69 protein-coding genes and 2 pseudogenes (1 of these 71 cut by a window edge) are annotated in these 55,725 nt (G+C 36.8%); 32 read left to right on the forward strand and 39 right to left on the reverse strand.

Features of this window, described 5'->3' with window-relative positions; all coding sequences use genetic code 11:
• Positions 1 to 388 precede the first annotated feature (388 nt).
• Together BGI23_RS23790 and BGI23_RS23795 are read left to right on the forward strand one after the other, a co-directional pair.
• The gene (locus BGI23_RS23790) at positions 389 to 1,069 is read left to right on the forward strand and encodes an MgtC/SapB family protein (RefSeq protein WP_000386681.1); all 681 of its coding nucleotides are present in this window, start codon (positions 389 to 391) and stop codon (positions 1,067 to 1,069) included.
• 94 nt (positions 1,070 to 1,163) lie between these two features.
• Positions 1,164 to 2,159, forward strand: coding sequence for a potassium channel family protein (locus BGI23_RS23795; RefSeq protein WP_000842328.1), 996 nt, complete (start codon positions 1,164 to 1,166; stop codon positions 2,157 to 2,159).
• Here the strand turns inward: BGI23_RS23795 and BGI23_RS23800 are convergent.
• Both BGI23_RS23800 and BGI23_RS23805 read right to left on the reverse strand, forming a co-directional pair.
• Complete coding sequence (locus BGI23_RS23800) at positions 2,146 to 2,559, reverse strand: YugN-like family protein (protein ID WP_000612332.1); 414 nt, start codon at positions 2,557 to 2,559, stop codon at positions 2,146 to 2,148. The genes BGI23_RS23795 and BGI23_RS23800 overlap by 14 nt on opposite strands.
• 107 nt (positions 2,560 to 2,666) lie before the next feature.
• Positions 2,667 to 4,019 (reverse strand): glucose-6-phosphate isomerase, encoded by a 1,353-nt coding sequence (locus tag BGI23_RS23805; protein ID WP_070807068.1) that lies wholly within the window; start codon positions 4,017 to 4,019, stop codon positions 2,667 to 2,669.
• Positions 4,020 to 4,293: 274 nt separating this feature from the next.
• Here BGI23_RS23805 and BGI23_RS23815 point away from each other — a divergent pair, with 274 nt between their 5' ends.
• A complete protein-coding gene (locus tag BGI23_RS23815; RefSeq protein WP_000105788.1) occupies positions 4,294 to 4,527 on the forward strand; it encodes a DUF378 domain-containing protein in 234 nt (77 codons plus the stop codon).
• Between the two features lie 111 nt (positions 4,528 to 4,638).
• Here BGI23_RS23815 and yugI read toward each other — a convergent pair whose 3' ends face one another.
• The 3 genes from yugI to BGI23_RS23830 form a co-directional block, all read right to left on the reverse strand.
• Positions 4,639 to 4,983 (reverse strand): S1 domain-containing post-transcriptional regulator GSP13, encoded by a 345-nt coding sequence (gene yugI, locus BGI23_RS23820; protein ID WP_000003767.1) that lies wholly within the window; start codon positions 4,981 to 4,983, stop codon positions 4,639 to 4,641.
• 253 nt (positions 4,984 to 5,236) lie between these two features.
• A complete protein-coding gene (locus BGI23_RS23825; protein WP_070807069.1) occupies positions 5,237 to 6,427 on the reverse strand; it encodes an aminotransferase in 1,191 nt (396 codons plus the stop codon).
• Positions 6,424 to 6,921 (reverse strand): Lrp/AsnC family transcriptional regulator, encoded by a 498-nt coding sequence (locus BGI23_RS23830; protein ID WP_070807070.1) that lies wholly within the window; start codon positions 6,919 to 6,921, stop codon positions 6,424 to 6,426. The genes BGI23_RS23825 and BGI23_RS23830 overlap by 4 nt, the downstream gene beginning before the upstream one ends.
• 266 nt (positions 6,922 to 7,187) lie before the next feature.
• Here BGI23_RS23830 and BGI23_RS23835 point away from each other — a divergent pair, with 266 nt between their 5' ends.
• Positions 7,188 to 8,180: a 2-hydroxyacid dehydrogenase gene (locus BGI23_RS23835; RefSeq protein ID WP_070807071.1), complete on the forward strand. Its 993-nt coding sequence runs from the start codon at positions 7,188 to 7,190 to the stop codon at positions 8,178 to 8,180.
• A gap of 109 nt (positions 8,181 to 8,289) precedes the next feature.
• Positions 8,290 to 9,129 carry an alpha/beta fold hydrolase gene (locus BGI23_RS23840; RefSeq protein WP_001015187.1) on the forward strand — a complete coding sequence of 280 codons (840 nt, stop codon included), beginning with the start codon at positions 8,290 to 8,292 and terminating at the stop codon, positions 9,127 to 9,129.
• Between the two features lie 31 nt (positions 9,130 to 9,160).
• Here the strand turns inward: BGI23_RS23840 and BGI23_RS23845 are convergent, their stop codons facing one another.
• The gene (locus tag BGI23_RS23845; RefSeq protein ID WP_000537636.1) at positions 9,161 to 9,412 is read right to left on the reverse strand and encodes a YugE family protein; all 252 of its coding nucleotides are present in this window, start codon (positions 9,410 to 9,412) and stop codon (positions 9,161 to 9,163) included.
• 117 nt (positions 9,413 to 9,529) lie between these two features.
• On the opposite strand from BGI23_RS23845, the gene BGI23_RS23850 reads away from it, so the two are divergent.
• Entirely contained in the window at positions 9,530 to 10,681 is a 1,152-nt protein-coding gene (locus tag BGI23_RS23850) for a MalY/PatB family protein (RefSeq protein ID WP_070807072.1), read from the forward strand.
• A 144-nt stretch (positions 10,682 to 10,825) separates the two neighbouring features.
• Here BGI23_RS23850 and sodC read toward each other — a convergent pair whose 3' ends face one another.
• Entirely contained in the window at positions 10,826 to 11,365 is a 540-nt protein-coding gene (sodC, locus tag BGI23_RS23855; protein ID WP_070807073.1) for a superoxide dismutase [Cu-Zn], read from the reverse strand.
• 68 nt (positions 11,366 to 11,433) lie between these two features.
• The gene (locus tag BGI23_RS28490; RefSeq protein WP_000982762.1) at positions 11,434 to 11,610 is read right to left on the reverse strand and encodes a hypothetical protein; all 177 of its coding nucleotides are present in this window, start codon (positions 11,608 to 11,610) and stop codon (positions 11,434 to 11,436) included.
• Between the two features lie 165 nt (positions 11,611 to 11,775).
• Between BGI23_RS28490 and kapB the strand changes: the two genes are divergently transcribed.
• Entirely contained in the window at positions 11,776 to 12,159 is a 384-nt protein-coding gene (kapB, locus tag BGI23_RS23865; protein ID WP_001209341.1) for a kinase-associated lipoprotein KapB, read from the forward strand.
• 41 nt (positions 12,160 to 12,200) lie between these two features.
• On the opposite strand, the gene kapD is transcribed toward kapB, so the two are convergent.
• Positions 12,201 to 12,824: a 3'-5' exonuclease KapD gene (gene kapD / locus BGI23_RS23870; RefSeq protein WP_001005369.1), complete on the reverse strand. Its 624-nt coding sequence runs from the start codon at positions 12,822 to 12,824 to the stop codon at positions 12,201 to 12,203.
• Positions 12,825 to 13,113: 289 nt separating this feature from the next.
• Here kapD and BGI23_RS23875 point away from each other — a divergent pair, with 289 nt between their 5' ends.
• The gene (locus BGI23_RS23875) at positions 13,114 to 14,439 is read left to right on the forward strand and encodes an ArsB/NhaD family transporter (RefSeq protein ID WP_000545226.1); all 1,326 of its coding nucleotides are present in this window, start codon (positions 13,114 to 13,116) and stop codon (positions 14,437 to 14,439) included.
• 58 nt (positions 14,440 to 14,497) lie between these two features.
• Here BGI23_RS23875 and BGI23_RS23880 read toward each other — a convergent pair whose 3' ends face one another.
• Positions 14,498 to 14,965, reverse strand: a complete 468-nt coding sequence (locus BGI23_RS23880) for a hypothetical protein (RefSeq protein WP_000390057.1) — start codon at positions 14,963 to 14,965, stop codon at positions 14,498 to 14,500.
• Positions 14,966 to 15,082: 117 nt separating this feature from the next.
• On the opposite strand from BGI23_RS23880, the gene BGI23_RS23885 reads away from it, so the two are divergent.
• Together BGI23_RS23885 and BGI23_RS23890 are read left to right on the forward strand one after the other, a co-directional pair.
• Positions 15,083 to 15,796: a DNA alkylation repair protein gene (locus BGI23_RS23885; protein WP_070807074.1), complete on the forward strand. Its 714-nt coding sequence runs from the start codon at positions 15,083 to 15,085 to the stop codon at positions 15,794 to 15,796.
• 347 nt (positions 15,797 to 16,143) lie between these two features.
• Positions 16,144 to 17,520, forward strand: a complete 1,377-nt coding sequence (locus BGI23_RS23890) for a glycine--tRNA ligase (RefSeq protein ID WP_000287154.1) — start codon at positions 16,144 to 16,146, stop codon at positions 17,518 to 17,520.
• A gap of 40 nt (positions 17,521 to 17,560) precedes the next feature.
• On the opposite strand, the gene BGI23_RS23895 is transcribed toward BGI23_RS23890, so the two are convergent.
• Positions 17,561 to 17,944, reverse strand: coding sequence for a hotdog fold thioesterase (locus BGI23_RS23895; protein WP_001140611.1), 384 nt, complete (start codon positions 17,942 to 17,944; stop codon positions 17,561 to 17,563).
• Between the two features lie 95 nt (positions 17,945 to 18,039).
• On the opposite strand from BGI23_RS23895, the gene BGI23_RS23900 reads away from it, so the two are divergent.
• Entirely contained in the window at positions 18,040 to 18,783 is a 744-nt protein-coding gene (locus BGI23_RS23900) for a DUF3298 and DUF4163 domain-containing protein (RefSeq protein ID WP_000810315.1), read from the forward strand.
• A gap of 50 nt (positions 18,784 to 18,833) precedes the next feature.
• A complete protein-coding gene (locus tag BGI23_RS23905) occupies positions 18,834 to 19,427 on the forward strand; it encodes a biotin transporter BioY (RefSeq protein ID WP_001252165.1) in 594 nt (197 codons plus the stop codon).
• A gap of 41 nt (positions 19,428 to 19,468) precedes the next feature.
• Here the strand turns inward: BGI23_RS23905 and galU are convergent, their stop codons facing one another.
• Positions 19,469 to 20,356 (reverse strand): UTP--glucose-1-phosphate uridylyltransferase GalU, encoded by an 888-nt coding sequence (gene galU, locus BGI23_RS23910; protein ID WP_044791680.1) that lies wholly within the window; start codon positions 20,354 to 20,356, stop codon positions 19,469 to 19,471.
• 107 nt (positions 20,357 to 20,463) lie between these two features.
• Positions 20,464 to 22,188, reverse strand: coding sequence for a phospho-sugar mutase (locus tag BGI23_RS23915; protein ID WP_001104182.1), 1,725 nt, complete (start codon positions 22,186 to 22,188; stop codon positions 20,464 to 20,466).
• Between the two features lie 143 nt (positions 22,189 to 22,331).
• Between BGI23_RS23915 and cdaS the strand changes: the two genes are divergently transcribed.
• Positions 22,332 to 22,937 (forward strand): sporulation-specific diadenylate cyclase CdaS, encoded by a 606-nt coding sequence (cdaS, locus tag BGI23_RS23920; RefSeq protein WP_001158738.1) that lies wholly within the window; start codon positions 22,332 to 22,334, stop codon positions 22,935 to 22,937.
• A gap of 81 nt (positions 22,938 to 23,018) precedes the next feature.
• On the opposite strand, the gene pepA is transcribed toward cdaS, so the two are convergent.
• The 5 genes from pepA to BGI23_RS23945 form a co-directional block, all read right to left on the reverse strand.
• Positions 23,019 to 24,503: a cytosol aminopeptidase gene (pepA, locus tag BGI23_RS23925; RefSeq protein ID WP_000469183.1), complete on the reverse strand. Its 1,485-nt coding sequence runs from the start codon at positions 24,501 to 24,503 to the stop codon at positions 23,019 to 23,021.
• A 125-nt stretch (positions 24,504 to 24,628) separates the two neighbouring features.
• Complete coding sequence (locus BGI23_RS23930; protein WP_014481775.1) at positions 24,629 to 25,255, reverse strand: 3D domain-containing protein; 627 nt, start codon at positions 25,253 to 25,255, stop codon at positions 24,629 to 24,631.
• Positions 25,256 to 25,341: 86 nt separating this feature from the next.
• Positions 25,342 to 25,659, reverse strand: a complete 318-nt coding sequence (locus BGI23_RS23935) for a YuiB family protein (RefSeq protein ID WP_000027014.1) — start codon at positions 25,657 to 25,659, stop codon at positions 25,342 to 25,344.
• Positions 25,656 to 26,162 (reverse strand): NUDIX hydrolase, encoded by a 507-nt coding sequence (locus BGI23_RS23940; protein ID WP_000415311.1) that lies wholly within the window; start codon positions 26,160 to 26,162, stop codon positions 25,656 to 25,658. The genes BGI23_RS23935 and BGI23_RS23940 overlap by 4 nt, the downstream gene beginning before the upstream one ends.
• A gap of 122 nt (positions 26,163 to 26,284) precedes the next feature.
• Complete coding sequence (locus tag BGI23_RS23945) at positions 26,285 to 27,493, reverse strand: NAD(P)/FAD-dependent oxidoreductase (RefSeq protein WP_000856615.1); 1,209 nt, start codon at positions 27,491 to 27,493, stop codon at positions 26,285 to 26,287.
• Between the two features lie 462 nt (positions 27,494 to 27,955).
• Between BGI23_RS23945 and BGI23_RS23950 the strand changes: the two genes are divergently transcribed.
• The 3 genes from BGI23_RS23950 (at position 27,956) to BGI23_RS23960 (ending at position 31,125) form a co-directional block, all read left to right on the forward strand.
• Positions 27,956 to 28,945 (forward strand): NAD(P)/FAD-dependent oxidoreductase, encoded by a 990-nt coding sequence (locus BGI23_RS23950; protein WP_000829779.1) that lies wholly within the window; start codon positions 27,956 to 27,958, stop codon positions 28,943 to 28,945.
• A 124-nt stretch (positions 28,946 to 29,069) separates the two neighbouring features.
• Positions 29,070 to 29,546: a GyrI-like domain-containing protein gene (locus BGI23_RS23955; protein WP_070807075.1), complete on the forward strand. Its 477-nt coding sequence runs from the start codon at positions 29,070 to 29,072 to the stop codon at positions 29,544 to 29,546.
• Positions 29,547 to 29,877: 331 nt separating this feature from the next.
• Positions 29,878 to 31,125 (forward strand): MFS transporter, encoded by a 1,248-nt coding sequence (locus BGI23_RS23960; protein ID WP_001974166.1) that lies wholly within the window; start codon positions 29,878 to 29,880, stop codon positions 31,123 to 31,125.
• Between the two features lie 116 nt (positions 31,126 to 31,241).
• Here BGI23_RS23960 and BGI23_RS23965 read toward each other — a convergent pair.
• Positions 31,242 to 31,481 (reverse strand): annotated as a pseudogene (locus BGI23_RS23965) (helix-turn-helix domain-containing protein); the annotation flags it as partial.
• 79 nt (positions 31,482 to 31,560) lie between these two features.
• On the opposite strand from BGI23_RS23965, the gene BGI23_RS23970 reads away from it, so the two are divergent.
• A complete protein-coding gene (locus BGI23_RS23970) occupies positions 31,561 to 32,022 on the forward strand; it encodes a 2-thiouracil desulfurase family protein (RefSeq protein WP_000635471.1) in 462 nt (153 codons plus the stop codon).
• Positions 32,023 to 32,050: 28 nt separating this feature from the next.
• On the opposite strand, the gene BGI23_RS23975 is transcribed toward BGI23_RS23970, so the two are convergent.
• The 6 genes and pseudogenes from BGI23_RS23975 to BGI23_RS23995 form a co-directional block, all read right to left on the reverse strand.
• Positions 32,051 to 32,404, reverse strand: coding sequence for a YxeA family protein (locus BGI23_RS23975; RefSeq protein ID WP_000833158.1), 354 nt, complete (start codon positions 32,402 to 32,404; stop codon positions 32,051 to 32,053).
• 105 nt (positions 32,405 to 32,509) lie between these two features.
• Positions 32,510 to 32,599: pseudogene (locus BGI23_RS28225) on the reverse strand (methyltransferase); the annotation flags it as partial.
• A gap of 84 nt (positions 32,600 to 32,683) precedes the next feature.
• Complete coding sequence (locus BGI23_RS28815) at positions 32,684 to 32,872, reverse strand: hypothetical protein (protein WP_000892291.1); 189 nt, start codon at positions 32,870 to 32,872, stop codon at positions 32,684 to 32,686.
• 289 nt (positions 32,873 to 33,161) lie between these two features.
• The gene (locus BGI23_RS23985; protein ID WP_000573822.1) at positions 33,162 to 33,515 is read right to left on the reverse strand and encodes a HesB/IscA family protein; all 354 of its coding nucleotides are present in this window, start codon (positions 33,513 to 33,515) and stop codon (positions 33,162 to 33,164) included.
• Positions 33,516 to 33,556: 41 nt separating this feature from the next.
• Positions 33,557 to 34,423, reverse strand: coding sequence for a diaminopimelate epimerase (gene dapF, locus BGI23_RS23990; RefSeq protein ID WP_070807077.1), 867 nt, complete (start codon positions 34,421 to 34,423; stop codon positions 33,557 to 33,559).
• A 237-nt stretch (positions 34,424 to 34,660) separates the two neighbouring features.
• A complete protein-coding gene (locus BGI23_RS23995) occupies positions 34,661 to 34,900 on the reverse strand; it encodes a YuzB family protein (RefSeq protein WP_000595026.1) in 240 nt (79 codons plus the stop codon).
• Between the two features lie 351 nt (positions 34,901 to 35,251).
• Here BGI23_RS23995 and BGI23_RS24000 point away from each other — a divergent pair, with 351 nt between their 5' ends.
• The 4 genes from BGI23_RS24000 to BGI23_RS24015 all read left to right on the forward strand — a co-directional run bounded on the left by BGI23_RS24000 (position 35,252) and on the right by BGI23_RS24015 (position 38,221).
• Complete coding sequence (locus BGI23_RS24000; protein ID WP_000682081.1) at positions 35,252 to 36,322, forward strand: NAD(P)/FAD-dependent oxidoreductase; 1,071 nt, start codon at positions 35,252 to 35,254, stop codon at positions 36,320 to 36,322.
• Positions 36,323 to 36,552: 230 nt separating this feature from the next.
• Positions 36,553 to 36,726 carry an aspartyl-phosphate phosphatase Spo0E family protein gene (locus tag BGI23_RS28230; protein WP_001103328.1) on the forward strand — a complete coding sequence of 58 codons (174 nt, stop codon included), beginning with the start codon at positions 36,553 to 36,555 and terminating at the stop codon, positions 36,724 to 36,726.
• Between the two features lie 54 nt (positions 36,727 to 36,780).
• Positions 36,781 to 37,440 carry an ABC transporter ATP-binding protein gene (locus BGI23_RS24010; protein ID WP_070807078.1) on the forward strand — a complete coding sequence of 220 codons (660 nt, stop codon included), beginning with the start codon at positions 36,781 to 36,783 and terminating at the stop codon, positions 37,438 to 37,440.
• Complete coding sequence (locus BGI23_RS24015; protein ID WP_070807079.1) at positions 37,424 to 38,221, forward strand: ABC transporter permease; 798 nt, start codon at positions 37,424 to 37,426, stop codon at positions 38,219 to 38,221. Before BGI23_RS24010 ends, BGI23_RS24015 begins: the two co-directional genes overlap by 17 nt.
• 180 nt (positions 38,222 to 38,401) lie before the next feature.
• Here the strand turns inward: BGI23_RS24015 and phnA are convergent, their stop codons facing one another.
• The 5 genes from phnA to BGI23_RS24040 all read right to left on the reverse strand — a co-directional run bounded on the left by phnA (position 38,402) and on the right by BGI23_RS24040 (position 42,035).
• Entirely contained in the window at positions 38,402 to 38,743 is a 342-nt protein-coding gene (gene phnA / locus BGI23_RS24020; RefSeq protein WP_000212737.1) for an alkylphosphonate utilization operon protein PhnA, read from the reverse strand.
• Positions 38,744 to 38,978: 235 nt separating this feature from the next.
• A complete protein-coding gene (locus BGI23_RS24025) occupies positions 38,979 to 39,773 on the reverse strand; it encodes a DUF2628 domain-containing protein (RefSeq protein ID WP_070807080.1) in 795 nt (264 codons plus the stop codon).
• A 330-nt stretch (positions 39,774 to 40,103) separates the two neighbouring features.
• Entirely contained in the window at positions 40,104 to 40,781 is a 678-nt protein-coding gene (locus BGI23_RS24030; protein WP_070807081.1) for a CPBP family intramembrane glutamic endopeptidase, read from the reverse strand.
• 98 nt (positions 40,782 to 40,879) lie between these two features.
• Complete coding sequence (locus tag BGI23_RS24035; protein WP_070807328.1) at positions 40,880 to 41,674, reverse strand: nucleotidyltransferase domain-containing protein; 795 nt, start codon at positions 41,672 to 41,674, stop codon at positions 40,880 to 40,882.
• A 52-nt stretch (positions 41,675 to 41,726) separates the two neighbouring features.
• The gene (locus BGI23_RS24040) at positions 41,727 to 42,035 is read right to left on the reverse strand and encodes a YuzD family protein (protein ID WP_000248590.1); all 309 of its coding nucleotides are present in this window, start codon (positions 42,033 to 42,035) and stop codon (positions 41,727 to 41,729) included.
• 206 nt (positions 42,036 to 42,241) lie between these two features.
• Here BGI23_RS24040 and BGI23_RS24045 point away from each other — a divergent pair, with 206 nt between their 5' ends.
• Positions 42,242 to 42,478: a NifU family protein gene (locus BGI23_RS24045; protein ID WP_000431159.1), complete on the forward strand. Its 237-nt coding sequence runs from the start codon at positions 42,242 to 42,244 to the stop codon at positions 42,476 to 42,478.
• A 317-nt stretch (positions 42,479 to 42,795) separates the two neighbouring features.
• On the forward strand, positions 42,796 to 43,011 hold the full coding sequence (locus BGI23_RS24050; RefSeq protein WP_001125488.1) for a hypothetical protein: 216 nt from the start codon (positions 42,796 to 42,798) through the stop codon (positions 43,009 to 43,011).
• A 61-nt stretch (positions 43,012 to 43,072) separates the two neighbouring features.
• Here the strand turns inward: BGI23_RS24050 and yutH are convergent, their stop codons facing one another.
• On the reverse strand, positions 43,073 to 44,074 hold the full coding sequence (yutH, locus tag BGI23_RS24055; RefSeq protein ID WP_000581271.1) for a spore coat putative kinase YutH: 1,002 nt from the start codon (positions 44,072 to 44,074) through the stop codon (positions 43,073 to 43,075).
• 120 nt (positions 44,075 to 44,194) lie between these two features.
• On the opposite strand from yutH, the gene BGI23_RS24060 reads away from it, so the two are divergent.
• On the forward strand, positions 44,195 to 44,686 hold the full coding sequence (locus tag BGI23_RS24060; RefSeq protein WP_000665103.1) for a phosphatidylglycerophosphatase A family protein: 492 nt from the start codon (positions 44,195 to 44,197) through the stop codon (positions 44,684 to 44,686).
• Between the two features lie 23 nt (positions 44,687 to 44,709).
• Here the strand turns inward: BGI23_RS24060 and BGI23_RS24065 are convergent, their stop codons facing one another.
• Positions 44,710 to 45,189 carry a GNAT family N-acetyltransferase gene (locus tag BGI23_RS24065; RefSeq protein ID WP_061402131.1) on the reverse strand — a complete coding sequence of 160 codons (480 nt, stop codon included), beginning with the start codon at positions 45,187 to 45,189 and terminating at the stop codon, positions 44,710 to 44,712.
• A gap of 610 nt (positions 45,190 to 45,799) precedes the next feature.
• Here BGI23_RS24065 and BGI23_RS24075 point away from each other — a divergent pair.
• Positions 45,800 to 46,381, forward strand: coding sequence for an NAD(P)H-dependent oxidoreductase (locus BGI23_RS24075; protein WP_070807082.1), 582 nt, complete (start codon positions 45,800 to 45,802; stop codon positions 46,379 to 46,381).
• Positions 46,382 to 46,564: 183 nt separating this feature from the next.
• Here BGI23_RS24075 and BGI23_RS24080 read toward each other — a convergent pair whose 3' ends face one another.
• The 3 genes from BGI23_RS24080 to BGI23_RS24090 all read right to left on the reverse strand — a co-directional run bounded on the left by BGI23_RS24080 (position 46,565) and on the right by BGI23_RS24090 (position 48,583).
• Complete coding sequence (locus tag BGI23_RS24080) at positions 46,565 to 47,329, reverse strand: TIGR01457 family HAD-type hydrolase (protein WP_000276467.1); 765 nt, start codon at positions 47,327 to 47,329, stop codon at positions 46,565 to 46,567.
• A gap of 109 nt (positions 47,330 to 47,438) precedes the next feature.
• Positions 47,439 to 48,071 (reverse strand): helix-turn-helix transcriptional regulator, encoded by a 633-nt coding sequence (locus tag BGI23_RS24085; RefSeq protein ID WP_070807083.1) that lies wholly within the window; start codon positions 48,069 to 48,071, stop codon positions 47,439 to 47,441.
• 71 nt (positions 48,072 to 48,142) lie between these two features.
• On the reverse strand, positions 48,143 to 48,583 hold the full coding sequence (locus tag BGI23_RS24090; RefSeq protein ID WP_000274015.1) for a DUF86 domain-containing protein: 441 nt from the start codon (positions 48,581 to 48,583) through the stop codon (positions 48,143 to 48,145).
• Positions 48,584 to 48,730: 147 nt separating this feature from the next.
• Between BGI23_RS24090 and glpX the strand changes: the two genes are divergently transcribed.
• The 3 genes from glpX to BGI23_RS24110 all read left to right on the forward strand — a co-directional run bounded on the left by glpX (position 48,731) and on the right by BGI23_RS24110 (position 50,856).
• Complete coding sequence (glpX, locus tag BGI23_RS24095; protein WP_000439090.1) at positions 48,731 to 49,702, forward strand: class II fructose-bisphosphatase; 972 nt, start codon at positions 48,731 to 48,733, stop codon at positions 49,700 to 49,702.
• 17 nt (positions 49,703 to 49,719) lie between these two features.
• A complete protein-coding gene (locus tag BGI23_RS24100; protein ID WP_000392606.1) occupies positions 49,720 to 49,986 on the forward strand; it encodes a DUF3055 domain-containing protein in 267 nt (88 codons plus the stop codon).
• 372 nt (positions 49,987 to 50,358) lie between these two features.
• The gene (locus tag BGI23_RS24110) at positions 50,359 to 50,856 is read left to right on the forward strand and encodes a hypothetical protein (RefSeq protein ID WP_001174568.1); all 498 of its coding nucleotides are present in this window, start codon (positions 50,359 to 50,361) and stop codon (positions 50,854 to 50,856) included.
• Between the two features lie 36 nt (positions 50,857 to 50,892).
• On the opposite strand, the gene BGI23_RS24115 is transcribed toward BGI23_RS24110, so the two are convergent.
• Positions 50,893 to 51,195, reverse strand: coding sequence for a YutD family protein (locus BGI23_RS24115; RefSeq protein WP_000435941.1), 303 nt, complete (start codon positions 51,193 to 51,195; stop codon positions 50,893 to 50,895).
• A gap of 118 nt (positions 51,196 to 51,313) precedes the next feature.
• On the opposite strand from BGI23_RS24115, the gene BGI23_RS24120 reads away from it, so the two are divergent.
• A complete protein-coding gene (locus BGI23_RS24120; protein ID WP_000744038.1) occupies positions 51,314 to 51,892 on the forward strand; it encodes a YhcN/YlaJ family sporulation lipoprotein in 579 nt (192 codons plus the stop codon).
• 37 nt (positions 51,893 to 51,929) lie between these two features.
• Here BGI23_RS24120 and BGI23_RS24125 read toward each other — a convergent pair whose 3' ends face one another.
• A complete protein-coding gene (locus BGI23_RS24125; protein ID WP_001241001.1) occupies positions 51,930 to 52,661 on the reverse strand; it encodes a MerR family transcriptional regulator in 732 nt (243 codons plus the stop codon).
• A gap of 85 nt (positions 52,662 to 52,746) precedes the next feature.
• Here BGI23_RS24125 and BGI23_RS24130 point away from each other — a divergent pair, with 85 nt between their 5' ends.
• The gene (locus BGI23_RS24130) at positions 52,747 to 53,562 is read left to right on the forward strand and encodes a YhfC family intramembrane metalloprotease (RefSeq protein WP_002163480.1); all 816 of its coding nucleotides are present in this window, start codon (positions 52,747 to 52,749) and stop codon (positions 53,560 to 53,562) included.
• On the opposite strand, the gene BGI23_RS24135 is transcribed toward BGI23_RS24130, so the two are convergent.
• On the reverse strand, positions 53,542 to 54,057 hold the full coding sequence (locus BGI23_RS24135) for a hypothetical protein (protein WP_070807085.1): 516 nt from the start codon (positions 54,055 to 54,057) through the stop codon (positions 53,542 to 53,544). The genes BGI23_RS24130 and BGI23_RS24135 overlap by 21 nt on opposite strands.
• Positions 54,058 to 54,313: 256 nt before the next feature.
• Here BGI23_RS24135 and BGI23_RS24140 point away from each other — a divergent pair, with 256 nt between their 5' ends.
• Both BGI23_RS24140 and BGI23_RS24145 read left to right on the forward strand, forming a co-directional pair.
• Positions 54,314 to 54,868, forward strand: a complete 555-nt coding sequence (locus tag BGI23_RS24140; protein ID WP_070807086.1) for a histidine phosphatase family protein — start codon at positions 54,314 to 54,316, stop codon at positions 54,866 to 54,868.
• 74 nt (positions 54,869 to 54,942) lie between these two features.
• A complete protein-coding gene (locus tag BGI23_RS24145; protein WP_000272743.1) occupies positions 54,943 to 55,422 on the forward strand; it encodes a YbaK/EbsC family protein in 480 nt (159 codons plus the stop codon).
• 20 nt (positions 55,423 to 55,442) lie between these two features.
• Here BGI23_RS24145 and lipA read toward each other — a convergent pair whose 3' ends face one another.
• A protein-coding gene (lipA, locus tag BGI23_RS24150; RefSeq protein WP_070807087.1) for a lipoyl synthase crosses the window boundary here: on the reverse strand, positions 55,443 to 55,725 show its end. It continues 614 nt past the right edge of the window; 283 of the gene's 897 nt are visible here — the last part of the coding sequence; the start codon falls outside the window, past its right edge; its stop codon occupies positions 55,443 to 55,445.

The raw sequence follows: 55,725 nt of genomic DNA on the forward strand, positions 1-55,725 counted from the left end.
CATCTAAAATAAAAATTGACGTTTCACGTTGTTTGTTTCGTTCAGTTTTCAAAGAACTACTTGGTCGCTCATTTGCGACTCCCTTATGTTAACATCTTCGTTTTTCGATGTCAACTAAGTTTTTCAATTTCTTTTTTGTCGTTTTCTGCGTTTCCGCATCAGCGACGGTTATTAATATATCATGCAGAAAAATGAAATGCAACACCTTTTATAAACTTTTTTTAAATTAACTACATTTCTTTTTTAATATCATATACTTAAACGAAATATCTCTTTCATTTCTAAGAGATTCCTACATATATTCTATATAAAGTCACTCTATCCAAAAACGTTTCTTTCTATAATAAACGTTTTATTTATATACGATACCATACAAGGAGGAATATATATGGACTATACCGATTTATTAATCAAACTAGGTCTCTCGGCTATTTTAGGGTTCGCCATCGGTTTAGAGCGCGAATTAAAACGTAAACCACTTGGTTTAAAAACGTGTTTAGTTATTTCTATCATTAGTTGCCTCCTGACCATTGTTTCTATTAAAGCAGCTTACAATTTACCACATACTGATCATATGAATATGGACCCACTTCGACTTGCCGCTCAAATTGTATCAGGGATTGGTTTTTTAGGTGCCGGTGTTATTTTACGTAGAGGAAACGATAGTATTGCCGGATTAACAACTGCTGCTATGATTTGGGGCGCATCTGGTATTGGTATTGCTGTTGGAGCTGGGTTCTATATCGAAGCAATTTTCGGAATGTGTTTCCTTATGATTAGCGTTGAACTTATACCATTAACAATGAAATTTGTAGGGCCTAGATCATTTCGTCAACGTGATATCGCAGTAAAACTTGTTGTGCGAAATATGGACAATATCCCGGTTGTAATTGAAGAAATAAAAGAAATGGATATAAAAGTGAAGAATATGAAGCTTAAAACGTTAGAAAATGGTTCTCACTATTTACATCTTAAATTATGTATCGATCAAAAAAGACATACTGCTGATGTTTACTATGCTCTCCAGCATCTCGAAAGTGTTCAACAAACTGAAGTGGAAAGTATGTAACGTAAAACAAACTCTCTTTTAAATTAGAGAGTTTTTCTTTTTTCTATAATGGCAACAATGAATGTAGTCCTGCAAAGTAAGGAGGAATAGGCAATTGAAATCCCGTCCGAATTTAGTAGATACATTTCGTGATTCCATTATTTTTCGTTTAATTTGCTTTATTGTTATACTTACTGCTTTTTCCGGCTTTCTTATACATAGATTAGAACCATCACACTTTACCACATGGTTTGATGGAATTTGGTGGTCAATCGTTACAATTTTCACTGTTGGCTATGGTGACTTTGCCCCTCATACACTAATCGGGAAACTTATCGGTATGAGTATTATTTTATTAGGAACTGGATTTTGTTCTTATTATATGGTGCTGTTTGCTACTGAAATGATTAATAAACAATATATGAAAATTAAAGGAGAAGAAGCTGCGACTTCTAACGGTCATATGATTATTGTCGGCTGGAATGAACGAGCAAAACATGTTGTAAAACAAATGCACGTACTACAACCAAACCTTGATATCGTTTTAATTGATGAAACACTTTCTTTACTGCCAAAACCATTTCATCATTTAGAATTTATAAAGGGGTGCCCCCATCACGATCAAACGTTATTAAAAGCTAATATTACAACGGCACACACCATATTAATAACAGCCGATAAAGAAAAAAACGAAAGCTTAGCGGATACACAGTCCATTTTAAATATTTTAACCGCAAAAGGGCTCAACCCAAACATTCACTGCATCGCTGAACTTCTTACTTCTGAACAAATACAAAATGCAACGAGAGCTGGCGTGTCAGAAATTATAGAAGGAAATAAATTAACGAGCTATGTATTTACCGCTTCTCTTTTATTCCCTTCCATTTCAGGTGTACTATTTTCACTTTACGACGAAATCTCTGATAATAAATTACAACTGATGGAGCTTCCCATGTCCTGCACCGGACAAACTTTTGCCAATTGTAGCTATACTCTTTTAAAACAAAACATTCTCTTACTAGGTATAAAGCGCGACGAACAATATATGATTAATCCAGTTCATTCCTTTGTTCTCATTGAAAGCGACATACTCATTGTTATTCACCATTAGTAAAATGACGCTCTAATTCTTGCATGAGCACTTTCCCAATATTGATATATTTTCTTTTCACATCTCCATCTGGATCTTTCGGCTCAGCAAATTGATCCATTCCACTCGTTCCAGCTGTTAACGTATTTACATGATCATCTAGTTCGTCTTGATATACGTGCGAAAGAATATACGGCGTTCCAAGACGAACTATTACGCCTGGTACATCTAGTTCTCCATCAATGGCTGTAAATGGCACTCGTAAAAATTGATAGCCGTCTTCTTCATCGATTTTATAATCAAAGCATCCTTTATCATAATCCCAGTTGCCACCAATGCTATATCCAAGTGGCTTCATTATTTCTTCTAACTTATATAACGCATATGTACGTCCTTCTAAATTTGATTGAATCGGAATCAAGCCCATCCCTCCTAGACTTTTTCTTTAGCATACCCACTCTAGTTTGAATATACTGATGGACTTTTCGATGAAATAATAAAAAGCGGCCGGAATCCGGCCGATTTTTATTATTTTAAACGCTCTTCTAATTCTGCTTTTAATTCTTCAAATCCTGGTTTACCAAGTAAAGCAAACATGTTTTTCTTGTATGCTTCTACTCCTGGTTGGTCAAATGGATTTACGCCTAATAAGTAGCCGCTCATCGCACATGCTTTTTCGAAGAAGTATACAAGGTAACCGAATGTGTACTCATTTAATTCAGGAATATTTACGATTAAGTTTGGTACTCCGCCATCGCTATGTGCAAGTAATGTACCTTCGTATGCTTTCGTGTTTACGAAGTCTACAGTTTCACCAGCAAGGTAGTTTAATCCATCTAAATCATTTTCTTCTGATTCGATTGTTAGTTCATGTGTAGGTTTACCTACTTTTAGAACTGTTTCAAATAAGTCACGACGACCTTCTTGAACGTATTGACCTAATGAATGTAAGTCAGTTGAGAAATTTGCTGAAGATGGGAAAATACCTTTTTGATCTTTTCCTTCACTTTCACCAAATAACTGTTTCCACCACTCAGCGAAGTATTGAAGTGCTGGCTCATAGTTAACAAGCATTTCAATTGTTTTTCCTTTATTGTATAGAGCGTTACGAACTACTGCGTATTGGTAAGCTGGGTTTTCTTCTAGTTCTGATGTACCGAAGTCCTCAAGACCAGCAGCTGCACCTTTCATCATCTCTTCAATATTTAAGCCACTCACTGCGATTGGCAATAAACCAACTGGCGTTAATACAGAGAAACGTCCTCCAACATCATCTGGAATAACGAATGTTTCGTAACCTTCATTATCAGCTAATGTTTTTAATGCACCACGCGCTTTATCTGTAGTTGCATAAATACGTTTGCGAGCTTCTTCTTTTCCATACTTTTCTTCTAATAACTTACGGAAAATACGGAATGCTAGTGCTGGCTCTGTTGTTGTACCTGATTTGGAAATAACGTTAATAGAGAAGTCTTTACCTTCTAGTACATCCATTAAATCTTTCATGTAAGTGGAGCTAATGTTTTGTCCAACAAATAGCACTTGTGGAGTTTTACGTTGTTCTTTAGAAAGTGTGTTGTAGAAAGAATGGTTTAACATTTCAATTGCTGCACGTGCTCCTAGGTAAGAACCACCGATACCTACAACAAGTAAAATGTCAGAGTCATTTTTAATTTTTTCTGCGCATTTTTGAATGCGAGCAAATTCTTCTTTGTCATATTGAAGCGGAAGGTCTACCCACCCAAGGAAATCGTTCCCAGCTCCAGTTTTTTCGTGGATTGCGTGATGTGTTACTTTCACTGCATCACGTAAATAAGTGATTTCATGTTCACCGATGAAGGATAACGCTTTAGAATAGTCGAACGTTACATGTGTACTCATCTTTTTCCCTCCAATTATGGATATGTATTTCTGTATTCACTTTAGCGAAACTGAAGTTGTAAATCAAGCGATTCACCCCTTGTAAACGTAACCAATATATATTTTTTAAAAAAAGTTCATTTTTTGCATAAAAATTCGCATTTTTCGGTATAGATGTATATACATCCTATTTCGAACATTTTTTATGTATAAAAACAACATAACTACCCCATTCTATAAAAGAGTTAATTAACTCATCGCTTGCTCATGCTTCACAATTAAGGGGGGCTTTTTCATGAGTACTTTGCAACGTATCGCATTAGTCTTTACTGTAATTGGCGCTGTAAACTGGGGATTAATTGGGTTCTTCCAGTTTGACTTAGTGGCAGCCATTTTCGGTGGACAAAACTCAGCTCTTGCACGTATTATTTACGGCATCGTTGGTATTTCTGGGCTGATTAATCTTGGTTTACTCTTTAAACCATCAGAAAATCTTGGTACTCACCCGGAAACGAACGAAATTCGCTAGTCAGTATGTCCTTACTCACCTTCGACATACGAATATGATTGCATGCAATCATATTTGCAAATATATATCATAAGAAAAAGTAAAAGAGGAACGCTCATATGCGCTCCTCTTTTACTTTGTTAACTCGGACTCTTCAATCCATTCTGTTAGCTTTTCTCGCAGCGTATTAAATCCGTCCTTAGATGGATTCGGTATAAGAATCCGTCCTTGTTTTCTTTTCGCCGCTTTTAACGATAAACTCATTTTTCTGTGTTCTTCATCAATTGAAAGTACTTTTACTTCTACTGTATCGCCGACTTTTAAAAAGTCATGAATATCCTTTACATATCCATTTGTAATTTCAGATATATGCACAAGTCCTTGTGTTTCTGCATCTAACGCTACAAATGCACCGTAATCTTGAATCCCAGTCACTTTCCCTGTTACAACCACTCCTGTTGTATATTGTTCTGACATATGAAACACTCCCATACGTTTACCATTTTCTCTACAATTGTAGATAGCAAAGCAGATGATTTATTGTTAAATATCCGATTAGTTAATACGTACCCTAAGTAAAGCAACTCAGGATACGCATACCTTATATTAGTAAATTATACCACTATGACAGAGCTCATTCAAAATTCATGAAAAAATTTCCTTAAGTAAGTATAATTCTCCAATATTAGGATAGAATACTAACACATGGCTTTCTAGTATTCCCCCCCTTTTATGGACAAAACGTATTGTGTTTTGTCCTTTTTTTATTCTCTATAAACCGTTTCATTCTTTTCATTGCTTCCATAAGCTGTTCAAGCGATGTTGCATACGAACAACGAATAAACCCTTCGCCACTTTCGCCAAATACACTTCCAGGTACAACAGCCACTTTTTCTTCTAATAATAACTGTTCTGCAAATTCCGCTGAAGATAGTCCAGTTGAAGAGATTGAAGGAAAGACATAAAATGCTCCGCCCGGCACGTGACACGTTAATCCCATTTCATTGAAAGATGTCGTCATAAAATTACGGCGTTTCTTATAACTATCTCTCATCCGAATTACTTCATCATTCCCCGCACGTAACGCTTCAAGTGCTGCGAACTGAGACATCGTTGGGGCACACATCATAGAATATTGGTGAATTTTGAGCATTAATTCTGAAAAATGAACAGGAGCTGCAATCATACCAAGACGCCATCCTGTCATTGCAAATCCTTTTGAAAATCCCGAAATTAAAATCGTATGCTCGCGCATATTTTTAATACTCGCGAAACTTGTATATGCTTCGTCGTATACAAGTTCTGCATAAATTTCATCAGATAATACGATTAAATTGTACTTCTCAACAATCACTGCTATTTCTTCAAGCTCGGACTTATTTAACATTGCACCTGTTGGGTTATTTGGTGAACAAAGTAAAACTGCCTTTGTCTTCGCTGTAATAGCTGCCTCAATTTGTTCTGGTTGTACTTTAAATTCATTTTCTAAAGTAGTCGCCACAGGAACTGGAACGCCTCCAGCTAATGTCACAAGCGGGGCATAAGAAACGAAACTTGGCTCAATAATGAGTACTTCATCATCAGGATTTATAATGGCGCGCATCGCTACATCTAACGCCTGACTTGCTCCAACTGTAACAATGATTTCATCGTTTGGATCATAAGAAACTGCAAATTGTTTTTTTAGATACTTTGCTATTTCTTGACGGAGCTCCAATAATCCTGCATTTGCTGTATATGACGTATATCCTTGTTCTAAAGAACGGATACATGCTTGCCTCACATTCCAAGGTGTAACGAAATCAGGCTCTCCTACTCCAAGCGAAATAACACCTTTCATATTTGCTGCTAAATCGAAAAACTTTCGAATACCAGATGGTTGTAAAGATTCTGCTGCTCTAGATAGTTCAAATTGCTTCATGGCGTCACCACAATTCGCTTATCATCATCGTTTTTTTCATAAATAATTCCCTCATGTTTATACTTCTTCAAAATAAAATGCGTTGTCGTAGAAACGACAGATTCAATTGTTGCTAATTTCTCAGAAACAAACATCGCCACTTCTCCCATTGTCTTTCCTTCTAATGTAATAGAAAGGTCATATGTCCCTGACATTAAATACACAGATTTCACTTCTGAATAACGATAAATTTGCTCAGCAACCGCATCGAACCCAACGCCGTGCTTTGGCGTAACTTTCACATCAATCATTGCCGTTAAACCTGTATGTTCTTTCACCTTCGTCCAATCGATATGTGTGACATAATCCACGATAATCTTTTCCGCTTCTAATTTTCCAACCATTTTCTTTACTTCTTCTACTTCTATATTTAACAGCTTCGCTAATGTATCTACAGTTAATCGACTACTTTTTTCAAGACAAGCTAATAATTCTAATTCTTTTTCTGTCACCATATAAATCATCCTTCCTTTTCGTTTGTGTCTAAATTATACAAATAGCCTTTCCAGTTTGAAAAGAAGATTTTTTTAGTGAATTATGTCAAAATAAAGTGAAACTTTAATCCATGGAAAGGTTCACCCCATGGATTATTAGCCCACACCAATCGGGCTTTTACGAGCAGTTGATCTCCCACCTCACTTCTTTGTCTCAACCGTCTTTTTAGGTGGGAGTCTTACTGCTCGTTAAAGCGGGGTAAAGTGAAACTTTAATCAGCAGAAAAATGCGTGATAAAGCGAAAGGGGATGGAACCGTGAAACCAAAAGTTTATATTGCTGAACCAGTTCCAACATTTGTAGAAAACTATTTATCAGAACACTGTGATTATGAAAAATGGGAGCAAAATGAGAAGGTACCTCGTGATGTTCTACTAGAGAAAATACAAAATAAAGATGGTTTATTAAATTTCGGATCTGCTATTAATGAAGAATTATTGGAGGCGGCTCCTAACTTAAAAGTAGTAAGCAATATTTCTGTCGGTTACGATAATTTTGATTTACAAGCGATGGAAAAGCATAATGTTATCGGAACAAATACACCTTACGTACTAGATGATACAGTAGCTGACCTCGTTTTTGCTCTTATGTTATCTGCTGGTCGTCGTGTTTGTGAACTCGACTCCTACGTAAAAAATGGTAAATGGAATGCGGAAATTGGAAAAGAGCACTTTGGGCTAGATGTACACCATAGTACAATCGGCATTATCGGTATGGGCCGAATTGGTGAAGCTGTTGCAAAACGAGCGAAATTCGGATTTGATATGGATGTTCTTTATTATAACCGTCGCCGAAAAGAAGAAGCTGAACAAAAATTCGATGCTACATATTGTGATTTACAGACGCTTCTAAAGCAGTCTGACTTTATCGTTCTTCTTACTCCATTAACAGATGAAACGTACCATCTTATCGGAGAAAAGGAATTTTCATTCATGAAAGAAACAGCTATCTTCATTAATGCTTCTCGCGGGAAAACAGTAGATGAAGAAGCGTTAATCGATGCGTTAACAGAAAAGAAAATCTTTGCAGCGGGCATCGATACTTTTACACAAGAGCCGATTCAAAAAGACAATCCGCTCTTATCCTTACAAAATGTTGTGACCTTACCACATATCGGATCTGCAACATTAAAAACTAGGCAACAAATGGCTATGACCGCCGCTGAAAATTTAGTTGCAGCGTTACAAGGAAAAACACCGCCTAATATTGTTCGCGGGTAATACTGAATGTACGAAAGGCAAGATGACATCGTCATCTTGCCTTTTTTTGTTAACATATTTTTTTCTGCCTTGGAAATGATATGAACAAAAATCAATGGAGTGACAAAAAATGAATCACGAATCTACTTGTCCTTATTTCACTTTTTCCACTCGCGGCACTACTGTTCATTACGAATTGTATGAACATGAAAATAAAACAGAACGTCCTACTTTCGTACTCGTTCACGGCTTTTTATCTTCCTCATTCAGCTACCGCCGTCTAATTCCTTTATTATCGAAAGAAGGAACAGTCATTGCTCTTGATTTACCACCGTTCGGGAAGAGTGATAAGTCTCATCTATTTAAGTATTCTTATCATAATTTAGCAACGATTATAATCGATTTAATTGAACACTTATCTCTCTCAAACATTGTGTTAGTTGGACATTCTATGGGCGGCCAAATTTCACTTTACGTAAACCGTATACGTCCTGAATTAATTTCAAAGACAATTTTACTATGTAGCTCTAGCTATTTAGCACGCGCAACTTTACCTTTACTGTACTCTTCTTATTTACCGTTCTTTCATTTATACGTAAAGAATTGGATTATACGGCGCGGCATTGTTCATAACTTAATGAATGTCGTTCATGATCATTCATTAATTGACGATGAAATGAAGGCAGGTTACTCTGCTCCTTTTTATGACAACCGTATATTCCCCGCTTTAACTCGTATGATACGAGATCGTGAAGGTGACTTATCTTCAACTGAATTACAAAAAATCGAAACACCTACTCTACTCATTTGGGGTGAAAAAGATCGGGTCGTCCCTGTACATGTAGGTCATCGTCTGCACAAAGATTTACCGAATTCGAAATTTATTTCTTACGAAAATACAGGGCATTTACTACCTGAAGAAAAACCGGAACATGTTTATGAAGAAATTATCGCTTTTTCTGCGCAATAATATCAAAGAGGCTGTCGGAAATTCCGACAGCCTACAATGAACAACTTCCGCCCTCTTTTATTACAAGTAATTCCACAGCTAACTTCTCACATTTTTCAAGCGCAGGTACTTCCTCAAAAGACATAAAGTATATATGTTGAATCTTCTTTGCGATGTATTTTGAATCATCAAACACACTTGCGACGTTCACAACATCGCTCGCTTCTGTTTCATAAAACTCCGGTCCCATTTGAAACGGATCCCAATTCTTCACAACCTCTATCATCTTTTCATATGTACCCATTCGCTTCCCGCCTTTTCACTTTTTAATACTTTTCTTTATCCTATCACATCAGCTATTCTATAAGAAGAGAGAGAACTTTCATAACTTAACGGTTTTACAGAAGAAGGGAGCAAACTTATGCAACTATTTCATAAAGCAGTCAATCGCCGTGGAACTCATAGTACAAAATGGGATACATATAAAAACGAAGAACTTATCCACGCGTGGATTGCTGATATGGATTTTGAAGTACCACAACCAATTCAAACTGCTTTAAAGCAACGTATCGAGCATCCTATTTTCGGCTATACACTTCCTCCCGAAAATATTGGCGATATTATTTGTAACTGGACAAAAAAACAGTACAACTGGGATATTCAAAAAGAATGGATTGTCTTTAGCGCCGGAATCGTTCCAGCTCTTAGTACGAGCATACAGGCCTTCACAAAGGAAAACGAATCCGTTCTCGTACAACCACCTATTTATCCCCCATTTTTCGAAATGGTCACAACAAACAATAGACAATTATGCGTAAGTCCATTACAGAAACAAAATGATACATATGCGATAGACTTCGAGCATTTAGAAAAGCAATTTCAACAAGGCGTCAAACTTATGCTTCTTTGCAGTCCTCACAACCCGATAGGTCGTGTTTGGACGAAAGAAGAATTAACAAAGCTTGAATCTTTATGTACCAAATATAATGTAATCGTTGTCGCAGATGAAATTCATTCCGATATTATTTATGCAAATCATACACATACACCGTTCGCTTCTTTATCTGAAGAACTAGCAGCGCGCACGATAACTTGTATGGCTCCAAGTAAAACATTTAATATCGCTGGATTACAAGCATCGATTATTATCATTCCAAATGAAAAACTCCGTCAAGCCTTTACATCTATCCAATATAGACAAGGCTTCCACGGATTAAATACATTTGCCTATACAGCGATGGTAAGTGCCTATACAGAATGTAATGATTGGCTAAATGAAATTCGATTATATATAGAAGATAATGCTCAATTTGCTTGTAAATATATTAAAGATCACATACCTACTCTTTCCGTAACGAAGCCAGAAGGTAGCTTTTTATTATGGATTGATTGCTCTCGCCTACAGCTTTCTCAAGATGAGCGCACTAAATTGCTCGAAGAAAAAGGAAAAATTATTGTTGAGCCTGGTGAGAAATACGGATTAGGCGGCGAAGAACATATTCGAATTAACATCGGCTGTCCAAGGTCTGTTTTAGAAGAAATTTTAAATAGGCTGCGCCATACGTTTTCATAATAAGAAAGGAGACTGTTTGGGACAGCCTCCTTTGTCAACTTTTGTCGGTAAGTCGATATATTTTAAAAATCGTCGATATATTCCAATAATCGCTGATATATTTTCACTTACACTACACAAAAAAGCTACCGCGCAAGGTAGCTTTTACTTTTTCTTCATATCCGACGCTTTTTTTACAATAACACCACAAGCAATTCGATCACCTGATTTACCTGTCGGTTGTGTCATACCATCATCAGCATTTTCTGTAATAATAATAGACGCTCCATCTTTTCTATGAATCGTCGTTTTCCCTTCTTCAAGCGTTATATGTGGCGCATCAATTTCTGCTTTAATTTTCCCAGAACCGTCTGCAATTACATTCGGTAAATCACCGTTTTCTGCACCCTTCGGATTGAGTAGTCCATGCTTTTTATCATCTGGATTAAAATGATTTCCAGCTGATTCAAAACGAGGTGCTTTACACTCACCAATTTCATGTACATGTATGCCGTGCGGGCCAGGTGTGAACCCTTCCCCTTTAATCTTAATTTTTACTCCGCTTGTTTGCTGCACTACTTTCGCAGTCCCCACTTCATCACCTGAAGCATTATGTAATTTCACGTCAATTTCTTTCGGCTTTCCTTGGTCACAACCTGCCATCAGAAATAGTAAACAACAACTGAAAAAAAGCCGTTTTTTCATTTTATTCCCTCCAAAATACATTCTGCCCTTAGATTGTCCGAGCATAGAGGGAAACATACAAAAATGAGTTACTGTTTCTTTTCAGCTAACAGCTTTTCTTCAACTTTCTGTAATCGATCTGCTTCTCGTTTTGATACACGAATGAACATACGCCATGTGGCAACCGCACCGATAATAAATAGAACACAAACAATCCCTGGAATAATATATTCTGTTTTATCTTCTGGAAAATATAATGGCATCATATAGATCACTCCTTATTATAGGATTCACAAAACATCAGAATTTTCTGTTATATTATCTTAAATTATAGTGGAACCTATCCACATTCTCAAGGGGGCATTCCGAAAGCGAATGATTTCTTTGACTCCTTCTCCTACTTTCCTTACTATAAACTTGAGGTGAAAAATATGAGAGAAACATTTGAAATTGGCGAAATCGTTACTGGTATTTATAAAACGGGAAAATACATTGGCGAAGTTACAAATAGCCGCCCTGGCAGTTACGTCGTAAAAGTATTAGCTGTCTTAAAACATCCGGTGCAAGGTGACTTACATAACGTAAAACAAGCTGACGTACCATTTTTCCACGAAAGACGTGCTTTAGCTTTTCGTGAACAGACGAACATTCCAGAGCAAATGGTGAAGAAATATGAAGGAGAAATTCCAGATTATACAGATTCACTCAAATTAGCATTAGAAACTCAAATGAATTCATTTTCTGAAGATGATTCACCTTTTGCAGTTCGTAGTCTAGAAACATTAGAACAATTAAAAAAAGACTATAAACTTTAAAAAAACAAAACGACCAAATTACATACTGTGCAATTTGGTCGTTACTGTGTACTCACTTTCTTTAACACTTTTGAAAAATCAACGAGTTCCCCTAATGTTGGAGGTGCTGGTTTCACTAAATACTCTTTATCTTTTTCTACTAACTTAAAAATATTATACGTCGTCATCGCATCATCTAGCGCACAATGATGCTTACCCGTCCCTACTTTTCCATACGCCTCAATTGCTTTCCACAGTCCTGTTTGATTTCTCTCACCAAAAAACTTCTTATACTCAAGTGATAAATCACGACACTGTCCTTGGAAAGGAAAATCTACTCCCGCTTTTTCACAATTATGCTTCAACACTTTCATATCCATATTTCCCCACGTAACAATGGTCGGTTTACATCTCTTTTCATATTCTGCAAGTTTTTCAACGAGTTCTGGAAACGAAATTCCTTTATCTACGACTTCTTGTTTAATCCCTAAAAACTTCTTACATCGATCCGTTAAAGATGGAAAAGTTTTCGGCCTAACATGAGCTGAATACGTATCTTCTACCTTACAGCCAACAACCGAAACGAGTCCTACCTCAATAATCTCCGGGAAAAATCCTTTTGGTTTTTTTCTGTGCTGGGGCATCGTAAACTCAAAATCCAAAAATAAAAATTGTTGTTCATTCATACGATCCCTTCCTTATCATCTTTGTCATTCCTTTCTATTTGACACTCCTACACGAACAAGCTCGAATGCTAATTCCATTTTAAATATTCAGATTGGATGTATCTTATATATATGTCAAATGCCCGCAAATATTTTTAAAAATAAGAAAAAGTAACCTTTGCAGAAAATATAACAAAATAAGCCCTTTCATTTACATCCGACATTTTTCTACTTTATAATGACGTTATGTGTGTTTCATCTAGTTAATTTTTGACACACTAAGAAAAGTGAATGAAAGGAGATGAGAGTTTTGCACGAAACAACGCAAGAGCTCGCAAACTGGCAGTATTATTTTGCTATCGCAGTCTTTTTAATTACATATGCCATTATTATTTCTGAAAAAATTAATCGCGCTGTCATCGCACTTCTTGGTGCAGCACTCATGGTAATTATGGGGGTTGTTGATTTACACAATGCCTTTACGAAACATATTGAATGGGGGACGATTACACTACTCATCGGTATGATGATTTTGGTGAACATTACGAGTAAATCGGGCGTCTTCCAATACGTTGCCATTAAAGCAGCAAAAGGAGCGCAAGGAAATCCAATTAAAATTTTAATTTCACTTTCCTTACTTACTGCACTTGGTTCCGCGTTTTTAGATAACGTTACAACTGTACTTCTTGTTGTTCCAGTTACTTTATCTATTACGCGCATACTGCAAGTAAATCCTGTCCCTTATTTACTTTCTGAAATTATTTTTTCAAACATTGGGGGAACAGCAACATTAATTGGTGATCCACCTAACATTATGATTGGTTCTGCCAATAAGCATTTAGATTTCAATGCTTTCTTACTAAACTTAGCGCCAATCGTAATTATTATCATTGGTGTGACAGCGACAATACTTTACTTCATGTACCGCAAACAATTAATCGCTGATCCTGTACAAGTTAAAAAATTAATGAGTTTAGATGAAAAGCAATATATTAAAGATCCAGTATTAATGAAAAAATCTTTAACAGTGCTTGGACTTACAATTGTAGGTTTCATGACTCATTCCATTTTCCACGTTGATGCAGCTATCATTGCTTTAACTGGTGCTACTGTTCTTATGCTAATCGGTGTGAAAGAGCATGAAATTGAAGAAGTATTCGCAAGTGTAGAATGGGTAACAATCTTCTTCTTCGCAGGACTATTCGTACTCGTTGGAGGACTTATCGATATCGGTCTGATCAAAATGCTAGCTCAAAAAGTAATTGGCATAACAGGCGGAGATATTTCTTACGCATCTATCCTTATTTTATGGGTATCTGGTATCGCCTCGGCAACAATCGATAACATTCCATTCGTTGCAACAATGATCCCACTTATTAACGATATGGCTGTTGGGCTAGGTTTATCACCTTCTGACGCACAAATCGACGTATTATGGTGGGCATTAGCATTAGGTGCTTGTCTAGGCGGAAACGGAACATTAATCGGCGCTTCTGCTAACGTAATTGTCGCAGGTATCGCAAGCCGCGAAGGACATAAATTTAGCTACATGGACTTCCTTAAAGTCGGTTTTCCAATTATGATCGTTTCATTAATCATTTCTCATATTTATATTTATGTACGCTACCTTATGTAGCACAAAAAGCGCTCTGATAACCAGGGCGCTTTTTTCATTACACATATTTAAATTAAACTTACTCGTTATACCTCACCGGCTCATTTCTGATAATGAACAAGTGAATCGGCAAGAACACTGAAAATGTGATGACATGAATAATCGTAAATAATATAGAGTTCGTTCCATATCTGTCTAAAATAGCGTAGATAAGATAAATAGACAACACAATGGATACAGCTGTTGCTATTAAATATAAAATTGGTACGAAATTAAAAATGAAACATGCGACATATATGCCGAATACTTTCCATCCTGCTTCTTCTTTCAAGAAATCTGGTAATTTATCTTTCGCTAAATCACCCCATATTTTACTATTTAAAAAAGGAATAAATGCTAGAACTCCATCCGTTGCACCGTCATTTTTCGCCATCGTATACAGTGCAAAAGCCGTTAACAAATACGCAATAACTGCCCAAATCAATATAACAAGAATAAACGCAAAACTAAGAGCAAAGAAACCTGCTAGTAAGCCTTGATCTTCCATCTTATCCTCTCCTCTCTACTCTCAACATATTTCATTTCATTGCAAGTTATGTTTTAAAATTCAACCAAACTCTCTGTATAATAATAGGAGTAAGATAATAAGAGAGGAGAACAACCGATGCATCCATTTGTAAAAGCATTACAAGAGCATTTCATAGCTCACAAAAATCCGGAAAAAGCAGAACCGATGGCACGTTATATGAAAAATCACTTCCCATTTCTTGGTATTCAAACACCTGAAAGAAGACAATTATTGAAAGACGTCATCCAAATACATACTCTCCCAGATCAAAAAGACTTCCAAATTATCGTACGTGAGCTGTGGGATTTACCAGAACGAGAATTTCAGGCAGCCGCACTCGATATGATGCAAAAATATAAAAAGCATATAAACGAAACGCATATCCCCTTCTTAGAAGAACTCATTGTCACAAAGTCTTGGTGGGATACTGTTGATGGCATCGTTCCTACCTTTTTAGGCAATATCTTTTTACAACATCCAGAATTGATTTCTGCCTATATTCCAAAATGGATTGCATCAGATAACATATGGTTACAACGCGCCGCTATTTTATTCCAGCTAAAATATAAACAAAAGATGGATGAAGAACTTCTTTTTTGGGTTATTGGACAACTACATTCTTCGAAAGAATTTTTCATTCAAAAAGCGATTGGATGGGTCCTTCGTGAATATGCAAAAACAAAGCCCGATGTCGTTTGGGAATACGTGCAAAATAACGAGCTTGCCCCGCTCAGCAGGCGTGAAGCAATTAAGCACATTAAACAAAATTACGGAATAAATAACGAAAAAATAGGCGAGACTCTATCATAGATAGACGCGTTCCTCTATTGAGATTTAAAAAAGAACGTGTTAGAATATGTTCATTATTATTAATATAAGTAGCGATGACGGACTTATAAGTACTTGCACAAAAAGCGATTCAGGGATAGTGAAAGCCTGAAGCCGCAAGGAAACGGCAGTCTCGAGCAATACGTGATAAAGTGGATGCACCTTTTGTGTATCAACTAGGGTGGAACCGCGGGCAAACGCTCGTCCCTAGGCAATTAAGCCTTGGGATGAGCGTTTTTTTATGTTTTTCAAAGCATATACTGCTCGTTTCACAAGTTACCTGAGCACGTCATCGCAAATACGTTAACTTTCAAAAGGAGGATTTTCTTATGTATTCAATGGAACAAGTAGTAAACTTAGCGAAACATCGCGGTTTTGTTTTCCCTGGTTCTGAAATTTACGGTGGTCTTGCAAACACTTGGGATTACGGTCCACTTGGAATCGAATTAAAAAATAACGTTAAAAAAGCTTGGTGGAAAAAATTCATTCAAGAATCTCCATACAACGTTGGTTTAGACGCAGCTATTTTAATGAACCCAAAAACTTGGATTGCTTCTGGTCACGTTGGTAACTTCAACGATCCAATGATCGACTGTAAAAAATGTAAAGCGCGTCACCGTGCAGACAAATTAATTGAAGATGCATTAGATGCAAAAGGCATCGAAATGGTTGTTGATGGTCTTACTTTCGACCAAATGGCTGACTTAATGAAAGAACATGAAGTAAAATGTCCTGATTGCGGTAGTGAAGAATTCACTGAAATCCGTCAGTTCAACTTAATGTTCAAAACATTCCAAGGTGTTACAGAGTCTAGCACAAACGAAATCTTCCTTCGTCCAGAAACAGCACAAGGTATTTTCGTAAACTTCAAAAACGTACAACGCTCTATGCGTAAAAAACTTCCATTTGGTATTGGCCAAATCGGTAAAAGCTTCCGTAACGAAATCACGCCTGGTAACTTCACATTCCGTACACGTGAATTCGAACAAATGGAACTTGAATTCTTCTGTAAGCCTGGTGAAGATTTAGAGTGGTTCGCATTCTGGCGTGAAACTTGTAAGAACTGGTTACTTTCACTTGGTATGACTGAAGAAAGCATGCGTCTTCGTGACCACGGTGAAGAGGAATTATCTCACTACAGTAACGCAACAACTGACATTGAATTCAAATTCCCATTCGGTTGGGGCGAACTATGGGGCGTTGCATCTCGTACAGACTTCGATTTAAAACGTCACATGGAACACTCTAACGAAGACTTTAACTATATTGATCCACAAACGAATGAGCGTTACGTACCGTACTGCATCGAGCCATCTTTAGGTGCTGACCGCGTAACATTAGCGTTCTTATGTGATGCATATGAAGAAGAGCAATTAGAAAACGATTCTCGTACAGTTCTTCGTTTCCACCCTGCTTTAGCACCATACAAAGCAGCGATCTTACCATTATCTAAAAAGCTATCTGAAGGTGCTACTGAAGTATTTGCAGAACTAGCTAAAGACTTCATGGTAGACTTTGACGAAACTGGTTCTATCGGTAAACGTTACCGTCGTCAAGACGAAATCGGTACACCATTCTGTATCACTTACGACTTCGACTCAGTTGAAGACAAAGCTGTTACAGTACGTGACCGTGACACAATGGAACAAGTTCGTATGCCAATTAGCGAACTAAAAGGTTTCTTAGAGAAGAAAATCCAGTTCTAATTATAAGAAAAAGAGGCTGCTCTAATGAGCGCCTCTTTTTTTACTTTTCACGTTTTTCTTTAATTGCTACTGTACATCTTGAAATACATAATAAATCGTCATTCTCATCAATGATACGTACATCCCAAACCATCGTTGAGTTTCCTCTATGTATCGGTGTTCCGATCGCTGTTACAATTCCATCTTTCTTTGAGCGAATATGATTTGCATTAATTTCTAAACCGAAACAAATACATTTTTCTTGATCAATTAAATTGTATGAACCAACGCTTGCTACTGTTTCCGCCAACGCAACAGAAGCACCACCATGTAAAAATCCAAATGGCTGATGCGTACGCTCATCTACGGGCATTGTAGCAACCACCTTATCTTCTGTCATCTCTAACAACTCAATTCCAAGTGAATCCATTAAAGTTTTTGCCATATCGTTTCCCCCTTCTCTTACTTTAATAAAATGTATAATTTTACCTATTTATTTTCAAACTACTTATAACACTTATATAAGGAGGTTTCACCTAAATGAAACAGAAATTTTGTATATTACTGCTTATGTGCTCCTTGCTGACTATTGTACCAAATTGTGCACTAGCAGCCAAAGCATCTAACCTGACAATCGATGTTCAGACTGTCACGCAAAAAGGTAAGAAACCTTATATAGAATATCAAATTAACAGACCTTCTTTTCATAACTTTTCCGATTCTAAATTTCAAAATAAGCTCAATTTCTATTACAAAAAATCTACTGACAAATTTAAAACCAAATTAGAAAAAGACGCAAAAAAATATTATAAAGAAACAGAAGGGTCAAGTATACCATTTCATCCATACGTGGCGAATGTTGATTATAAAGTCTCTTTAAATAAACCACCTTTTCTTAGCCTATATTTGAATTACTATCAATATACAGGCGGAGCACATGGTCTTTATACGTGGAAGGCAAACACATTCGATTTAAACGAAAAAAAGTTACTACACTTAGACGATTTATTTCAACAAAAAGATGCATACAAAGAAGTAATTCGTGCTGAGATTGTAAGACAAATTAAACAAAATGAAAGTATTTATTTTCCTGATGCATCTGAAAAAGTCATGAGCACGAAAAAGTTCCACTTCTTTTTAGAACCGGACAATCTCGTCATTTATTTCCCTTTATATGAGATTGCCCCTTATTCAAGTGGAATTCCGCAATTTCGTATTCCTTATACGTTGTTAAGAGACTATTTGAAGACTTCTTATCAAAATATTTTAATTGACAACAAGTAAATAGTTTCGCTACGATAATGTTAACCTAAAAACAACAGGAGGTTAACATTATGAGAAGATTTCATGTTTTAGATTTAGCATTAGCTGCCATGTTCGTCGCTCTTATGGCCATTGGTGCAAATATTGTATCTTGGGCACCATTCCTGCAAGTAGCGGGCATCCCATTATCTATGCAACCATTTTTCGCAATTTTAGCAGGGCTTCTTCTTGGAAGTAGACTTGGTGCATTATCAATGACTGTTTACATGCTCGTTGGAGTAGCAGGTGCACCAATCTTCGCTAACTTCAAAGCTGGATTTGGAGCACTTTTAGATCCTACTGGTGGTTTTATTATCGCATTTATTATCGTTGCTTACGTATCAGGAAAACTAGTAGAACAAAAAGAACGACCGACATTCAGTACATTTGCAATTGCTTCGTTCACAGGAATCATTTTAACGTATATTATCGGTACTACTTACATGTACGGGGCAGTCAATCTCTTCATGGGTGGTAATATGAGCTATAAAGCTGCTTGGATGATTATGATGTGGTTCGCAGTAAAAGATATTGCATTTACCATTATCGGTGCTATTATCGCACCTCGTATATACTATGCTGTACGTCGTTCAGCTTATCAGCATTCTCATTCGACGATTTCATAAGAAAAAGGAGTTGTTCCAGTAGGAACAACTCCTTTTTTATATTAAGACTCTTGATTCGCTTGTTCTTCTAAAATTTTCTTCATCATCGTAACCATGTCATCACGTAATTCTGGGTGTTGCAGTGCCATTTCGATTGTTGTTTGAACAAATCCTAACTTTTCACCTACGTCGTAGCGCTTTCCTTCGAAGTCGTAAGCGAATACACGTTGAATTTCGTTTAAACTTTGGATAGCATCTGTTAACTGAATTTCGCCACCAGCACCAACATGTTGCTGATCTAAGAACATGAAGATTTCAGGTGTTAAAACGTAACGTCCCATAATTGCTAAGTTTGAAGGTGCTGTACCTGCTGCTGGTTTCTCAACGAAATTGCGAACTTGGTAACGACGTCCTTCCTGCTCTAACGGATCGATAATTCCGTAACGGTGTGTTTCATCTTCTGGAACCGTTTGTACGCCAATAACAGAAGAAAGCGTTTTATCATATTCTTCAATTAATTGACGTAAACATGGTTTTTCAGCTTGAACGATATCATCACCTAATAAAACAGCGAATGGCTCATCACCAATGAATTTACGCGCACACCAAACAGCGTGACCTAATCCTTTTGGTTCTTTTTGACGAATGTAGTGAATGTCTACCATTTTTGAAGAAGCCTGTACTTTTTCAAGTAACTCATACTTTTTCTTTTCTAATAAGTTTTGCTCTAACTCAAATGCATTATCAAAATGATCTTCAATAGCACGCTTCGTTTTACCAGTAACGATAATAATATCTTCGATTCCTGATTTTACTGCTTCTTCTACAATGTATTGGATAGTTGGTTTATCAACAATCGGTAACATTTCTTTCGGCATCGCTTTCGTTGCTGGTAAAAAACGTGTTCCTAATCCAGCTGCTGGGATTATCGCTTTTCTTACTTTTTTCATCACAAAATACCCTCTCTCCTGTCGGAATTAATAGCAATCATTTCCTACATAAAACAAAAGGGAGATTTCGCTCCCTTTTGTTCCTTACTACTTAAAATTACTTTATATTATAAACGATTCATAATATCTTCTTTAATAGTAAGTAACTTTTGTTCACTATTTTGTAAAGAATTATCTTGAACACCGAAGTAGAACTTAATCTTCGGTTCAGTTCCAGATGGACGTAGGCAGAACCAAGAACCATCTTCTAATTGATATTTTAACACATTTGATTTCGGTAAGTGAATCTCTTCTTTATGTCCATCTTGTAAAGATGTAATAATGCTTGCTTTATAGTCTTCAACTGCTACAACTGTTAAGCCCGCTACTTCTTTCGGAGGATTTTCACGGAATGTTGCCATCATTTCTTGGATTTGTTCCGCTCCATCTTTTCCTTTTAGCGTTAACGATACAAGATCTTCACGGAAGAAACCGTATTTCTCAAACACTTCTAATAGACCATCATATAACGTTTTACCTTGTGATTTGTAGTACGCAGCTACTTCACATGCAAATAGAACAGATTGTACTGCATCTTTATCACGGCAGAATGGACGGATTAAATAACCATAGCTTTCCTCATAACCGAATTGGAATTCGTATTGTCCGCTTTCTTCATACTGTTTAATTTTCTCACCGATAAATTTAAATCCAGTTAACGTATCAACTGTATCTAAACCGTATGCTTTCGCGATTGTACGACCAATTTCAGACGTTACGATTGTTTTTAATACAACACCGTTCTCTGGTAGCGTTCCGTTTTCTTTCTTTTGAGATAATAAGTAATCAAGCATTAATGCACCTGTTTGGTTACCAGTTAATACTTGGAACTCACCATCGTGATTACGAACTGCTACACCAAGACGATCTGCGTCAGGATCCGTTGCGATTAACACATCTGCGCCTACCTTCTCACCTTCACGAATTGCATATTCAAATGCTGCATGCTCTTCTGGGTTCGGCGATTTTACTGTAGAGAAGTTCGGATCTGGTAACTCTTGCTCTTTTACAACTGTTACATCTGTAAATCCAACTTCTTTTAAACCACGGCGTACAGAAATATTTGATGTTCCGTGTAGTGGTGTGAAGACGATTTTTAAATCTTTGCCGGCCTTTTCCACCATTTCTTTATTAATAATGACATTGTTCAATTCTGCAGCATATGCATCATCGACTTCTTGTCCAATAATATGTAATAAACCGTCAGCTTTTAATTGCTCCACATCAGCAACCTCAACTGTTAATTCATCTTCCACTGCGTTTACGTAGCTAATTAATTCATCAGCTTCTTTCGGAGGCAACTGTCCACCATCTTCACCGTATACTTTATAACCGTTATATTCAGGCGGATTATGACTTGCAGTAAGAACGATTCCACTCACTGTATGTAAATGACGAACTGCGAAAGAAAGCACTGGCGTTGGACGTAAGCTTTCAAACACATATGTTGTAATGCCGTGTGCACCTAGTGTAGCAGCAACTTCCATTGCGAACTCAGGTGATTTATGACGAGAATCATACGCTACAACAACACCACGCTTCTTCGCTTCTTCACCTAACTTTTCAATAAACTCCGCTAATCCTTGTGTCGCTTTACGAACTGTATATACGTTCAGACGGTTCGTACCAGCACCAAGTTCACCACGCATACCACCTGTGCCGAATTCTAGATTTTTATAAAAGCTGTCCTCGATTTTTTTCTCATCTTGCTTCATGTTTTCTAACTGTTCTTTTAGTTCTGCATCTAACTCTGCATATGAAAGCCAGCGACTAAATTCTTGTTTCCAGTTCATACTTCTATCTCCTCTCGCTTGTCATACCTTTATTATATGAAAAAAACAACCTGTATCTCAATATTTTTTACAATCTAACAGGATTTTACTAGGAATATTTGTATACACTATGATTAAATACTCCACTAAAGGGAATGAGGATTATGCAAGAATGGGGCTTGTCAGAAGAGCTCAAAATACAAACAAAGCAAATGATTGAAATTGCTGAAAAAGAATTATCAATTATGAGGCAGGCAATTGATAAAGAAGATGAATGTATTTTGTGCAAGATGGAAGATATTCATCATATGTTAGCAAATGTACAAACACTGGCAGCTACATACTATATTCAAGCGTATTTATCACCTTATACAGAAAGCTCACAGTTCATTACAACAGCTGTTCAACATTTAAGTGCCAGAAAACATGGTGCTCTTATTGTTGTGGAACGAAACGAGCCACTTGAATCTTGTATTCAAACTGGAACAACATTACATGCTCATTTAACCGCACCACTGCTCGAATCGATTTTTTATCCAGGGAACCCTCTTCATGACGGAGCCGTTCTCGTTAAAAATAACCATATTGTTTCTGCTGCTAATATTCTTCCATTAACGAAAAGCACAGAAGTTGATCCTGAACTAGGGACACGTCACAGAGCTGCAATTGGCTTATCAGAAAAAAGCGATGCCCTTATTTTAGTTGTCTCTGAAGAAACAGGCCGCACTTCCTTTGCTTTAAACGGGACTTTATATACAATTTCTCTATAAAGTAAAATTACATCGGCCGTAACACTATATATCAATAAAAAAGGCTGTTCCAAAATGTAGGAACAGCCCTCTCTTACGATCTTATTCTTCGCCGAAACGTTCAACAAGCGTTGCAAGTGTACGTACCATTGCACCTGTCGCTCCAGCTGGTCCTAAATCATGCGCTCCTGATGATTCAGATGTTCCAGCGATGTCTAAATGTACCCAAGGTGTATCTTCAGCGAATTCACCTAGGAATGTACCTGCCATAACCGCATGTCCTTCGCGGCCTGGTGAGTTATTTAAATCAGCAAACTTACTGTTTCTCACGCGTTCTTTGTCACGATCAAAAATCGGTAATTGCCAAATTGATTCATCTGTTTCCATAGATGCCTCTAGCACTTGCTCGAATAACTCTTCATTGTTTGTCATTGCACCTGTCGTATGATTTCCAAGTGCAACAATTACACCACCTGTCAATGTCGCAACATCAATTAGATAGTTTGCACCTAATTTTTTCGCATACGTAATACCGTCAGCTAATGCTAAGCGACCTTCTGCATCTGTATTTAATACTTCAATTGTTTTTCCGCTCATAGATGTGATTACATCGTCTGGCTTAAATGCGGTACCACTTACAACGTTATCTGTTGATGGAATAACAGCGATCACATTTTGCTCTGGGCGAAGTTCACCGATAATTTCCATCGCACCTAATACAGCAGCCGCACCGCCCATATCACCTTTCATACCGACCATGCCTTCACGTGGTTTTAAAGAATAACCGCCTGTATCGTATGTGATTCCTTTTCCAACGAATCCAATAACATCTGTCCACTCTTCTTTTCCTTTATAAATAAGAGCGATCATTTTTGGTGGCTCTACACTACCTTGGTTTACTGCAAGTAACGCACCCATACCAAGCTCTTCCATCTCTTCTTTCTCAAGAACTTTATAATCCATATCATACTTCTCAGCTAACTCAACAGCATACTCAGCGAGCTTTGTCGCTGTTAATACGTTTGGCGGCATATTTACAAGTGTACGAGCTGAATTTGTTGCACGTCCATGTACGTAGCCAACTGTTAATGCAGCTTCAATTTCTTGTGTATCTTCCGCTGTAATAGCCGTGAACTTCTCTAGCTCCACACGATCCTTTTTATCTGATTTATACGTTTGTAACTCATATGTACCAAGGCCTTGTACTTCTGCTGCGATATGAGCGACATCAATCGCGTCTAATTTCTCTGTTACGAAAGAATCAAGCAAGATTGCTGCGTCTTGTACTTTTGCTGCTTGCAATGTTTTAAATGCCTTACCAAGAGCTGCACGTAATGTTTCTGTCGTATAAGATTCTTTCTTACCTAAACCAACGAAATAATAGCGTTTCACATTTGTTTTTCCTAAACTATGTACTTTTGAAATAGCTTTCTTCTTCGTAGAAAGTTCTTTCTCTTCTAATAAAACTTGTAATTGTCCTTCAAACGCTTTGTCCAGTTCTTGTACAAAACTACTCGTTTGCTCTTCTTCAAATAAGGCAACAATCAGCGCTTCATGGCTTCCTAATTCTTTTTGTACGTGAAACATGTTCAGACCCCCTAAATTTCTCTACTCTATCTTTATTATAACTTTATTTTCGATAAAATGCGACAATTCTAACTTCTGTTACATCCTATATAAAATAAAAAAAGTCTAGCGTACTTACCACTAGACTATCTTTGTTTTAAATATTGACCACGAAACACTTGCATCGTTTCATCTTGATTTAACATCGTTAACTCTTCTTCTGACAACTTACCATTTCCTAGCTTAACTATATACACATTTACTTTTTTCTTACCCCATTGGCTATAAACATCTTTCACTGTATCATAATACAAATCAAGACGGTTTCCTTTTATTGCACCGCCCTTATCAGCTACTACACCATACCCATAACCTGGTACGAATAAAATTGTTCCAATTGGGAACACGCGTAGGTCCGCTGCGATTGTGGAATATAAATCCCGTTTCGCCTTAACACCTGAATATGTAATACCATACTCCGGATGTCCCGGCCTCTTACCAGTTGACTCAATTCCCGATGTATAACCTGTTGCAGTCATTTCAATTGAACGATATTTAGACCAGTCATTTGCCTGCTCTAAAGCATTTATCACTTCTTTACTCGGAGCAACATTTCTCTTAACTTCTGCTGCATGTACTTCTTTTGCACTCGTTCCCTCATATTTCTTTACAATCTCTAATAAAGAAACTCCTGTGAAAGCATTCCATGTTACGCATAATGCAATTGCAAGTAAACAAGTCATCATAATGCGAATACAATATCGTTTTAACATTTTTATATTCCACACTCCTTCATCGTTAATCATTCCCTATACGATGAAAGAATATGCAAAAAAATAATCTCCAATTGCATTGGAGATTAAAACATTTGATATCCGCTTTTCCGAAGTTTCTTAATAACGATTCCCGCTAAAGCAGCACCAATCAATCCAGTAGATAAAATAAACACATCTGCTTGTCCTAAATGCGATACACTTGTCCCAAATGAAGAGAATGTTTCTTTTGGCTTTGAAAAATAATCCCACATACTTGCCTTATTAATAATAAGCATACAAACAATCGGATATACAATAACCATTACCCATGTCGCTCGCAATATCATATTAAGTAAAAATCCAATTCCAAAAAACAAAATGAAAAATAACATCATTGAAATAAGTAATACCGGTATACTCACTCTTTCTCCCTCTCCTTCGTATGTGCCGTAAATACGTGATAGGCTGTATAACCAAACTGCTCTCCTGGATTTAATGTTTTGTCCATTTCAAGATGTAATTCTGATTGTCTTTCTAACAAATATGTAATAAGTACAGACGTATTTGGATCGTCCGCAATCGTATCTGGATGTAGAAACGCTACTTCAGACAATTCCTTCTCCTGTACAATAATCTCTTCCCCTTCAGGCTCCAAAAGGAAAATAATCATATTATCACTAATCTCATTGCGAATCACGCCCGATCTAACACCAATGATCCCCTTCACATGAGCGACAATACCTGTCTCTTCTAACACTTCACGTTTCACAGCTTCATCAACGGTCTCACCTTCATTTACAAAACCAGCCGGTAAAGACCATTTCCCCTTTAACCCACTGTATTTCTTCTTAACGAATAACCACCTGCCATCTTTTGTAGCTACTAGACCACTGACAGCTAACCATACTTTTCCTCGCTTCTCCATGATGTCATACCCTCCTCCATTAGAACGGACAGAATATTCTTTCTTTTTATATATTATACTATATTTTTTAAATGAAAAAAGCAGAAACAGCTCTTAGCCGTTTCTGCTTTCTCTACTATATATTAAAAGAACTTTAATTTACCTTTTTTAAGAACTAATAAAGGTCCACCTAATAAGAATAGGTAACGGTTATCGATCACTTTCTTCATGAAGGAAGCTTTCCAACCTGTTAACTTTTTGCCCATAACAACGCCCATTGCATCGTCATGACCTAAAGAACATACAGATCCTTTATTGTCGAATACGAATTTCTTCATTTCGCCTTTACCACGAACTAACACAGTTAAGTTGTGCGCAATGTTGTAACCTTGTTGAATTGCGATCTGTGCTGTTGGTGGGTATGGACGGTTAATTTCTTCGTTAATGATTAACGCTGCGTCACCAACCATGAATACATCTTCGTATCCTGGAGCGTGCATGTACTCATCAACTTTTACACGTCCGCGCATTGCTTCAAAGCCAGACTCTTCCACAATACCGTTACCACGAACACCTGCAGCCCAAACTACTGTTTCAGACTTAATTAATTCAGTATCATCACCGTTTGCAACGATAATACCTTCTTCAGTTGCTTCTTTAATTGCTGTACCGATGCGGAATTCTACGCCTTTTTTCTCAAGTTGTTTCACAGCGTATTCTACTAATGCCGGATCGAAACCTGGAAGTGCTGTTGGAGCAGCTTCTACACAGATAATACGTGCTTTTTCACGTGGTACATTGTACTGTTTGCAAAGTTCAGGAACACGGTTTGCAAGCTCACCTACGTACTCGATACCAGTAAATCCAGCACCACCAACAACGATTGTTACTAACTCATCGCGCTTTTCATCTGCATATTTAGCGAAGCTAGCTTCCATATGCTCACGAATTTGACGAGTTGCATTAATGTTAGCGATTGAGAATGCATGCTCTTTTAATCCTGTAATTCCGAATGTTTCTGATTCGAAACCAAGACCGATTACTAAGTAGTCATATTCTAACTCGCCGTCTTTTAAGATAATGCGTTTTTCAGCAGCTTTAATTTCTACTACTGTATCTTGTACAAAGTTCACTTTATTTGTATCAATAACGTCTTGAATATCTAGACAGATTTTTTCATCTTGTAATGTACCAGCTGCGCTCTCGTGTAACCAAGTCGCTTGGTAGTGATAGCTGTTGTTGTTTACTAACGTAATTTCAGCTTCATTTACAGATAATGCTTTTTGCAGACGAACAGTCGTAATCATCCCGCCATAACCTGCACCTAAAACTACGATTTTTGGAGTCTTCACCAAATCACAACCCTTTTCTTTATATAATAGTAATGAAAAATAATACCAAGTACTAAAAACTCTATTTGTCAAGAATGTGGAATTTATCACATTCTATATCATAACAAAACGCAGTCAAAAAATCGTACGAATTTTGTCATAGAAATTTAACATAACACTTCCCTATATTAGTCGGTTTTATTCCAGAATTCAAGCGTCTGGAGAATTATCAATATTTTAAAATAACATAGCGTTTTCAAGGGTTTTTCAGCCTTTTTTTCATGTATTTTCCTTTCACCATATTTTATACAATTAAAAACGCATCTATGCGAAAACTTACACACAATTCAGTCGTTTTCAGAAGTATTATGAACTCAAATATGCTATCATTTATTTGAAAGTATCATCATTTGCAGGATTTTCGTGTACATATGAACAATATATGAAATCAATATCAAAATTCCATCTATAGGGGGAATGAAAGTGGCAGAAAATCAAAAAGTTTACGACATAACAATTATTGGTGGTGGTCCAACAGGACTATTCACAGCATTTTATGGTGGTATGAGACAAGCAAGTGTAAAAATTATTGAAAGCTTACCTCAGCTTGGAGGACAATTATCCGCGCTCTACCCTGAAAAATACATTTATGATGTAGCCGGATTCCCGAAAGTGCGTGCACAAGAATTAGTTGATAACTTAAAAGAGCAAATGAAGAAATTTGATCCAACCGTTTGTTTAGAAGAAGCTGTTGATACGCTTGAGAAACAAGCTGACGGTATATTTAAACTTGTTACAAATAAGCAAACTCACTATTCTAAATCAGTAATTATTACTGCTGGCAATGGTGCTTTCCAACCACGCCGCTTAGAATTAGAAGGAACAGCAAAGTATGAAAAGAAAAACTTACATTATTTCGTTGATGATATGAATAAATTTGCTGGTAAGCGCGTCGTAGTATTTGGCGGCGGCGATTCAGCTGTTGATTGGACAATGATGTTAGAGCCAATCGCTGACAAGGTTACAATCGTTCATCGCCGTGATAAATTCCGTGCGCATGAACATAGCGTAGAAAGCTTAATGAACTCTCGTGCAGAAGTAAGCACACCGTACGTTCCAGTAGAACTCATTGGTGATGACAAAATTGAACAAGTCGTTCTTCAGCATGTAAAAACGGAAGAAAAAATTATCATCGATGTTGATGACGTAATCGTAAACTACGGCTTCGTTTCTTCCCTTGGCCCAATTAAAAACTGGGGCTTAGATATACAAAAAAACAGCATTCTCGTGAACTCGAAAATGGAAACAAATATTCCTGGCATTTACGCTGCTGGTGACATTTGTACATATGAAGGAAAAGTAAAACTCATTGCTTGCGGCTTCGGTGAAGCACCAACCGCAGTAAACAATGCGAAAGCTTACTTCGATCCAAACGCAAAACTTCAACCGATGCACAGCTCTAGTATGTTTTAATATAGAAATGAAAAGAACTCCTTTTATGCGAAGGAGTTCTTTTTTATTACGCTATCGTCCCCTTCCAAAATATGTTACAATAAATAAGAACAAATGTTCTATTCAATAAGGGGGATATTTAAAAATGAAAGAACCTACTATCGTAAAAAAAGAAGCTTTCCAAGCAATAGGCATTTCGATTACGACGACCAACGAAAAAGAGGCATCTACTGAAGGAAAAATTCCTGGTCTTTGGAATCGCTACTTCCAAGAACAACTCATGCATCACATCCCAAATCAACAAACGAAAGAAACATTCGCTTTCTACTCAAACTACGAATCAGATGAAACTGGTACATATCAATTCACAATTGGTATGCCCGTTTCTTCATTAGAAGACGTTCCTGAAAATATGACAACTTTAACAATACCTGCCGCTACGTATGCGGTATTTACAACGAGAAAAGGACCAGTTGCTGAAGTCGTTTGCGAAGCTTGGGAATATATTTGGAAATGGTCAAAAGAAAACAAACGTACTTTCACAATAGACTTCGAGCTATACGATGAAAAAGCAACAGATCCAAACAACGCACAATTGGATATTTATATTGCATTAGCCTAAACGACAAAAGAGAAGATACCATTTGGTATCTTCTCTTTTGTCGTTAAATAGCCACTGTGCAAATCCAACATAATTGTCTACAATGAGAAAGTGCAGTATAGAAATATTAGAAACTGTATAAAGTGAAACTATACTCAGTGGTGGGGGGGATTCATCCCCCACCACTGAGTATTAGTTGAACCAATCGGACGTTTACGGGCAGTTAGTCTCCCACCTAACTTCTTTGCTCGAGCCAAATTTTGAGGTGGGAGTTTTACTGCCCGTTAACGCGGGATAAAGTGATTGTTAACAAGTTTTTTAGTTTAAATTTGTCGCATAGAAAGGAAGCAATATGGAGGAACTACAACAAAATAAATCTGCTTTAGAAGGAAGCGGAAAACCGTTATTAAAAAATACGAATTTCCTTTTTCTTTGGGCAGCTACTCTTTTTTCAAGTTTCGCTTTAGCCTTTTTTACTTTTTCACAAACGTGGTACATAGCAAAAACATTAAACCTTGAGGCATCACTCGGTGTTGTTTTCGTAGCTCTTAGTGTTCCAAGGCTTATTTTTATGATTATCGGCGGCGCTGTAGCTGATAAATTCCCGAAAAAAAACATTATGTTTTATTCTAATATTGTTCGTGCTATTCTTGTCGCAACCATCCTTACATGGTTTATCGTAGGTGATGTAACACTATATACATTTGCTTTATTCGCTTTATTCTTCGGGCTTGCTGATGCTTTTTTCTGGTCAGCTGATGGATCTATCTTGCCTGAACTTGTCGAAAAAAGCCGTTTAACACAAGCAAACTCACTTACACAAATGACAAACCAAGCATCGGTCATCTTAGGCCCTGTACTTGGCGGCATTCTTATCAAATTTACGAACTATGAAACGATTTTCTCGATTACAATTTTATTACTCATTGTCGCAGCCATACTCGTTCAAAAAATACAATTTACGATGCCAGAGCAGCAAAATACAGACAAAGGTATGTTCACTTCTATTAAAGAAGGAATCTTATATGTAAAGGAATCTCCATTCCTTTCAACTTTCCTTATTTGTAGCGCCTTTCTAAACTTATTTTTAATCGGTCCGATGCAAGTCGGTTTCCCGCTTTTCGTTAAAAATGTTCTACACGGTGATTCGCTTCAGTTTAGTTACTTAGAAGCGTCTGTCGGCGGCGGAATGGCAATAGGCGCTGTCATTGTCGGTTTAAAAAATATTAATCGTAGACGCGGTCTATTTTGCATTATCATGATGCTACTGTCTGGTGTCTTCTTCTTATCCATCAACTTTAGCACTGTACTATGGCAAGCATTATTAGCTGGCATGTTTTACGGTATTACAATCGCAATGGCTATCGTTCCACTGATGGCGATGATTCAATCGACAGTAAAAGAAGAAATGATGGGGCGCGTAATGAGTTTGCTTATGCTATCATCAATGGGCTTTATCCCGCTTTCTTATGCATTCACATCCATCGCGCTTGCAATTGGAATTCCAATCGTAACCGTTATGAAAAGTGGTGCAATCGCCGTTATCGTCTTCGTACTATTTGTAGCGATTCGTGTTCCAGTTGTAAGAAAGTTTGATTAACTACTTGGAGTCATGCGTTATACGCATGGCTCCTTTTTAAACGGATCAAATAACGGTATCCCCTTACTTCTTCTCAGTGCTGCTCCCCATTCTAATCCAACTTCTAAAAATAAATCCCGCACTGTACGAATGCTTTTTCCAACATTCGTCGCAATCGTCTCCATTAACGGACAAGCAACCCCCACTGTTTTCTGTTTCTCATTCACTGCATACTTTCCTAAAAAATGAATAATAGTAGCATCCGTTTTATTTAATTGAAATCGATAATGTTTCAAAACTTGTTTTTGATATGTATTAAACTCTTCTTTACTTCGAAATTCACTATATGGTTTCATTAAATTATATAAGCTTCCCATTTTTATCACCTCACTTATAAATAAGGAATCGGAAGGGAATTTGGCGTGGTAATTAATATTTTTTATTGGAGATGAAAATATGATCGTAATTAGCGCTTGTTTAGGTGGTATCGCTTGTCGTTATGATGGAAATGACAATCTCATTTCAAAAATAGAGGAGCTCCTGCAAAAAGAAGATACAGTCCTTATTTGTCCTGAAGTATTAGGTGGATTGCCAACGCCTCGTCCCTCAGCTGAAATTATTGGCGGGAATGGCGATGACGTTTTGGATGGAAAAGCGAAAGTGATGACAAAAGATGGTGAAGATGTCACGGAATCTTTCGTGAGCGGTGCTTATAAAGCGCTAGAACAAATCAAAAATTTACACCCAGAATATATTATTTTGAAAGAACGTAGTCCATCTTGTGGTAGTTCTACAATTTACACGGGAGAATTTAACGGGAATAAACAAACTGGTTACGGGGTAACAACTGCTTTATTTAAAAGACATGGATTTACAGTCATTTCAGAAGAGGATTTTGAGAATCAAAAAAGGAATTGACCCTGTTCGTCAATTCCTTTTTTCTATCTTATTTTGCACCTAATTTTTCTTTCACTTTCGCAGGAAGCTCGTCTTTCTTTACTTCTTCCCAAGCTGTTACACCTTTTTTATCTGAATTGTATACGCGTAAAAATGCTTCTTTACGAAGATTTTTTTGAGCATTAAATTCTAATTCTTTTTCTTTTCCGTCTTTATCAAACCCTTTTAATTTATACTCAAAATGTTTGTATGGCTCTCCATTATCAGACTTACCATTATACTCTTTTCCATCTACTGTAATTTGAACGTAGTACTCATCTTTACCCATACGATTTAAATCACAGCCAACTAAAAGACTCGCAAATACAACTAAAATACTAAAAAGTGCAATATATCTTTTCATTTCCTTCACCTCATGTGTTTTTCTTATATTGTTATCTTAAAGCCCAGAGCTTAAAGAAGAAATTCAAAAACATGACACGAACATTACACTTTTGTAAGATAATAATTATTTCTTCACTTTAGAAACCGTCATCCCGTCACCAATTGGCATGAGTACAGATTCTAAATTGAGATGAGTTGCTACTACTTCATTATAAAAAGCCTTAAGGGAAATGAATGAATCCTCTCCCTTAAGGCTTTTTATCCTCTATCTCTTTACTGCCAATTTTTTATGTACCGATTACCGCCAATAACGTCTTTCACGCCAGTTTCGCCACTTATCATGGGCTTTATCACGTAATTTCCTTATACCGTTTATTACACCTTCTATTATGCATTCTATTATAATATCTATCACAATGTATCTTATAAATCTAAGAATAGGACCTATAATGTACTTCAATATAAATTCAAAAATATTTTCCAGCATATATCCTCTCTTTCTGCCCCTCAATTATAACTCGAAAAAAGAGAACTTTAAAAGAAGCTCAAATAACTAGCAATGAATGAATGGAACAACCTAAAGCTACTTTAGCAGTTTCGTTTTCAATATGTGAAAAGAAATTTCTAAATGATAAAGTGACTATATATTGTTTTCTAACTTTTGAGCGAAAGTTTTTTACATAAGTTTCATTTTGGACTTTTACGGCAAAAGAAAAGACCTCCTTAACGATTGCACTCCATCACTAAAAAGGTCTTTCTCTATTTCAACTAAAAACTTAGCACTCTTCTGGCTTACCAGCATTCGTCGCTGTACGGAAAGATGATCCACATCCGCATGATGCGATTGCGTTCGGATTGTCGATTGTGAATCCACCGCCAAGCATAGATTGTTTATAATCAATTTTTACTCCTTTAACAATGGGAGCACTTTCTTTATCGATAACAAATTCAACACCGAAAAACTCAAGAACTGTGTCGTCTTCTTTTGGTTCTACTTCAAATCCTAAGCCGTAAGAAAGACCACTACATCCGCCGCCGTGTACAGCAAGGCGCACGTACTTCTCTCCATCTTCAGCATCTTTTAACATATCTTTAATTTGAAAAGCTGCTTGTTCTGTAACTTCAATCATGAAATACACCATCCTTTCTGTTCTCATTCTATTATACATCTTTACGCTTCTATCTTGTACTCATACACTCCGCGGCAAATTACTTCTGCTGGTCCTTTCATTAACACATTGCCTTCTTCTGTCCATGCAATCATTAAATCACCGCCAGCTAAATGAACTGTAATTTCCTTACCACGTTCCATTTTTCCATTTAAAATAGAGGCTACAACTGCAGCACACGCCCCTGTTCCGCAAGCTTGTGTTACACCAGATCCACGTTCCCAAACGCGGAAGTTCATCTCTTCCTCATTCAAAATCTCAATGAATTCAACATTTACTCGTTCTGGGAACATTTCATGTGTCTCAAGAACTGGTCCAAGTGTTGTAAGAGGTGCTTGTTCTACATCATCAACAAAAATAACTGCATGCGGATTTCCCATTGAAACAGCTGTAAATGCATAACGATGGTTATTGTATAAGAAGTTTTCACGAATAAATGGTGTTTCACCTTCACCAAGCATCGGTATTTCTGCACGGGCTAAACGAGGTGCTCCCATATCGATTTTCGCTAATGTAACTTTCCCTTCTTCTACCGTTACTTCCGCCGTTACAATGCCAGCTAACGTTTCAATTGTGAAAACTGTATCTTCTACTAGTTTATGCTCATACGCATATTTCGCTACGCAGCGTAAACCGTTACCACAGCTCTTTCCTTCTGATCCATCATTATTAAACATGCGCATTTTCACCGGCGCTACGTCAGATGGACAAATTAAAATCATTCCATCTGCTCCAATACCAATATTAATATTTGAAACCTTTTCCGCCACAAGAGCTAAATCTTCTTCAGGAATTTGTTCTTCAAACATATTTACATATATATAACTATTGCCAAGACCATGCATTTTTGTAAAAGAAAATTGGCTCATTTGTATTCACTCCAAAAATAATTTGTTATGTTAAGTATAAAATGCACGCTTTTAGAACACAATATGAATGTCCCCCGTTTCTCATATTTGACAACATTTGGCGATAAGCCAGTCTTGCGCAAATTGTGTAAGAAAAAAGCCCTTCTAAAAGGGCCTTTTTTTATTTATATACAATATTATCTCCCTGCAAAAGAAGATTTTATCTCATAAGAAAAAGGTGCTGTCGATTGCAACACCTTAAAACATTGGATTTTCATCCAAATACTCATATACATTATTAACAAGTTCTTCTACTGTAGCACCTTGTACTACTTCACCATTTACAAGTGCAAACGGTCCTTCAAAACAAATGCCACAATATCCTAAACAACCATACTCCATTACATCTAAATTCGGATCTTTTTCTAATTTCTCTAAAGCTGCTTGTGAACCACTTGCAAGGTTACCTACACAAAATTCAATTAATGGTTTAATCAAAATTCTCCCCCCTGTACTACAAAACAAATTACTTTCTGACTTCATCTATAAGAAAAAAACTAAGCTGTTTCTTGTTGTTTTCATTACACCTTCTAAACTATTTAGTTACTTCATTATTTCACTTCAAAATAGATGATTCCTTCTATATAACATGCTATTTACGATGAAATGGTAACTAAATAATGCAGATCGTTTACTCTACTTTTCTTCTTATTGTACAACAGAGTATTCATTCATGCATTGTTATTTGTTCACAAATTCGATATAATTTGATTGAGTAAAGTCAAAATATTTTATTAATATAAAATTTTATGATTAGGGGATATTTCAACAGAAAAGGGGTAATCCATCATGAAACACCTCGTAATATTAGGTGGCGGCTACGGTGGAATGAGAATTCTGCAACGGCTACTTCCAAGCAACCAACTTCCGGATGATGTACAAGTGACATTAATCGACAAAGTACCATATCATTGCTTCAAAACTGAATATTATGCATTAGTTGCGGGTACTATTTCAGAAACGCATATTCGTATACCGTTTCCTGAACACCCACGCCTCAATATTCAATACGGCACAGTAACAAATATTGATCTCAAAGAAAAAGCTGTTCATCTCGATGGCGGTGAAGCAATTCAATATGATGATTTAATTATTGGACTTGGCTGTGAGGATAAATATCATAACGTTCCTGGGGCGAAGGAATATACACATAGCCTACAATCGATTGAACAAACACGTAAGACATATGAACAATTAAATAGTCTAGAACCAAATGCAACAGTAGCAGTCGTTGGTGCTGGATTAAGTGGCGTTGAGGTCGCAAGTGAACTTCGCGAAAGCCGTTCTGATTTAAAAATCTACTTATTTGATCGAAAAGATAGAATTCTATTCCCATATCCAGAGAAATTAAGTAGATATGTAGAAGAATGGTTCGTAAAACATAAAGTTACTATTATACGAAACTCTAACATTACAAAAGTAGAGCCAAATATTGTGTACAACCACGATGAACCACTTGAATGTGATGCAATCGTCTGGACAGCTGGTATTCAAGCAAATGAAGTTGTTCGAAACCTTCCAGTTGAACAAGATGGTAGCGGACGGGTTGTTTTAACAAAATATCACAATATTCCAAATAACGAGCACGTATATGTTGTAGGAGATTGTGCAGCACTTCCACACGCACCATCTGCACAACTTGCTGAAGGTCAAGGGGAACAAATTGTCCAAATATTATTAAAACGTTGGAATAATGAACCACTTCCTGACGAACTACCTGTCATTAAATTAAAAGGTGTTCTCGGCTCTCTTGGTAAGAAGCATGGCTTTGGTTTGCTAGCAAACCAACCATTAATGGGACGTGTACCAAGGTTACTAAAATCCGGTATCCTCTGGATGTACAAATATCATAACGGTTAATACTTTACAGGCTGTCTCCTAATTAGGCAGCCTCTCTTATTCGTTAAAATATAATTATCAGACACATCTTTCTCAATATGAATCATGATTTATTTTTCATTTTCATATTAAAAACTACCAATAAACAGTGTATGCTATTGATAAGTTGTTTTATTTCCTTTAAGGCCGAATTCATTCGGTCTTATTTTTTGTGTTGTAAATACTTTTACAGGAGGCATTTCATTTCACTTATGAACGTAACGAAACTAAATGATCGCATAGAAGCGAAGAAGAAAGAATTGATCTATCTCGTTGAAAAGTACGGATTCACTCATCATAAAGTAATTTCTTTCAGCCAAGAATTAGATCGTTTACTTAACTTATTAATAGAAATTAAGACGAAGAAAAAACGTTGCTCTTTATAACCGTTACCTTCTCTTTTTTGATACGATAGAACTAGAATCAGAAAGGAGCCATCTATGTTTAGATTAAAAGACGTTACATATAAAGATATACTGCACATTCCTTATTTACAGATTCAAAAAGAAAAAATCACATGTATTATCGGCGAGAGTGGGAGCGGAAAAAGCACATTGCTCCGTATGTTAAATGATCTACAATCTCCAACATCTGGAACAATTGAATATAACGGAAAATTGATTTCTGACTATCCCCCTATTCAATTACGACGTGAAGTAGTCATGCTTGGGCAAACGCCACCTATTTTCGATGGAACCATTAAAAACAATCTATTAATGGGACTTCATCTTTCTGAAAAACCATTTCCAAATGATGCTGCCTTGCGAAGTGCATTAACGACTGTTAGCTTGGAAAAAAATTTAGAAGACAACGCTGATTCATTATCAGGCGGGGAAAAACAACGACTTGCTTTTGCACGTATCGTACTTATGGATCCACCTGTCTATTTATTAGATGAACCAACTTCGGCGTTAGATAGCGATACAGAACGACGCGTTATGAAGCAATTCACTATGCTAGCAAAAGAAAAGAAAAAAACAGTCATCTTCATCACACACTCACAACAGCTTCCAGAAGAAATTGCAGACGATATTATTGAGATTAGTAAAGCAAACGGTGCAACTAGAAAGGAAGTGCTCTCACTTGAAGGGCGTGATTGAACTCCAAATTTGGCAACTTGCCGCTGCGTATATTTTCATTCTTATTTTAATCGGGCTCGTGAAATTAAAAGGGATACCTCGCGAAAAACAAATCGCGCTCGCAACGTTCCGTATGACGATTCAGCTCGTACTCGTTGCATATGTCCTTACATACGTATTTGAAAATAGTAATCCATTTTATACAATTGCTCTCATTACTTCTATTACTACCTTTGCAATTTTTAATATTTATAAACGAGTTAATATCCCAATGTCCAAAGAATTAAAACGAGTAGCCGCTCTTTCTATGGTAGCCGGATCCATTGGGCCACTTCTACTATTTATCTTTGTTATTATCGGACATGATCCTTGGTATGCGCCGCAATATATCGTTCCGATTACAGGAATGTTAGTTGGAAATGCTATGACTGGTGTTTCTCTCGGTGCAAATACGTTCTTAAACAATATGAAATCGCAAAGAGGTCAAATTGAAGGAGCACTTATGCTCGGCGCAACGCCGAAAGAAGCAACTGCTCCGCTCATACGCGACGCTTTTGACTCTGCCATTTTACCAACGATCAATTCTATGGTCGGAATGGGAATTATAAGCTTACCAGGCATGATGACAGGACAAATCTTATCTGGTGTATCACCATTTACAGCCATTCAATATCAAATCGCAATTATACTTGGTATTTCAGGAAGTACTGCTTTTGCTGTCATTATCTTTTTACAGCTTGGCTATAAAACATTCTTTAATAAGCGTTGTCAGTTGAAAGAAGTAGACTATGGCGGGAGTTAAATTGTGCACTGTTCATGATAAATGAAATTATATCGGCGATTTTTCGAATATATCTATCATAACTCAAAATATATCAACGATTTTTGAAATATATCGGTGATTCGACAAGGAATATCGACTTATCGACAAAAAATGACATAATAAAAAGAGGAGGCCTATACGCCTCCTCTTTTTATTTACTTACGCCTTCTTAACGAATTGTGATTTTAACTTCATAGCTCCGAAACCGTCGATTTTGCAATCAATATCGTGATCGCCATCAACTAGACGGATACTCTTTACTTTCGTACCGATCTTCACAACTGAAGAAGTTCCTTTTACTTTTAAATCTTTAATGACAGTAACAGCATCGCCGTCTTGAAGAACGTTTCCGTTCGCATCTTTTACAACTTTTGCACCATCATTATTTTCAGCTTCTGCTTCTTGGCCCCACTCATGAGCACATTCTGGACATACGAAAAGAACGCCATCCTCATACGTATATTCTGAATTACATTTTGGACAATTTGGTAAAGTAGCCATAAATTTATTTCCTCCGTTCATTATTTATACGTAAAAATCAAAATTGATGTTTACATCTCGATAAATAAAATTTGTATAGCATTTCTATATAGTGCCATAGTCTCACGTTATTGACAAGCCTACCTCAAATTCTCATTTTTTATTGTATTTTACAAAATTTCAATTCGTATGGTGTTTCCCAGTAAAAAAGAAGAACCTTCACAAGATTCCCCTTTTCAAAATGAACGAGTTCTCACTAGAACCCCCAACCATTTTCTTCAATGTAAAATTGATATTCTTCTAACTCTTCTTCACTTAACTTCTTATTATTTTCATGTACTTCTTGCCATTCAAAATAGTCTTCACTAAAATAAACAGCAAATTTAATTTTCACGTTCTTCTTCTCTGCATAATCATAACCAGTAAATTCTACTACATCATAATCTTGTTCTTTCTTCACAAACTTCCAAGTTGGATTATCCGTCATAATCTCTAAAGTCACACCTTCACTACTTGAACGAACGACATTTTTAATATTTGGCTCAGTTGGTAAAAGTGAGAGTCCGAACATAGCTCCACCAAACACGATTCCAACTATAACCTGGAAACCAACCATACCAGCAAAACTAGCGCCACCCTTTGATTGTAAGTAATACGCCTTCTCATGATCTGGCATATCTTCTCCCTTATGTAATACACGAACAGCATGCTTATAATATAAACGGTTTCCTTGCCATCCAGTAAATATCATCGTTCCTAACTGAAGAACTAAACTACATGTTAAATAAATCCCATCTGGAATATCTATAAAAGGAGTTACAATGATACTAGGTACCGCTAATAACGTAAGTATAATAAACAACTTATACATTTTACGATAAGCTAACCAAAAAGTTGGGAAGAAAAAGGCTACCCAATTCCACGTATTCCCTTGCGCTGGATTTTCTACTTTGCCCCACTTAAAGTCATAATAAGCTGTATTCTTTTGAACAACTTTATGCAACTCTTGCGGAGAAATTTTTTCTTGTAAAACAGTTTCCTTCACGTACATCATCCTTTTCTCATATCTACATACGTGTATTTTATAGAAATAAAAAGAAGGAATCTAACAAAAAGGACATATATTTCATAAAAATGAATGGAAATCGAATATATTCCTACAATTTACCGTTTATTATTCCATTTTACTTTTTAATATATTAGAATACTTATGAATGATGAGTTTAATACACTAAGTTAAGCATTTTGTATATTTGATAATGAAAAATGTTTCACATGAAACTATTTATATTGTGTATTACCTTCCCTCTACACAATGCATATAAATCCCTTTCTACTTACTATAAAATAGAAAAGACGCCCTTTTCAAAAGGACGTCTTTTTACAGTTGAAAATTCAATAATAAATAAAATGCATTGTTTAATACATGAATTCCAATTGGAACGAGTAAATTATTTGTTTTTTTATATGTGTAGGCTAAACATACACCCATACCAAAAATATATAACATACTAGCTAAAGTAAGGGGATGCCCTAAAGTAAATATGAAAGCACTTATAACGGCACTACTAAGTGTAGAGAAGCGCTGAGATAATTTCATAAAAAACATACCTCGGAATACAAGCTCTTCCCAAATCGGCGCAAAAATCGTGAGTACAACTACATATAAAATGATTTCATTTTTAGTAGGCTCTATTACTATATTAGATTCCCCTACACGAAGCCCATGTGGTAAAACTAAATTTAATACCGCAAGATATATAAGCAGTACGATCATTGTCATTATTATTGTTACATAATGTTTTGAGTTATTGAATTGTATTGATTTTAGTAAATGCACACAGTAATTTCTTGCCGGTGCATACATTACAATAATCATACAAAACGTGAAGGGTGAAATGAGATGATTTACATACCACGGATATAATGAGAATTCATATAAAAAGTTCAAATAACCAATTCCGTACATTACCCCAAAAATAATTACGATCATACCGATTACTTCTAGCATACTCATTTGTACATTCTTTTCTTCATATGTAACTAATTCCGTGTCCACTATATCCCCTCCAGTATAATTAAACCTTTTAAACCATTATATACCAAATTAAACGTAAAAAAAGACAATACACTCAACTGTATTGTCCATTTTCTTCCCTACCATTTCTCTCTACATGTTTCAATCAAATGCAGTAAGTACCTCTTCGTCATATCTGCCCTTCTCCACCTTGAGAGCATTCGCTTTTCTTTTGGATTTTGCCGTATTCTCGCTACTTCTTTTAATAAAAGCTCCCACTCTTCCGCTGAATGTTCTAACAAGTATTGCAATCCTCTATCTTTTGAAACGATTGTTTTATAATTTAGTGTATATAAAATGCGCCCCATCGTAACGACCGCTGATTCTACCCATTCTTCTATAAAGAATAAATATGGCTGCTTCGCCTTCCCGCTCCAGTACTGTTCTACGTTGTATTTCATCGTATTTACTACATCATCCCACCTTATTTGGAACGAAAGGTCTTCTGCTTCTTTCCCGCTCACTGTAATACCTTGATTTTTCAATGTCCACCATGTGACTGCATTAATATCCCAATTTCCTATATTCGCCTTACCATCTGCACAATACACGTACTCATTCATTTCATCATTGTATTTTCCTAAATCAGCAAGCGGAATATACATACCATCCATTCTTTTCCCTAACGTACTACCACTAAGTTTCTTATGAAGCTCTACAAGTTGCTGTTTTTCAGCTTCATTCACGGGATCACTTATTACCGTGACAAAATCAACATCGCTCGTTTCTGCATGAAATGCACCGAGTGCGATGGATCCGTAAATATATACCCCGACTATTTTTTCATCTAAAAAAATTTCTTTCAGTCCTACTATGTACTGCTCCATCAACTGCTCTACTTCTTTCGGTAACGCATGCTTTACTACATTCTCCACATCTATCCCTCCAATAAAAAAAGCCTTTGCAAATTCGCAAAGGCTTCCTGCTTTATAAATATTTCTCGATTTCTTCGTAAACATCCTTCAAACGAGGATTTCCTTCTCCAACAATTTCTCCATTTACAAGAACGACCGGATAAAATAAATCTTCCTCTACTACGCGCTCCGCGAATGCTTTTTTATCTTCATCTTCTTGTTCTTCTTGAAAATCAATATACTCGAAATTAAATTTATTTTCTTGTCCTTCATATTTACGACCAATCGCCGCTTGTAGCCACTCAAACGTTTCTGTTGAAGATGGCATTCCAACGCAGCTCGCACAAATTACTTTCGTCCCATACACTTGCACATTAACCATTTCTTCTCCCCCACTTCTTGTTCTGACAGTATATTCAGATGTCTTATTACATAAGCACATCATTTTACAAACTTATTCCATACCCCTATACTGAAAAAACACGTTGTAAACATGATAAAAAATTTCGGCAATAAAACAAGAACAGAAAAAATAGATTTTCCCCTCTATCTTGATTATAATAAAACTGATGAAAGGAGTCGATAAAAATGGAAAACCCACATATGCAAGAACAAGTACTAGAAGTATTAGATAAATTACGTCCATTCTTACTTCGCGATGGCGGAGACGTTGAATTAGTAGACATTGAAGAAGGTATCGTAAAATTACGCCTTATGGGTGCATGCGGAAGCTGCCCAAGTTCTACAATCACACTAAAAGCTGGTATCGAACGCGCATTACTTGAAGAAGTACCAGGCGTTATCGAAGTAGAACAAGTATTTTAATTAAAAGCGGAAGCGGCTCGTTCAGAACAGGAGGTCATTGGAGCTCCTGATGAAGAGGCGCTTTTTGCCTCACAGGAAGGCGCGAAATGGCCGACTGTTCTAGCCGCTGGAGCTAGATATTATCTAAAAGCGGAAGCGGCTCGTTCAAAGCCACTTGCTAAAAGGAGACCAAATTTGGTCTCCTTTTTTTATACAAATCACATTTATCCGTTAACATCATAAAGCAAAATTGGAAATCCTTCTCAAAAAATGCGATAATTGATACTATATAGTGAATCGTTCACACATATAAAGTAAAAAACATAGGGGGACGACACATGCCAAAAATGGGGAACACGTTTTTAACAATTCAAGAACTAGAAAAGAAAAAAGAGTATTTATTAGACCTTTCATCCGTTATACCGACATGGAATGCGAGCTATCAATTTTTATTTAAAGAAATCCAGCAAGAATTATTGAGTAAAGTAAATGAAAAAATTGAACAACATCAATTCATTTTAAATATATGTGCAGATCAACAGGTAGGGGCATAATGTATTACATACAATTGTGGTATATAAAAAAGAGACCTCAATCGGTCTCTTTTTTATATTTTTAAGACAGCCAATCTAATTTTCTAATCCCAAGCTTATCAACTGGTAAACGGAGTGAGCCATAAAAATGCTTCATAAATTGCTCAGAGCGGTTCACATCGTGTAAAATGGCTTCTAAACGATCTCTATACATGCTTTTTTGTTCTTCGTTTCCTGTTTGGTAATATCGTTCGACTGTTTCAAAATAGTGAAGCGGGAACAGGAGCCTTGCAAATAATAGGCGCCACCCAAATGAGGATAGCGAATAATTCCGTTCATAATCTGTAACAAATTGAACGATTGTTTTCTCCCAGTCTTTCTTTTTTTCAATCATCATATAACGGATTAATTCTGCTATATCTCGAGTTGGGTGATCATACACCCAATCAAAAGGGAGTTTGAGACGCTTCGTTTGATGCCATAATAAAGGTGTGAATCGTTCTTGGCAAATGGTTGCTGCATCCGTTAGTTGCGGTGTGTCATCCATTTCTGTATCAACAACATATTGAATGGCATTTTCCGCAACTCCTAAGTAATACGGGAAGGATTCAATAAACAATTGATCGAATACGTCTGTAGGGTGGTTCATCACTTGTGATTGCCAAAACTTTTCTAATTGATCGAGCCTTTTTTCCCATAATGCTTTCCATTCACCAATGCGGCTTAGTTGCTCAATTTCTTCTGGAAAGAATGCACCTCGTTTATGGAATATAGAAAGCTCACTTCCTAATGACATAGCATGTCGTTCTAACGCGCGCATACCTTTTAATAAGCAGTAATTTTGTTCTTCTATCTCACTTACATAGTAGCCGTGTATAGTCGGAACGAAAGTCGCTACAGTTATATCCCCTTGCTGGTTCATATAATCACTGAGCTTTTTCATCTCTACAAGTACTTCTTCCTCCATTTCTCCAATTGGAACAAGTACATAAATTTTGTTGCGAATCCAAAAGCTTTTATAGGGGCCAAGGGGGATTAATTCTTTAACATGCATATGATAATGCTCATAAATATGATGAATCATCGCAGTCGCCACCTATGGTTTTTCTTTATATATATGAGCTTGTGCTCGCCTTTCATTCCTATGCACATGATAAAGCAACGAAACGTATACAAATACTAAAAAGAAAAAAAGGTGATAAACATGAAAGAATCAAATCAACTACAAGAAAGAGCATTGCAACTATTACAAGAACGCGGTGTAACAATTGATGATATTGCTGAGCTTGTTCATTTTCTTCAAAAAAAATATCATCCAAATTTAGAGATGTCAGAATGCCGTTATAACGTTGAGCGTGTATTATCAAAACGTGAAGTACAAAACGCACTAATTACTGGTATCGAGCTCGATGTTCTCGCTGAAAAAGGAATGTTAAGTGAGCCGTTACAAGATATCGTAAAACGTGATGAAGGCTTATACGGAATTGATGAAGTGATCGCACTTTCTATCGTTAATGTGTACGGCTCTATCGGTTTCACAAACTTTGGATATATCGATAAATTAAAACCTGGTATTTTAGAATACTTAAATGATAAATCAACTGGAAAAGTGCATACATTCCTTGACGATATCGTTGGCGGAATCGCTGCCGCTGCTTCAAGCCGTTTAGCGCACAGAGCTGAGCATTCGGAATAATAAAATATGAAAGACCGTCATTTTCATACTGACGGTCTTTCGTATTCCATAAGCATAAATTCTCTTCCACGGCTCAAAAAAATAGGACCTTGCTGAAAACCTATGTTTTTATAAAGCGTAATCGCTCTTGTATTAAATGTCGCTACGCTAAGTCGAAACGTTTTCGGCTTACATTCTTTAACAGCAAACGCTATCCCAGCTTGAAAAAACATTTTCCCTAGCCCTTTCCCTGTTAACTCCGGCTTCATGCCAAGTCCGATATCCATTACATCTTCCCCACCATATAAATGAGCATCTCTTCCCCCTGGCACTTGTGCATTTTCCCCAAAACAAAAATAGCCGATAAACTCTCCCTTATCATCACAACAACCATAATACGTCCCATCTAATAATTCTTCTATTACTTCTTCCTCGCCTGAAAAGCTATATAAATTATAAGGTTCTTCGTACGTCCACGTATTTATCTCATTTGCTTCTTCTACCGTTAACTTATGTATATCCATCCTTCTCTCCCCTTATCAAATATTCTATATATACTCATTCATTTTTCGTGCCTCATTTCCCTCTAATTGAAATATGCACAATTGCATACGCACGCCCACGGAACAAATGGTACAATTCATTTGAATCGCTGTTGCTACACTTCTTGATCAAAGAAAAGGCGTTAAAACGGATATTAGCGCCTTATCAAACTCAAGCAATTGGCACATTTTGTCATCTTGAAAGACACTCGAAAGAGTGTCTTTTTTTCTATACCTCACAAGGACTTACTCATTTCAAAGCATAAACACATAAAATAATATAACTCTTTACACGCATGAATCCCTTTCTAAACGTTGCGAAGTAGACTTAAAATAAAAAAGCACTCTTGGCTAGAGTGCTTTTTACTTTCAAACAAGGAGGTTACATAATATGGATAGTACTCTCGTATTTAACTTCGGCATTGGTATTGTCATCATTTTATTTGTTTTCTTTGTTCTTTGTATGAGCGGGGTATAGAAAGACGATTTGAGGCGTCTTTTTATACATATGTATTACTTGACTTTCGTAAAAGAAGTAACAATAATGGTTACAGAGAAACCATTCACATATCCACAAATAGGAGGAAGAACAATGAAACATGTAATCGTTTATGCACACCCAAATACAGAAAGCTTCAACCATGCGATTTTAGAAACAGTAACAAGTGAATTAGAAGAAAAAGGTCATGAAGTACGCGTTCGCGATCTATACGAATTAAACTTCAACCCAGTATTAGGCGCTTCCGATTTCATCTCATTTTCTCAAGGAAACACACCAGAAGATATTAAAGAAGAGCAAGAGCATATCTCTTGGGCTGACAGCATTACATTTATTTATCCAGTTTGGTGGGCGGGACTTCCTGCTATTTTAAAAGGATACGTTGACCGTGTATTTAGCCACGGCTTCGCTTATGCTTACGGTGAAAATGGTATTGAGAAGTTATTAAGTGGTAAAAAAGGCTTATTATTATCTACAATGGGAAATACGAAAGAAGCATACACAGCAGGCGGTATGTTTGACGCAATGAAGAAAACAGCAGATGTTGGCATTTTTGAATTTACAGGTATTGAAACAATTGAGCATACATTCTATACAAGTGTTCCTTCTGTGGATGACAGTGTGCGTAAACAATATCTTGAAGAGGTTAAAGATGTTGTGAATCGTGCATTTTAAATACAATGATATCGGCGGTTTTTAAGATATATCAGCGCAACTCAGATTATATCGGCGATTTTCTAAATATATCGACTTACCGACAAAAATCGACACCATTCACAACTGAATATTAGCTCACACTAATCGGGTGCCCGCAAATATCAAAAAAAGCTGCTCCAAAGTTTGGAACAGCTTTCTTCATTACATCTTCTCAATCCACTCCGTCAAGTTATGCACAACTTGCGTTGGTTGAACTTCGTATTCTGTTAACTTCTCCACAGTTGTGACTCCAGTGTGGACAAGAAGCGTATGCATGCCAGCATTTATTCCTGCTAAAATATCTGTATCATAGTTATCCCCAACCATTAAGGCTTCATTCTTTTCTATACCAAGCACTTTCAAAGCTTGTTCCATAATGATTGATTCTGGTTTTCCGATAAAGATTGGATCCACACCTGTTGATACTGCTACAACTGATGTTAATGAACCGTTACCTGGTAATAATCCGCGCTCAGTCGGAATGGCAATATCTCCATTTGTAGAAATAAACGTTGCGCCGTTACGTACAGCAAGACAAGCTTTTGCTAATTTTTCATATGTGATGTCACGATCTAAACCAACAACAACGAAATCAGGATTTTCATCCACAAGTTCAAATCCTTTTTCCACAAGTGCATCATGTAAGCCTTCTTCACCAATCATATATACAGTTGCGTCTTGTTTACGTTCGTAAATGAAGTTTGCTGTTGCCATACTCGTTGTGAATACTTGCTCTGCTTTCGCTGGAATATCGAAACGAACAAGTTTCTCTGCCACTTGTTCTGGTTTACGAGTTGAGTTATTCGTAACGAATAAATATGGAATACCACGCTCTCCTAACGCTTTGACGAAGTCGCTCGCTTCTTCAATTTGTTCTTCTCCGCGATACATTGTACCGTCTAAGTCAATTAAGTAACCTTTATACATCGATTATGTCTCTCCTTCTATGCTAACGTTCTCACCTTATCATACCACTCTTATATTACCCGCTTTTCCAAAAGAAAAAAACGCTTTACCTTAAAGCGCCCCATAACGTTCATTTTTTCTCTTTTATTTGGTAAGAACAACTACAATCGCCCTCGCACATGTTTGCTAGCGTCTTCACATCTGCGCCCGCAAATAAACGATTATACATCTCTTTTTCATCTTCACACACTTGCGGGAATCTCTCTGCAATTTCCTTTAACGGACAGTTTTGTTTTTCAATTACGAAAGAGTTCTCTCCGTCTCTCTTAATTTGAACCATATAACCATTTTTCTCTTGCATAGCTGCTATCTCTTGCACTTTATATGCTAAATTCTTTTGATTACTCACTCGCTTTTGCAACTGTTCTTCCATACGCTTCGTTCTCTCTTTTAAAACGTAACGAAGTATTTTTTCATCGCCCATTCGAGCTAAATCTTCTAGCATATCAATCGCAAATTGCTTATACTCTTTCGGAAATGTATCTTCTCCCTTTTCGCTTAATCCATACAAATAAGTTGGTCTTCCGACATGTTGCCTTACCATCTTGGAATAGATGAAACCATCCTTCTCAAGATTACTTAAATGTCTTCGAATTGCCATTTCTGTAATCTCTAAAACTTCAGCTAGTTCCGCTACGGTGTGCTCTCCCTTTACTTTCAACAACTGCACAATTTCATCTTTTGTCGTACGTGCTTCCCCCATGCTTCACCCTTCTCCCTCACATACAATATAAGACCCCCAAAAGGCATTCTCTGGGGATCTTATAAGCATAATTATTCTGGTACAAATGCAGATACAGGTCCTAATTCCTTCTCTAAATAACTGCGAATATTTGCTGGGTATTTCTCTACCACTGCAATATGTTTTTGAATCGTCTTATATAATTCATCATGATTCATTTGAATATAATCTTGCGTAAGCATTTTTCGAAGAAGGATAATTTCTTTCATCCCTTGTCCATCTTCTGTACTTATCACTCGCTCGTCCATTAAAATATCGATAATATCTTCATAACTTCCTGGATCGCGCATAATAAATCCATCAATCATCGCATTCCCTACATCTAATACAGAATCAATCATTAGATGAGCTATGCGTTCTAATGCGTAAAATTCAAACTCGGTTTCATATATCTTTTTCTCTTGAAATGTACTTGTTGCTCGTTCTAAACATACTAGCATTTGTTCTATTTTCTTTCTGTCTACAAAATACATGAATGTCACCTACCTGGAAATTAAAGCATTTACATTTTAATTGTAACGCTTTCTTCTGAAAAAATCGACAATTTTTCGAATTCACCTTTTCCCCGTTATTTGTTATAGTTATATTTGTATGATTTTTGAAATTGGAGGAATGGAATCTTGGAACGTGAACTCGCACTAGAAATTGTCCGTGTAACAGAAGCAGCAGCATTAGCATCCGCACAGTGGATGGGCCGCGGAAAGAAAAACGAAGCAGATGATGCAGCAACTACAGCAATGCGTGATATGTTCGATTCAGTAAACATGGCAGGTACAGTTGTAATTGGTGAAGGAGAACTTGATGAAGCACCGATGTTATATATTGGTGAAGAACTAGGAACAGGTAACGGTCCAGAAGTAGATATCGCCGTTGATCCATTAGAAGGTACAAACATCGTTGCAAAAGGTCTTGCAAACGCAATGGCAGTTATCGCAATCGCAGATAAAGGAAACCTTCTTCATGCTCCTGATATGTACATGGAAAAAATCGCGGTTGGTCCAAAAGCAGCTGGTAAAATTAGCTTAGATGATCCAATTGAAAAAACAATTGAAATTGTAGCAGAAGCTAACAATAAAAAGATTCGCGATCTAACAGTTATCGTTCAAGAACGTGAACGTCATCAAGATATTATCGATCGTGTTCGTGCTAAAGGTGCACGTGTAAAATTATTTGGTGACGGTGATGTTGGTGCGTCAATCGCAACAGCACTACCTGGAACTGGTATTGATTTATTCGTAGGTATTGGCGGAGCTCCAGAAGGCGTTATTTCTGCAGCAGCATTAAAATGCCTTGAAGGTGAAATGCAAGCTCGCTTAGTTCCAATGAACGAAGAAGAAGAAGCTCGTTGTCGTGAAATGGGATTAGAAGATCCTCGTCAACTTCTTATGTTAGACGATTTAGTATCTGGTGATGATGCAATCTTCTCAGCAACTGGTGTATCTGCTGGTGAGTTATTAGACGGCGTGAAATTCCTAGGCGGAGATTTAGCTGAAACATACTCTATCGTAATGCGTTACAAAACAAGAACAGTACGATTCATTAAAACGCATCACCATTTAGATCATAAGCCACACTTAAACTTAGATATTTAATAAAAGGAGCCATGTGTATGGAAGAACGTTTCTTTCTGTACGACGACACTGTCGCTACAAAAACTCGTTTCGTTAGCTTTATGGGAGAAAATGAGCGTCATGATTTAGCGCTACTATACTCCGATCGTCATTACGGTAAAACAATTGTCCTTGATATGCAGCGTAATAAATTTGCAATCATCGGCGCCGACGATTTAAACGAACCAGGCTACTTAGAGCACGCATTTTCTATGACTGAAGAAATTGCAGAAGAACTACGCTCATTTTTATTTGAACTTATATAATTTATCTTAGGCACCAGCTTTTTAGCTGGTGTTTTTTCGCTTTAAGTATTTTGAATTTTCAAATCTTTATGTTATAATGAAGAATAAATCTATTTGGATAGAAAGGACGTTATCTACGTATGCCAACATTTACTTTGTAATGGACCAGCAATTGGATAGCATTACTCTCAAAAAAGCACCACGCTTTTTCAAGGGAGTAGTCTGCCCATTCCCATTACAAAGGAGCGTAACGCATCTGTAGTATGATGTTTACGGAGGTTCCTCTTTGGGGAACCTCCTTTTATTTTTATCTATTTCTCCTGTCTTCATACTACAAGACATCCAAATAGCTGTATTACGCTCCTTTACCACTACTATAAGAGGTGAAGGAAAATGCAGAAAGTACAACTTTCTTGGAGTTTATATGAAAACGAGCAAAACACAATCGAAAAGTATTGTAAAAATTGCAGACGCACTACCCTATTTACTGACACAAATATTCGTAGGCATAACGCCAACGGAAAAAATATATATCGTTTTGCCATTTATAAATGTCCGAAAGATCATACGTGGAACCAAAAGCTTCGTATTTATAAATCATTTACTGATCATGTGGAAACAATCGATATGACGCAACAAGATCAAACAGAAACAACTACTACCATTTCCATTACACAGCATAAAGAAAGTGGCATAGCCGAAATCACGATTGTATTAGACCTCGTTTTCGGTTCCCACCGAATGGATAAAGCTTTATCCACATATATTTCCGACTGGAGCCGTACACTCATTGTGGATAAAATTAAAAACGGGGATATTCAATTGAACGGACAACAAATGAAACCAAATACAATACTTTCTGAAGGCGATTATATATCAATTTGTTTATAATGCAAAAAATCCTCTTACAATCGTAAGAGGATTTTTTTACTTCTTCACTTTTCGTAATACGAAGTGTGCACAACCGAAGTTACAATACTCGTATAAATACTCCGATAACGTACTAATTTTCGTATCATATGTCGCACGTTGGTTACTATCATCAAAGAAACCGCGCAATCTAAGTTGCTCATAACCCCAGTCTCCAACGATATAATCATATTTATTTAAAATTTCTGCATAACGCTCTTTAAATGCTTCTTCACTAAAACCGTCACGAAAGTTTTTAATTACTTCGTACTGCACATTATTAATGCTCACCGTAGCATGAATCTCTTGCTTTTGCTCCATCATTAACTTCCTCTCTAAGCATTCTTCTTTTTATCGTATCACAAAGCATACCAACCAACAATTTCAAATACAAAAATTTGCAAATTAGTGCATGCTATGGAGAAGGAGGTGATACATCGTGAAAAAACAAATTATACTTTCTCTTCTCACTCTTTCCTTATTTGCAGGCTGCCAATCAACGAATAAAGCCGAAATGGAACGTGAAGAAGGAAGTCGTGTTCTTGTTTCCAACAAAAACGACATGTATCATACGGAAAATACAAATACACGATTAACGAGAGTCGGTTATTCATCTAAACAAAAGCATGAAGTGTCTAATAAACAAGTAGGAGCCATTAACCGTGAGAAAGTTGCTGAAATGATTACAAGCATGACAGTCAAACTCCCTGACGTTACAAATGCTGCTACGCTCGTTACAGACGATGAAGTATTTGTTGTATACCGTGCAAACACAACGGATCCGAAACTCGTAGCGGATCAAGTATATAGAGCTGCTTTGTCCATCGTCCCTCGCTACTATAAAGCATATGTATCAACAGACCAAAAGTTGATTTCTCAAATTCAAGGGCTCCAATCTGGCGCATTAAATGATACAGAATATACGCAAAGCCTCGATATGTTAAAACGTGAAATGAGTAAAAATCCTCATTTGAACAATACGGGGGATCAGACTTTGAATGATATGATAAAAAAATAAAGAAGGTGGAGAAAACCTCCATCTTCTTTATTTTTTACTATTTCTTACGATTTGCGTAAACCTCCATTGCATCACACATAAACTGAGCTAATCCTTCACCAAACTTATCGATATTTTTCGTAAAGCGCTCATCAGCGACGTACATTTGACCAAGTCCTTTAAAAGCATCTAATGAATATTCACCGAATTTTTGCAAGTAATTGTACCATACTCCAATTGCTTCTTGTGCCTCTTTAGAATCTGGTGCTCCGTGTCTAAGCGCCGCTAAGTTTCTGTAAATCGTATTAAACTCTTCTTGGTTTTCTTTAGACATACCTTTCGCATATTCATTCGCTTTATCTACAGCTGCGTCTCCCCATCTTTCGCGTGCTTCTTCTTCGTACGGATTATGGCTGAAATCGAAGCCTTCAAATTTCTCTTTATTCGTCATTTCAATCTCTCCTTTTGTATGCTGAATTGTTTTATCAATCGTCGCAATCACTTTATCTAACCTAGCCCGCTTTTCAAGAAGCATTTTCTTATGAAGCTGCAATGCTTCTTCCCGGTCAAATGATGGACTCATGATAATTTCTTTAATTTTCTTCAAAGGGAAGCCTAATTCTTTAAAAAATAAAATTTGCTGCAGCGTCTCTAAATTTTCATTGGAATACAGACGATATCCAGACTCTGTCGTCTCATCTGGGGTTAACAACCCAATTTCATCGTAATGATGCAGTGTGCGCACACTAATTCCAACTAAATTAGCTACTTCTTTTACCTTCATTGCCATGTGTATCTCCCCCTTACTACATACGATAAAGTATGACGCAACGTTAGAGTCAATAAGTAAATTCATTTTCTTTATAAAATATTTCATGCATAATAGATATGTACATATATTAGAAAGCGGTGAAAATATGGTTTCAAATACTGTAATTGCCAGCATCATCTTTCAACTCATTGTCTCGATTCTGGTCCCAATTATTGTACTCGTTTATTTCCGTAAAAAATATAATATAAATTGGAAAGTAGTCGGTGTTGGTGTTCTTATCTTTATCGGATTTACCCAAATTCTCGAAACACCATTCCACCTATTTATGCGCGGTAATCCAGCAATCGCTCCAATTTTAGAAAATCCATTTGTCTTCGCACTTTATGGCGGACTCACTGCTGGTATTTTTGAAGAATTAGGACGCTTTGTTGCCTTCTTCTTCTTACTAAAAAAATATCAAGAATATAAAGATGGCTTCGCTTACGGAATTGGTCACGGCGGCATTGAATCCATTTTAGTTGGCGGATTCTCTGCATTCCAAGCACTTATATTTGCGAATTCAATTAACAACGGTAGCTTCGCCCAGATGGTCGAAAAAATGCCAGAACTAAGCCGCCTACAAGACATGTTAATTCAGCAACCTGCCTACTTATACTTCCTTGGCAGCTTAGAAAGAATTATGGCACTCGTGCTGCAAATCGCCTTTACAATGCTTGTTTTATACGCAGTAAAACAGAAGAAGTATATCTTCCTTGTGTACGCTATACTATTCCACGCACTTGTAGACTTCTTCGCGGCACTTTACCAAACGAAAACAATTAACATCTTTGTTGCAGAAGGAATCACCCTTCTCTTCACAATTGGCGCTATCATTCTTATTCGTAAAATGAAAGAGAAATTAATGAGTGTGCCAAAGTAAAAATAACCCGCCTGTTGGTGGGTTATTTTTATAAAGATTATCATAGCGATGATAACTTTTACCGCTTTGCAGCTCCTTCTTTGTTTCTGCATCTATAACGATGTACTTGTGTAACTCTTCTACTTCATTTTGAGAAAAGGAAGCGAAAAAATAAACTTGGCGATCAGGGTGAATAAAAGAATCTTGAAGCACTACTTCACCCCGACAACCCGCGGCTGTTTTTTGTAAAAAGGAAAATTCTTCGTCGGGTACTTCTTTAAATAAAATCTTTTTTCGAACACTATACGCTGCATTATTGTATTCTTTATACATTTTCTTATCTAACTGTTCGTAAAACACATCTTCGCTCACAAATGACTTATTTCGATTGCTCGGATAATCTAACTTTTGATTGGATTGTGCATATGTTGTGGACAGTTGTGAGAGAAAACAAATCACAAATACAATACATAGCATTTTTTTCATCATTGCACCTCGATTTTCTATTATCCACATTACTTTTCCACATATTTAGATCAATATGCCGTTTCCAATAAAGTGAAACTTTAATCAGTGGGGGTTTTCTTCATCCCCCACTGATTATCAGCCCTCACCAATCGGACTTTAATGGGCAGCCCGACCCCCACCTAACTTCTTTGCTTGCGCTGAATTTTGAGGTGGGGGTCTTACTGCCCATTAAAGCGGGATAAAAAGGAATTTTTTCCGCATTTGTCGAAGTATATAGCGTCAACTTGAAAGATGGGGATGAATTATGAAGAAAATCATTGTAATACGACATTGTTCAGCCGCTGGACAAGAACGTCATGCCGAATTAACGACCGATGGAAAAAAACAAGCAAACACCCTTGCTACATTCCTCTTAGAAAACCAACTACAAATAGATCATATTATTTCAAGCCCATTTGTGCGGGCTATCGATTCTATTCGGCCCTATGCACTCCAAGCTAATTTGTCTATCCAAGAAGATGAACGATTAGCTGAACGCATATTAAGCGACGTTCCAATGGACGATTGGATGCAAAAACTAGAATCTACTTTTACAAATATAGATATTGCCTTTTCAGGCGGAGAGTCAACAAAACAAGCAACGGACCGTGCTATATCGCTTATCGAAGACGTTTTAAAATTAAACCATACTACAATATTACTCGTTACACATGGAAACTTACTTACGCTCATTTTAAAGCACTTTGATCATACGATCGGCTTTCATGAATGGAGAGCTTTAACGAATCCTGATATGTACGAAATTACAATTGATGAACAATGTAGCCTAAAACGATTATGGAAAGCACCGTCCAAGTAATATCTCTTTCCAACACATTCAGTTGACGCCACGAGAAGAAACTGTACCAATAATAGAAAGGGGTATCACTCCATATGTACGAAGATGTACTTGCTTTACTACATAAAACAAATGTTTCTTATGAAAAATTCGAACACGAACCGGTACTCGATTATGAGACAGATCGGATCGTACGCGAGAGGCTTGGCTTACAAGGTACTCCAAGTAAAAGCTTATTTTTAAAATCAAAGGCTGGAGATTATTACGTATTTTTCACGTTAGAGGGCACAAGGCTTAACCGCGGAGAGATGAAAGAACTAACAGGAGAACGCTTATCTCTCTGTTCCGCTGATGAACTGCGAGACAAAACTGGTTGTACGCCAGGATGTGTAGCTCCTTTCGGGTATTCACACGATGTAACAATTATTGTGGATAACGCTATTTATACGTACGATAAAATTTTAATTACACCTGGTGTACCTGAATTTACAATTGAATTATCCACAGAAGAATTAAAAAAGATTTTATTAACATGTTCAAATACTGTTTTGGAGTACAAACAAAAAGAGAGCTAATCATTAGCTCCCTTTTTTCATTATTTTGCTTCTGCTGTGTTTTCTTTTGCAGAACGAACTTGCTCGTCCGCATGGTAAGAAGAACGCACAAGTGGGCCAGCTTCACAGTGGCTAAAGCCTTTGCTAAGTGCAATTTCTTTTAGCTCTGCAAATTCCACTGGTGGGTAATATTTAAGAACTGGTAAATGCTTCTTAGATGGTTGTAGGTATTGTCCAAGAGTTAAAATATCCACATTGTTTGCACGTAAGTCATCCATTGCTTCAATTAAATCTTCTCTCGTTTCACCTAAGCCCACCATAATG

Source organism: Bacillus sp. ABP14 (assembly GCF_001831375.1).
GTDB classification, from domain to species: Bacteria; Bacillota; Bacilli; order Bacillales; family Bacillaceae_G; genus Bacillus_A; species Bacillus_A paranthracis.

Bases quoted from the DNA above. Each gene is read 5' to 3' on its own strand.
- cdaS (WP_001158738.1), top strand. From the start codon at position 22,332: ATGCAAGAATGGGGCTTGTCAGAAGAGCTCAAAATACAAACAAAGCAA.
- galU (WP_044791680.1), bottom strand. From the start codon at position 20,356: ATGAAAAAAGTAAGAAAAGCGATAATCCCAGCAGCTGGATTAGGAACA.
- BGI23_RS24110 (WP_001174568.1), top strand. From the start codon at position 50,359: ATGCAGAAAGTACAACTTTCTTGGAGTTTATATGAAAACGAGCAAAAC.
- kapD (WP_001005369.1), bottom strand. From the start codon at position 12,824: ATGAATGAACAACAATTTTTATTTTTGGATTTTGAGTTTACGATGCCC.
- BGI23_RS24050 (WP_001125488.1), top strand. From the start codon at position 42,796: ATGCCAAAAATGGGGAACACGTTTTTAACAATTCAAGAACTAGAAAAG.
- BGI23_RS23970 (WP_000635471.1), top strand. From the start codon at position 31,561: ATGATCGTAATTAGCGCTTGTTTAGGTGGTATCGCTTGTCGTTATGAT.
- BGI23_RS24000 (WP_000682081.1), top strand. From the start codon at position 35,252: ATGAAACACCTCGTAATATTAGGTGGCGGCTACGGTGGAATGAGAATT.
- BGI23_RS24045 (WP_000431159.1), top strand. From the start codon at position 42,242: ATGGAAAACCCACATATGCAAGAACAAGTACTAGAAGTATTAGATAAA.
- BGI23_RS24040 (WP_000248590.1), bottom strand. From the start codon at position 42,035: ATGGTTAATGTGCAAGTGTATGGGACGAAAGTAATTTGTGCGAGCTGC.
- BGI23_RS24140 (WP_070807086.1), top strand. From the start codon at position 54,314: ATGAAGAAAATCATTGTAATACGACATTGTTCAGCCGCTGGACAAGAA.
- BGI23_RS23880 (WP_000390057.1), bottom strand. From the start codon at position 14,965: ATGGAAGATCAAGGCTTACTAGCAGGTTTCTTTGCTCTTAGTTTTGCG.
- BGI23_RS28815 (WP_000892291.1), bottom strand. From the start codon at position 32,872: ATGCTGGAAAATATTTTTGAATTTATATTGAAGTACATTATAGGTCCT.
- BGI23_RS23975 (WP_000833158.1), bottom strand. From the start codon at position 32,404: ATGAAAAGATATATTGCACTTTTTAGTATTTTAGTTGTATTTGCGAGT.
- BGI23_RS23885 (WP_070807074.1), top strand. From the start codon at position 15,083: ATGCATCCATTTGTAAAAGCATTACAAGAGCATTTCATAGCTCACAAA.
- phnA (WP_000212737.1), bottom strand. From the start codon at position 38,743: ATGGCTACTTTACCAAATTGTCCAAAATGTAATTCAGAATATACGTAT.
- BGI23_RS23985 (WP_000573822.1), bottom strand. From the start codon at position 33,515: ATGATTGAAGTTACAGAACAAGCAGCTTTTCAAATTAAAGATATGTTA.
- BGI23_RS23890 (WP_000287154.1), top strand. From the start codon at position 16,144: ATGTATTCAATGGAACAAGTAGTAAACTTAGCGAAACATCGCGGTTTT.
- BGI23_RS23895 (WP_001140611.1), bottom strand. From the start codon at position 17,944: ATGGCAAAAACTTTAATGGATTCACTTGGAATTGAGTTGTTAGAGATG.
- BGI23_RS23900 (WP_000810315.1), top strand. From the start codon at position 18,040: ATGAAACAGAAATTTTGTATATTACTGCTTATGTGCTCCTTGCTGACT.
- BGI23_RS24100 (WP_000392606.1), top strand. From the start codon at position 49,720: ATGGAAGAACGTTTCTTTCTGTACGACGACACTGTCGCTACAAAAACT.
- sodC (WP_070807073.1), bottom strand. From the start codon at position 11,365: ATGAAAAAACGGCTTTTTTTCAGTTGTTGTTTACTATTTCTGATGGCA.
- BGI23_RS24075 (WP_070807082.1), top strand. From the start codon at position 45,800: ATGAAACATGTAATCGTTTATGCACACCCAAATACAGAAAGCTTCAAC.
- BGI23_RS23825 (WP_070807069.1), bottom strand. From the start codon at position 6,427: ATGAAGCAATTTGAACTATCTAGAGCAGCAGAATCTTTACAACCATCT.
- BGI23_RS24130 (WP_002163480.1), top strand. From the start codon at position 52,747: ATGCATAATAGATATGTACATATATTAGAAAGCGGTGAAAATATGGTT.
- kapB (WP_001209341.1), top strand. From the start codon at position 11,776: ATGAGAGAAACATTTGAAATTGGCGAAATCGTTACTGGTATTTATAAA.
- BGI23_RS24025 (WP_070807080.1), bottom strand. From the start codon at position 39,773: ATGTACGTGAAGGAAACTGTTTTACAAGAAAAAATTTCTCCGCAAGAG.
- BGI23_RS23830 (WP_070807070.1), bottom strand. From the start codon at position 6,921: ATGGTGACAGAAAAAGAATTAGAATTATTAGCTTGTCTTGAAAAAAGT.
- dapF (WP_070807077.1), bottom strand. From the start codon at position 34,423: ATGAGCCAATTTTCTTTTACAAAAATGCATGGTCTTGGCAATAGTTAT.
- BGI23_RS23955 (WP_070807075.1), top strand. From the start codon at position 29,070: ATGAAAGAACCTACTATCGTAAAAAAAGAAGCTTTCCAAGCAATAGGC.
- BGI23_RS24145 (WP_000272743.1), top strand. From the start codon at position 54,943: ATGTACGAAGATGTACTTGCTTTACTACATAAAACAAATGTTTCTTAT.
- BGI23_RS24090 (WP_000274015.1), bottom strand. From the start codon at position 48,583: ATGTATTTTGTAGACAGAAAGAAAATAGAACAAATGCTAGTATGTTTA.
- BGI23_RS23915 (WP_001104182.1), bottom strand. From the start codon at position 22,188: ATGAACTGGAAACAAGAATTTAGTCGCTGGCTTTCATATGCAGAGTTA.
- BGI23_RS28490 (WP_000982762.1), bottom strand. From the start codon at position 11,610: ATGATGCCATTATATTTTCCAGAAGATAAAACAGAATATATTATTCCA.
- BGI23_RS23905 (WP_001252165.1), top strand. From the start codon at position 18,834: ATGAGAAGATTTCATGTTTTAGATTTAGCATTAGCTGCCATGTTCGTC.
- BGI23_RS28230 (WP_001103328.1), top strand. From the start codon at position 36,553: ATGAACGTAACGAAACTAAATGATCGCATAGAAGCGAAGAAGAAAGAA.
- yutH (WP_000581271.1), bottom strand. From the start codon at position 44,074: ATGATTCATCATATTTATGAGCATTATCATATGCATGTTAAAGAATTA.
- BGI23_RS23850 (WP_070807072.1), top strand. From the start codon at position 9,530: ATGCAACTATTTCATAAAGCAGTCAATCGCCGTGGAACTCATAGTACA.
- BGI23_RS24125 (WP_001241001.1), bottom strand. From the start codon at position 52,661: ATGGCAATGAAGGTAAAAGAAGTAGCTAATTTAGTTGGAATTAGTGTG.
- BGI23_RS24115 (WP_000435941.1), bottom strand. From the start codon at position 51,195: ATGGAGCAAAAGCAAGAGATTCATGCTACGGTGAGCATTAATAATGTG.
- BGI23_RS23960 (WP_001974166.1), top strand. From the start codon at position 29,878: ATGGAGGAACTACAACAAAATAAATCTGCTTTAGAAGGAAGCGGAAAA.
- BGI23_RS23805 (WP_070807068.1), bottom strand. From the start codon at position 4,019: ATGAGTACACATGTAACGTTCGACTATTCTAAAGCGTTATCCTTCATC.
- pepA (WP_000469183.1), bottom strand. From the start codon at position 24,503: ATGTTTCACGTACAAAAAGAATTAGGAAGCCATGAAGCGCTGATTGTT.
- BGI23_RS23835 (WP_070807071.1), top strand. From the start codon at position 7,188: ATGCGTGATAAAGCGAAAGGGGATGGAACCGTGAAACCAAAAGTTTAT.
- BGI23_RS23845 (WP_000537636.1), bottom strand. From the start codon at position 9,412: ATGGGTACATATGAAAAGATGATAGAGGTTGTGAAGAATTGGGATCCG.
- BGI23_RS24060 (WP_000665103.1), top strand. From the start codon at position 44,195: ATGAAAGAATCAAATCAACTACAAGAAAGAGCATTGCAACTATTACAA.
- BGI23_RS24065 (WP_061402131.1), bottom strand. From the start codon at position 45,189: ATGGATATACATAAGTTAACGGTAGAAGAAGCAAATGAGATAAATACG.
- BGI23_RS23940 (WP_000415311.1), bottom strand. From the start codon at position 26,162: ATGGAGAAGCGAGGAAAAGTATGGTTAGCTGTCAGTGGTCTAGTAGCT.
- BGI23_RS23840 (WP_001015187.1), top strand. From the start codon at position 8,290: ATGAATCACGAATCTACTTGTCCTTATTTCACTTTTTCCACTCGCGGC.
- BGI23_RS24135 (WP_070807085.1), bottom strand. From the start codon at position 54,057: ATGTGGATAATAGAAAATCGAGGTGCAATGATGAAAAAAATGCTATGT.
- BGI23_RS23790 (WP_000386681.1), top strand. From the start codon at position 389: ATGGACTATACCGATTTATTAATCAAACTAGGTCTCTCGGCTATTTTA.
- BGI23_RS23815 (WP_000105788.1), top strand. From the start codon at position 4,294: ATGAGTACTTTGCAACGTATCGCATTAGTCTTTACTGTAATTGGCGCT.
- BGI23_RS24010 (WP_070807078.1), top strand. From the start codon at position 36,781: ATGTTTAGATTAAAAGACGTTACATATAAAGATATACTGCACATTCCT.
- BGI23_RS24080 (WP_000276467.1), bottom strand. From the start codon at position 47,329: ATGTATAAAGGTTACTTAATTGACTTAGACGGTACAATGTATCGCGGA.
- BGI23_RS24085 (WP_070807083.1), bottom strand. From the start codon at position 48,071: ATGGGGGAAGCACGTACGACAAAAGATGAAATTGTGCAGTTGTTGAAA.
- yugI (WP_000003767.1), bottom strand. From the start codon at position 4,983: ATGTCAGAACAATATACAACAGGAGTGGTTGTAACAGGGAAAGTGACT.
- BGI23_RS23930 (WP_014481775.1), bottom strand. From the start codon at position 25,255: ATGTTAAAACGATATTGTATTCGCATTATGATGACTTGTTTACTTGCA.